At 63.0% G+C, this 57,671-nt stretch carries 48 protein-coding genes (2 of these 48 only partly in view); 20 read left to right on the top strand and 28 right to left on the bottom strand.

Annotated elements, in window-relative coordinates; translation table 11 throughout:
* On the top strand, positions 1-408 hold the 3' portion of the coding sequence (locus FX134_RS13435) for a LuxR C-terminal-related transcriptional regulator (RefSeq protein WP_172623494.1). Its footprint begins 1,029 nt before the window's first position; 408 of the gene's 1,437 nt are visible here — the last part of the coding sequence; its start codon lies beyond the left edge, outside the window; it ends in the stop codon at positions 406-408.
* Between the two features lie 252 nt (positions 409-660).
* Positions 661-1,725 carry an Abi family protein gene (locus tag FX134_RS13430; RefSeq protein ID WP_080802995.1) on the top strand — a complete coding sequence of 355 codons (1,065 nt, stop codon included), beginning with the start codon at positions 661-663 and terminating at the stop codon, positions 1,723-1,725.
* Positions 1,726-2,139: 414 nt separating this feature from the next.
* On the opposite strand, the gene rplW is transcribed toward FX134_RS13430, so the two are convergent.
* From rplW to FX134_RS13385, 8 genes are all read right to left on the bottom strand, one after another.
* Positions 2,140-2,424 carry a 50S ribosomal protein L23 gene (gene rplW / locus FX134_RS13425; protein ID WP_080802992.1) on the bottom strand — a complete coding sequence of 95 codons (285 nt, stop codon included), beginning with the start codon at positions 2,422-2,424 and terminating at the stop codon, positions 2,140-2,142.
* Positions 2,424-3,047 (bottom strand): 50S ribosomal protein L4, encoded by a 624-nt coding sequence (rplD, locus tag FX134_RS13420; RefSeq protein WP_080802990.1) that lies wholly within the window; start codon positions 3,045-3,047, stop codon positions 2,424-2,426. The genes rplW and rplD overlap by 1 nt, the downstream gene beginning before the upstream one ends.
* 30 nt (positions 3,048-3,077) lie before the next feature.
* On the bottom strand, positions 3,078-3,698 hold the full coding sequence (gene rplC / locus FX134_RS13415) for a 50S ribosomal protein L3 (RefSeq protein ID WP_080802988.1): 621 nt from the start codon (positions 3,696-3,698) through the stop codon (positions 3,078-3,080).
* 13 nt (positions 3,699-3,711) lie between these two features.
* Positions 3,712-4,020 carry a 30S ribosomal protein S10 gene (gene rpsJ / locus FX134_RS13410; protein WP_009304899.1) on the bottom strand — a complete coding sequence of 103 codons (309 nt, stop codon included), beginning with the start codon at positions 4,018-4,020 and terminating at the stop codon, positions 3,712-3,714.
* Between the two features lie 33 nt (positions 4,021-4,053).
* Entirely contained in the window at positions 4,054-6,171 is a 2,118-nt protein-coding gene (gene fusA / locus FX134_RS13405; RefSeq protein WP_080802985.1) for an elongation factor G, read from the bottom strand.
* Positions 6,172-6,186: 15 nt separating this feature from the next.
* Positions 6,187-6,657 (bottom strand): 30S ribosomal protein S7, encoded by a 471-nt coding sequence (rpsG, locus tag FX134_RS13400; protein ID WP_080802982.1) that lies wholly within the window; start codon positions 6,655-6,657, stop codon positions 6,187-6,189.
* A 117-nt stretch (positions 6,658-6,774) separates the two neighbouring features.
* Positions 6,775-7,146, bottom strand: coding sequence for a 30S ribosomal protein S12 (rpsL, locus tag FX134_RS13395; protein ID WP_080802979.1), 372 nt, complete (start codon positions 7,144-7,146; stop codon positions 6,775-6,777).
* A 466-nt stretch (positions 7,147-7,612) separates the two neighbouring features.
* Positions 7,613-8,728, bottom strand: a complete 1,116-nt coding sequence (locus tag FX134_RS13385) for a M20/M25/M40 family metallo-hydrolase (RefSeq protein ID WP_080802976.1) — start codon at positions 8,726-8,728, stop codon at positions 7,613-7,615.
* 175 nt (positions 8,729-8,903) lie between these two features.
* On the opposite strand from FX134_RS13385, the gene FX134_RS13380 reads away from it, so the two are divergent.
* Positions 8,904-9,482 carry a nitroreductase family protein gene (locus tag FX134_RS13380; RefSeq protein WP_172623493.1) on the top strand — a complete coding sequence of 193 codons (579 nt, stop codon included), beginning with the start codon at positions 8,904-8,906 and terminating at the stop codon, positions 9,480-9,482.
* Positions 9,483-9,609: 127 nt separating this feature from the next.
* On the opposite strand, the gene FX134_RS13375 is transcribed toward FX134_RS13380, so the two are convergent.
* Positions 9,610-10,977, bottom strand: coding sequence for a putative manganese-dependent inorganic diphosphatase (locus FX134_RS13375; protein ID WP_080802973.1), 1,368 nt, complete (start codon positions 10,975-10,977; stop codon positions 9,610-9,612).
* 243 nt (positions 10,978-11,220) lie between these two features.
* Here FX134_RS13375 and sdaAA point away from each other — a divergent pair, with 243 nt between their 5' ends.
* Positions 11,221-12,855, top strand: a complete 1,635-nt coding sequence (gene sdaAA, locus FX134_RS13370; RefSeq protein ID WP_080802970.1) for an L-serine ammonia-lyase, iron-sulfur-dependent, subunit alpha — start codon at positions 11,221-11,223, stop codon at positions 12,853-12,855.
* Here sdaAA and FX134_RS13365 read toward each other — a convergent pair.
* On the bottom strand, positions 12,824-14,278 hold the full coding sequence (locus FX134_RS13365; RefSeq protein ID WP_080802966.1) for a helix-turn-helix transcriptional regulator: 1,455 nt from the start codon (positions 14,276-14,278) through the stop codon (positions 12,824-12,826). The two genes, sdaAA and FX134_RS13365, sit on opposite strands and share 32 nt — an antisense overlap.
* A gap of 264 nt (positions 14,279-14,542) precedes the next feature.
* On the opposite strand from FX134_RS13365, the gene FX134_RS13360 reads away from it, so the two are divergent.
* The gene (locus tag FX134_RS13360) at positions 14,543-16,327 is read left to right on the top strand and encodes an FAD-dependent oxidoreductase (RefSeq protein ID WP_080802963.1); all 1,785 of its coding nucleotides are present in this window, start codon (positions 14,543-14,545) and stop codon (positions 16,325-16,327) included.
* A gap of 103 nt (positions 16,328-16,430) precedes the next feature.
* Here FX134_RS13360 and FX134_RS13355 read toward each other — a convergent pair whose 3' ends face one another.
* The 5 genes from FX134_RS13355 to FX134_RS13335 all read right to left on the bottom strand — a co-directional run bounded on the left by FX134_RS13355 (position 16,431) and on the right by FX134_RS13335 (position 23,346).
* A complete protein-coding gene (locus FX134_RS13355) occupies positions 16,431-17,351 on the bottom strand; it encodes a DegV family protein (protein WP_232050963.1) in 921 nt (306 codons plus the stop codon).
* Positions 17,352-17,568: 217 nt separating this feature from the next.
* Positions 17,569-19,923 (bottom strand): ATP-dependent helicase, encoded by a 2,355-nt coding sequence (locus FX134_RS13350; protein WP_080802960.1) that lies wholly within the window; start codon positions 19,921-19,923, stop codon positions 17,569-17,571.
* A gap of 337 nt (positions 19,924-20,260) precedes the next feature.
* Complete coding sequence (locus FX134_RS13345; RefSeq protein ID WP_080802957.1) at positions 20,261-21,997, bottom strand: Na/Pi cotransporter family protein; 1,737 nt, start codon at positions 21,995-21,997, stop codon at positions 20,261-20,263.
* A 270-nt stretch (positions 21,998-22,267) separates the two neighbouring features.
* Complete coding sequence (aroF, locus tag FX134_RS13340; RefSeq protein ID WP_080802954.1) at positions 22,268-23,068, bottom strand: 3-deoxy-7-phosphoheptulonate synthase; 801 nt, start codon at positions 23,066-23,068, stop codon at positions 22,268-22,270.
* A complete protein-coding gene (locus tag FX134_RS13335; RefSeq protein WP_080802951.1) occupies positions 23,065-23,346 on the bottom strand; it encodes a chorismate mutase in 282 nt (93 codons plus the stop codon). Before FX134_RS13335 ends, aroF begins: the two co-directional genes overlap by 4 nt.
* Positions 23,347-23,579: 233 nt before the next feature.
* Here FX134_RS13335 and FX134_RS13330 point away from each other — a divergent pair, with 233 nt between their 5' ends.
* Positions 23,580-24,515 carry an AEC family transporter gene (locus FX134_RS13330; protein WP_080802949.1) on the top strand — a complete coding sequence of 312 codons (936 nt, stop codon included), beginning with the start codon at positions 23,580-23,582 and terminating at the stop codon, positions 24,513-24,515.
* An 81-nt stretch (positions 24,516-24,596) separates the two neighbouring features.
* Here the strand turns inward: FX134_RS13330 and FX134_RS13325 are convergent, their stop codons facing one another.
* A complete protein-coding gene (locus FX134_RS13325) occupies positions 24,597-25,532 on the bottom strand; it encodes an undecaprenyl-diphosphate phosphatase (protein ID WP_080802946.1) in 936 nt (311 codons plus the stop codon).
* A gap of 30 nt (positions 25,533-25,562) precedes the next feature.
* A complete protein-coding gene (locus FX134_RS13320) occupies positions 25,563-25,859 on the bottom strand; it encodes a propionyl-CoA carboxylase subunit beta (RefSeq protein ID WP_080802944.1) in 297 nt (98 codons plus the stop codon).
* Between the two features lie 132 nt (positions 25,860-25,991).
* On the opposite strand from FX134_RS13320, the gene FX134_RS13315 reads away from it, so the two are divergent.
* Entirely contained in the window at positions 25,992-26,516 is a 525-nt protein-coding gene (locus FX134_RS13315; protein WP_080802941.1) for a very short patch repair endonuclease, read from the top strand.
* A gap of 261 nt (positions 26,517-26,777) precedes the next feature.
* On the top strand, positions 26,778-28,619 hold the full coding sequence (locus FX134_RS13310) for an FAD-binding protein (protein ID WP_080802937.1): 1,842 nt from the start codon (positions 26,778-26,780) through the stop codon (positions 28,617-28,619).
* 50 nt (positions 28,620-28,669) lie between these two features.
* Here FX134_RS13310 and FX134_RS13305 read toward each other — a convergent pair whose 3' ends face one another.
* Both FX134_RS13305 and FX134_RS13300 read right to left on the bottom strand, forming a co-directional pair.
* Positions 28,670-29,578, bottom strand: a complete 909-nt coding sequence (locus tag FX134_RS13305) for a LysR family transcriptional regulator (RefSeq protein WP_080802934.1) — start codon at positions 29,576-29,578, stop codon at positions 28,670-28,672.
* Between the two features lies 1 nt (position 29,579).
* On the bottom strand, positions 29,580-30,494 hold the full coding sequence (locus FX134_RS13300; RefSeq protein WP_080802932.1) for a DUF5655 domain-containing protein: 915 nt from the start codon (positions 30,492-30,494) through the stop codon (positions 29,580-29,582).
* A gap of 180 nt (positions 30,495-30,674) precedes the next feature.
* On the opposite strand from FX134_RS13300, the gene guaA reads away from it, so the two are divergent.
* Genes guaA through FX134_RS13285 form a run of 3 tightly spaced genes read left to right on the top strand, consistent with a single transcriptional unit; the run spans position 30,675 to position 35,045 of the window.
* Entirely contained in the window at positions 30,675-32,252 is a 1,578-nt protein-coding gene (guaA, locus tag FX134_RS13295; RefSeq protein ID WP_232050961.1) for a glutamine-hydrolyzing GMP synthase, read from the top strand.
* A 24-nt stretch (positions 32,253-32,276) separates the two neighbouring features.
* Complete coding sequence (locus FX134_RS13290) at positions 32,277-34,742, top strand: AAA family ATPase (RefSeq protein WP_172623492.1); 2,466 nt, start codon at positions 32,277-32,279, stop codon at positions 34,740-34,742.
* Positions 34,743-35,045: a hypothetical protein gene (locus FX134_RS13285; protein WP_143412207.1), complete on the top strand. Its 303-nt coding sequence runs from the start codon at positions 34,743-34,745 to the stop codon at positions 35,043-35,045.
* Between the two features lie 507 nt (positions 35,046-35,552).
* Here FX134_RS13285 and FX134_RS13280 read toward each other — a convergent pair.
* The 4 genes from FX134_RS13280 to FX134_RS13265 all read right to left on the bottom strand — a co-directional run bounded on the left by FX134_RS13280 (position 35,553) and on the right by FX134_RS13265 (position 42,314).
* On the bottom strand, positions 35,553-38,891 hold the full coding sequence (locus tag FX134_RS13280; RefSeq protein WP_080802925.1) for a DEAD/DEAH box helicase: 3,339 nt from the start codon (positions 38,889-38,891) through the stop codon (positions 35,553-35,555).
* Positions 38,892-38,893: 2 nt separating this feature from the next.
* Positions 38,894-39,259 (bottom strand): hypothetical protein, encoded by a 366-nt coding sequence (locus FX134_RS13275; protein WP_143412206.1) that lies wholly within the window; start codon positions 39,257-39,259, stop codon positions 38,894-38,896.
* A gap of 293 nt (positions 39,260-39,552) precedes the next feature.
* Positions 39,553-40,809, bottom strand: coding sequence for an Eco57I restriction-modification methylase domain-containing protein (locus FX134_RS13270; protein ID WP_172623491.1), 1,257 nt, complete (start codon positions 40,807-40,809; stop codon positions 39,553-39,555).
* 740 nt (positions 40,810-41,549) lie between these two features.
* Positions 41,550-42,314, bottom strand: a complete 765-nt coding sequence (locus tag FX134_RS13265; RefSeq protein WP_080802912.1) for an NERD domain-containing protein — start codon at positions 42,312-42,314, stop codon at positions 41,550-41,552.
* Positions 42,315-42,518: 204 nt separating this feature from the next.
* On the opposite strand from FX134_RS13265, the gene FX134_RS13260 reads away from it, so the two are divergent.
* Entirely contained in the window at positions 42,519-43,628 is a 1,110-nt protein-coding gene (locus tag FX134_RS13260; protein WP_080802909.1) for an RQC-minor-1 family DNA-binding protein, read from the top strand.
* A 125-nt stretch (positions 43,629-43,753) separates the two neighbouring features.
* Positions 43,754-44,233, top strand: coding sequence for a helix-turn-helix domain-containing protein (locus tag FX134_RS13255; RefSeq protein ID WP_080802907.1), 480 nt, complete (start codon positions 43,754-43,756; stop codon positions 44,231-44,233).
* A 96-nt stretch (positions 44,234-44,329) separates the two neighbouring features.
* On the opposite strand, the gene FX134_RS13250 is transcribed toward FX134_RS13255, so the two are convergent.
* Entirely contained in the window at positions 44,330-44,746 is a 417-nt protein-coding gene (locus tag FX134_RS13250) for a hypothetical protein (protein ID WP_080802904.1), read from the bottom strand.
* 101 nt (positions 44,747-44,847) lie between these two features.
* On the bottom strand, positions 44,848-45,222 hold the full coding sequence (locus tag FX134_RS13245) for a hypothetical protein (protein WP_080802900.1): 375 nt from the start codon (positions 45,220-45,222) through the stop codon (positions 44,848-44,850).
* Positions 45,223-45,370: 148 nt separating this feature from the next.
* On the opposite strand from FX134_RS13245, the gene FX134_RS13240 reads away from it, so the two are divergent.
* Positions 45,371-47,080, top strand: a complete 1,710-nt coding sequence (locus tag FX134_RS13240; RefSeq protein ID WP_080802897.1) for an SWIM zinc finger family protein — start codon at positions 45,371-45,373, stop codon at positions 47,078-47,080.
* A 76-nt stretch (positions 47,081-47,156) separates the two neighbouring features.
* Positions 47,157-47,711: a hypothetical protein gene (locus tag FX134_RS13235; protein WP_197735984.1), complete on the top strand. Its 555-nt coding sequence runs from the start codon at positions 47,157-47,159 to the stop codon at positions 47,709-47,711.
* 64 nt (positions 47,712-47,775) lie between these two features.
* Here FX134_RS13235 and FX134_RS13230 read toward each other — a convergent pair whose 3' ends face one another.
* Positions 47,776-48,564, bottom strand: a complete 789-nt coding sequence (locus tag FX134_RS13230) for an SDR family NAD(P)-dependent oxidoreductase (protein WP_080802894.1) — start codon at positions 48,562-48,564, stop codon at positions 47,776-47,778.
* A 233-nt stretch (positions 48,565-48,797) separates the two neighbouring features.
* Between FX134_RS13230 and FX134_RS13225 the strand changes: the two genes are divergently transcribed.
* The 4 genes from FX134_RS13225 to FX134_RS13210 all read left to right on the top strand — a co-directional run bounded on the left by FX134_RS13225 (position 48,798) and on the right by FX134_RS13210 (position 53,136).
* On the top strand, positions 48,798-49,217 hold the full coding sequence (locus FX134_RS13225; RefSeq protein WP_080802890.1) for a peptide deformylase: 420 nt from the start codon (positions 48,798-48,800) through the stop codon (positions 49,215-49,217).
* A gap of 175 nt (positions 49,218-49,392) precedes the next feature.
* The gene (locus FX134_RS13220; protein ID WP_143412205.1) at positions 49,393-50,010 is read left to right on the top strand and encodes an HNH endonuclease; all 618 of its coding nucleotides are present in this window, start codon (positions 49,393-49,395) and stop codon (positions 50,008-50,010) included.
* An 88-nt stretch (positions 50,011-50,098) separates the two neighbouring features.
* Positions 50,099-50,818 carry a hypothetical protein gene (locus FX134_RS13215; protein WP_143412204.1) on the top strand — a complete coding sequence of 240 codons (720 nt, stop codon included), beginning with the start codon at positions 50,099-50,101 and terminating at the stop codon, positions 50,816-50,818.
* 134 nt (positions 50,819-50,952) lie between these two features.
* Positions 50,953-53,136 carry a HelD family protein gene (locus FX134_RS13210; protein ID WP_232050960.1) on the top strand — a complete coding sequence of 728 codons (2,184 nt, stop codon included), beginning with the start codon at positions 50,953-50,955 and terminating at the stop codon, positions 53,134-53,136.
* 144 nt (positions 53,137-53,280) lie between these two features.
* Here the strand turns inward: FX134_RS13210 and FX134_RS13205 are convergent, their stop codons facing one another.
* Entirely contained in the window at positions 53,281-56,268 is a 2,988-nt protein-coding gene (locus FX134_RS13205; RefSeq protein WP_080802887.1) for an AAA domain-containing protein, read from the bottom strand.
* 174 nt (positions 56,269-56,442) lie between these two features.
* On the opposite strand from FX134_RS13205, the gene thpR reads away from it, so the two are divergent.
* On the top strand, positions 56,443-56,973 hold the full coding sequence (gene thpR, locus FX134_RS13200) for an RNA 2',3'-cyclic phosphodiesterase (RefSeq protein WP_080802884.1): 531 nt from the start codon (positions 56,443-56,445) through the stop codon (positions 56,971-56,973).
* Positions 56,974-56,980: 7 nt separating this feature from the next.
* On the opposite strand, the gene FX134_RS13195 is transcribed toward thpR, so the two are convergent.
* Positions 56,981-57,671, bottom strand: the 3' portion of a protein-coding gene (locus tag FX134_RS13195) for an asparaginase (protein ID WP_080802881.1). 314 nt of this gene lie beyond the right edge of the window; only the last 691 of its 1,005 coding nucleotides appear in the window; its start codon lies beyond the right edge, outside the window; its stop codon occupies positions 56,981-56,983.

The raw sequence follows: 57,671 nt of genomic DNA, 5'->3' as shown, positions 1-57,671 counted from the left end.
TATGGGAGCGCGCAGCTCACGGGCGCCAGCGACGCGGCGCTGGCGCCCGTGAGCTTCGTCGTGGCCATGGCGTTCGCCGCGTACTGCTTCGTCGCGCTCAAACGGTTCAGCTTCGAGGGCGTCGTGAACGGCATCCGCACCGCCGTAACGCCCGAGCCGCCCGCCGCGCCGGCGAGCACGGTGCATGAGAGGTGCGAGCGTGTGGCGCGGGAGAGGGGCCTCACGCCGCGCGAGACGGAGGTGCTGGAGCTTTTGGCGAGCGGCCGCACCGTCGGCGTCATTCGCGAGAAGCTGACGATCTCGCTCAACACCGCTCGCTTCCACACGAAGAACGTCTACGCCAAACTGGGCGTCCATTCCCAGCAAGAGCTCATCGACCTGGTGGACGAGGCAGGGCGGGAGAAATGAAGCATGCTCATCGAAACTCGGTGGAGCCAATTCTTTTCGTTGAATCAGCCTTTATCGCCGGGGTATTATTCCCACAAGAAGAAAGAACGTCTCGGCTCGTTCCTATAGCTTAACGCCTGAAAGAGCCTTGCTGACGCGAAACGACTCAGGGCATCACAAACGCCGAACGGCTAGCAAGACTATCAAGGGGATACAAAACGGCAAAAGAGGGTTTTCTGAATAGGGGTTGGAAAATTGAGCGGAAATGATAATATGAATTGCAACAGAGCCGGAGGTAGCTGCAGAAATGCCAGCGTAAAGCCTTCGGCCGTTGCTTTTTCTGAGCCCTTCGTCCCTCAAGCCGATCCGGGCAAACCGATGAGCCTGGAGGACATGAAACTCCGTGCAAAGGATTCCGGATTCTCCGACGGCGATTCCGGGGCTGCTGAGTTCATCTTGCGCAGGGTGAGCTACCAACATTTAAGCGAGTACTTCCCCTTGTTCGAGAGCGAAGAATGCAGTTGCTCGAAAAGCTTTAAAAATCTCAATCGCATAATGGTGCTCGATCGCAAATTCCAGTCGATACTTATGGAATACATAGGGTTGTTTGAAATGCAGATGAGATCACGCTACTCCAACGAGATGTCGCTGAGATATGGGGCTTTCGCGCATCGAAATAGAAAACTGTTCAAAAACGGGGACTACTTCAACTCCTTCATTCGAGAATATTCGAAGCTTGTCAGCAGGTGCAATCAGAGAAACGGATCCCGCCAGAAAAGAGACATCGAACGATATGGAGACATGCCGATCTGGGAAGCCGTCGAGGAAATGCCCATAGGGATGGTTTCCCGATTGTTCAGCAACACAAAAAGCCCCAAAGTGAAAGACGCTGTAGCGGAATCGTTTGGAGAAGATCGCGAGCATCTGGAAAGCTGGCTCGGCACACTCACGTTCTCTCGAAACAGGTGCGCGCATTTCGGTCAGTTTCTAGGAACTCGCTTACCCGTAATGCCAAAGAAGATGTCCTTTGTTGACGCAGACAATTCGCAGCCCTTTTACGTGGCTCTTTTGATCATGCGCCTTATGAGAACCAATTGGCACTACGGAGACTTGAGTCTGCTCCCATCCGTGACGATGGCTATGGAAATCAACCACCTGTTCAACTCGTTTAAAACACTGCTTCCATGCGCCGGAGTGCCTGCAGAATGGAGCGAGCTGATAGCAAATCCCGATGTTTCGGGCATTGGCATATCCATCAACTACGGCCCTCCCCAATCGGAGGAAGACAGCATTCCATACGATGCGAGGACTACAAAGCTCAAGCTCAAAAGAACCTGATTATTCTTGCCGCCGGAGCGCGCATAGATGTCAAGGCGACTTAGCATGAGGAAAGACCGCTTCATGGCAGGGGTCGCGTTTTCTCGCGCACTCGCCCAAACGCCGCCGGCCCCTCCCCTCCCGGCGAGAGAAGCCGCACCATCGAACACCCCGCCCCAAACCCTCCTCGAACCAGGGACGGAGAGGCGCAATGCGAAGCGAGCGCCCCCTCGCAGCGGAGTCAACCTCAGGGCGGGGTCGGAAAGGGGCCTGAGGCGAGTTCCGCACGAGCCGAAACGTCCAGTGGACGTTTCGTGCGAGCCAGGACTGCCGAGCCGCAGGCCTCTTTCCGACCCCGCCCTGAGGTTGAATCAACAAGAAAGGGCCCTCGCATCGGCGAGGGCCCCAAATCAGTGCAGGTTGTTCAACCGGCGTTTAGGAAGCGAACAGCTCGATGGAGTCGCCTTCCTTGAGCGTCACCATGGCCTTCTTCCAGGTGCGGGTCTTGCCCAGCTGGTAGCGCACGCGCTTCGGCTTCGGCTTCACGGTGAGCGTGTTCACCTTGACCACCGTCACGTCGAAGATGGCCTCAATGGCCTGGCGGATCTCGATCTTGTTGGCATCCTTCGCCACCTCGAACGTGTAGGTGTTCTTCTCCATCTGGTCGTAGCTGTGCTCCGTGATGACGGGGCGGATGATGACCTCGCGGGGATCCTTCATTATGCAAGCACCTCCTCGATGCGCTTCAGGGCGTCGGCCGTGAACACGAGCGCTTTGTTGTCGATGAGCTCGTAGGTGTTCGCCGCCGCGACGGGCAGGATGTTCACCGTCGGGATGTTGCGGAACGACAGGTACGCGTTCACGTCGTCGTCGTTCACCACGATGGTCGTGCGGCCCTCGAGGCCCATGGCCTTCAGGAACGCCACGGCGTCCTTCGTGCGGGGCTTCTCGAAGTTGAAGCCGTCGACCACGAACAGCTGCTCATCGGCCAGCTTGGCGGACAGCGCCGAGCGCATCGCCAGCTTGACCTCCTTGTTGTTCACGCGGAAGGCGTAGGAACGCGGATGCGGGCCGAACACGGTGCCGCCGCCGGCCCACTGAGGGGCGCGGATGGTGCCCTGACGGGCGCGGCCGGTGCCCTTCTGGCGCCACGGCTTCTTGCCGCCGCCGCGCACTTCGCCGCGGGTCAACGTGCTGTGCGTGCCCTGGCGCCAGGACGCGCGCTGGGCGCGCACCACCTGGTGCATGACGGGCACGTTCGGCTCGATGCCGAACACGGAGGGCGCGAGCTCGGCGGTGCCGGCCTGCTTCCCGCTCATGTCTTTGATATCGATAGTCGTCATGATATGCAAGCTCCTTTTGGATTCACTCAATTACGCCATGCGGACGCGGACGATGGCGTTCTTGCCGCCGGGGATGGCGCCCTTGACGAGGATGAGGTTCTGCTCCTCGTCGATGCGGACGACCTCGAGGTTCTTCACGGTCACCGTGTCGACGCCCATGTGGCCGGGGAGCTTGAGCCCCTTGAACACGCGGGACGGCGTGGCGCACTGGCCCACCGAGCCGGGAGCGCGGTGGAAGTGCGCGCCGTGGCCGCCCGGGCCGCCGCGGAAGCCGTAGCGCTTCATGACGCCCGCGAAGCCCTTGCCCTTCGACGTGCCGGTGACGTCGACCTTCTTCGTCTCGGCGAACGCGGCCACCGTCTGCTCGTCGCCCACGTTGTACTCGCCGGCGCTCTCCACGCGCACCTCGCGCAGGTAGCGCACGGGAGCCACGCCCTGCTTGGCGAAGTGACCCGCCATGGGCTTGTTGACCTTCTTCTCCTTGATGGCGCCGAAGCCCAGCTGCACGGCCTCGTAGCCGTCGCTCGCCTTCGTCTTCACCTGGCAGACCTTGTTGGGCTCAGCCTGGATGACCGTCACCGGGATGACGCGGTCGTCCTCGCTGAAGATCTGGGTCATGCCGATCTTCTTGCCGTAGATTGCGTTAATCATCGTCTGACCCCCTTTACAGCTTGATTTCGATGTCGACGCCGGCGGGGAGGTCGAGACGCATCAGGGAGTCGACCGTGTTGGGGGTCGGCTCGAGGATGTCGATCAGGCGCTTGTGCGTGCGCATCTCGAACTGCTCGCGGGAGTCCTTGTCCACGTGCGGGCCCTTGACGACGCAGTACAGGTTGCGCTCCGTCGGCAGCGGGATCGGACCGGACACTTTGGCACCCGTCTTCTGGGCGGTGTCGACGATGAGCTTGGTGGACTGGTCCACGATCTCATGATCGTACCCCTTGAGACGGATGCGAATCTTCTGATTAGCCACTTACTTTACCTCCGAATATCTCGCGCGCACGCCTTAGGCGTTGCCGCCGGCCTTGCTGATAATTTCCTCCGCCACGTTCTTCGGCACAGCCTCGTACGAGTCGAACTGCATCGTGTACGAAGCGCGGCCCTGCGTCGTGGAACGCAGGTCGGTGGCGTAGCCGAACATCTCGGACAGCGGAACCTTCGCCTTGATGGTCTTCGCGTTGCCGCGATCGCCCATGCCCTGGATCTGGCCACGACGGCTGGAGAGGTTCCCCATGACGTCGCCCATGTACTCCTCGGGCGTCTCCACCTCGACGGCCATCATCGGCTCGAGGATGACGGAGTTGCCCTTCTTGAGCGCCGCCTTGATGGCCATGGAGCCGGCCACCTTGAACGCCGCCTCCGAGGAGTCGACCTCGTGGTAGGAGCCGTCCACCAGCTCGACGCGCACGTCCACCACCGGGTAGCCGGCCAGCACGCCGGAGTTCAGCGCCTCCTGGATGCCGCGGTCGATGGGAGTGATGTACTCCTTCGGCACGACGCCGCCCACGATCTTGTTCTCGAACAGGTAGCCGTCGCCGGGCTTCTGCGGGAACATGTTGATGACCGCATGGCCGTACTGGCCGCGGCCGCCGGACTGGCGTACGAACTTGCCCTCGACGTTCAGGGCCTCCTTCGTGGCCGTCTCGCGGTAAGCGACCTGCGGCTTGCCGACGTTGGCCTCCACCTTGAACTCGCGCAGCAGACGGTCGACGATGATCTCGAGGTGCAGCTCGCCCATGCCGGCGATGATGGTCTGGCCCGTCTCCTGGTTGGTGGACACGCGGAAGGTCGGGTCTTCCTCGGCCAGCTTCTGCAGGGCGATGCCCATCTTGTCCTGCTCGGCCTTGGTCTTGGGCTCCACCGCGATGTCGATGACGGGCTCGGCGAACTCCATGGACTCGAGGATGATCGGCTTGTCCGCGTCGCACAGCGTGTCGCCGGTGGACGTGTCCTTCAGGCCCACGACCGCCACGATGTCGCCCGCGGCGCAGCCGTCGATGTCGACGCGCTGGTTGGAGTGCATCTGCAGAAGACGGCCGATGCGCTCCTTCTTGTCCTTGGAGGCGTTGGTCACGTAGCTGCCGGAATCGAGCTTGCCCGAGTACACGCGCAGGTAGGTGAGCTTGCCCACGAACGGGTCGGTCATGATCTTGAAGGCCAGGGCGCTGAACGGCTCCTTGAAGTCGGCGCTGCGCTCGTCCTCCTCGCCCGTGTCGGGGTTGGTGCCCTTGATGGCGGGGATGTCGATGGGAGAGGGCATATAGTCGACCACGCCGTCGAGCAGCTCCTGCACGCCCTTGTTCTTGTAGGACGAGCCCACGAACACGGGATGGATCTCGCAGGCGATGGTGCCCTTGCGCAGGGCGGCCTTCAGCTCGTCGACCGTGACCTCCTCCTCCATGAGCACCTTCTCCATGAGGTCGTCGTCGCAGTCGGCAGCGGCCTCCAGAAGCTCCTGGTGGCGCAGCTCGGCCTCCTCGGCGAACTCGGCGGGGATGGCATCCATGGGCTCGGGGTAGGTCATGCCCTTGTCATCGGCCTTGAAGTCCCAGGCGGTCATCGTCACGAGGTCGATGACGCCCCAGAAGTTGTCCTCGGCGCCCATGGGCATCTGCACGGCGATGGCCGGCGCGCCCAGGCGGTCCTTCATGGTGTCGATGGCGTGGAAGAAGTCCGCGCCCACGCGGTCGTACTTATTGATGTAGGCGATGCGGGGCACGCCGTACTTGCTGGCCTGACGCCACACCGTCTCGGACTGCGGCTGCACGCCGGCAACGGCGTCGAACACCGCGACCGCGCCGTCGAGCACGCGAAGCGAGCGCTCCACCTCGGCCGTGAAGTCCACGTGGCCGGGCGTGTCGATGATCTGGAAGCGGTACTCCTTGCCGTCGTCGGCACCGCCGGGGTACTTCCAGAAGCACGTGGTGGCGGCGGCCGTGATGGTCACGCCGCGCTCCTGCTCCTGCACCATCCAGTCCATCGTCGCGGCGCCGTCGTGCACCTCGCCGATCTTGTGGGTCTTGCCCGTGTAGTAGAGGATGCGCTCGGTCGTCGTCGTCTTGCCCGCGTCGATGTGGGCCATGATGCCGATGTTGCGCGTATCCTTCAGTTCCAGTTTAGCCATATGGTCGAATCCCCCTTAGAAGCGGTAGTGCGAGAACGCACGGTTCGACTCGGCCATCTTGTACAGGTCCTCGCGCTTCTTCACCGACGCGCCGGTGTTCTCGGAGGCGTCCATGATCTCGGCGGCCAGGCGCTCCTTCATCGTGTGCTCCTTGCGCTTGCGCGAGAAGTCCACGATCCAGCGGATCGCGAGCGTGGTGGCGCGGCGGGAGTTGACCTCCATCGGCACCTGGTAGGTGGCGCCGCCGACGCGCTTGGGCTTGACCTCGAGCGTGGGGCGGACGTTGTCCATGGCCTTCTTGAAGACGGCCAGCGGGTCGCCCTCGGTCTTCTTCTCGATGATGGCGAAGGCGCCGTAGACGATGTTCTCGGCCGTGGCCTTCTTGCCGTCAAGCAGGATCTTATTGATCAGCTGCGTGACGAGGCGGTTATTGTACTGGGCGTCCGGCTGGACCTCTCGACGGACTGCTGCTGCACGACGCGGCATGTGTTCTCCTTCTGATTCCTGCGCGCTTCGGGACGGCTTTCTTCCCGTCCATTAGGCCCCCGTCGCCTCCCCCTTTGGAAAGCGTCGGCCTCGCGGCCCGCGCGGCTTAACGGTTGCTTACTTGGGGCGCTTGGCTCCGTAACGGCTGCGGGCCTGACGGCGCTTCTCCACCGACGAGCAGTCGAGCGCGGCGCGGATGACCTTGTAGCGCACGCCGGGCAGGTCCTTGACGCGGCCGCCGCGCAGCAGCACCATGGAGTGCTCCTGGAGGTTGTGGCCCTCGCCGGGGATGTAGGCGGTCACTTCCATGCCGTTGACCAGGCGCACGCGGCAGACCTTGCGAAGGGCCGAGTTCGGCTTCTTCGGCGTGGTCGTGAACACGCGGGTGCACACGCCGCGCTTCTGCGGGTTGCCCTTGAGCGCCGGCGTCTTGCTCTTGTCGACCGACTTCTTGCGGCCCTTGCGGACCAACTGGTTGATAGTAGGCAAAGCTTCTCTCCTTTTACCTCTTGCTTGTTCCGATTCTCCTGTGCGTTCAGCTGATCCACACAGGAAAACATACGCCCCGCACGGGACGCGAACGAGCACTCTACCATCCGCCATCTGGGTTGTCAAACGCCACGCACCCGGGAGTATCTATAGGTAGTGGTGCACGTTTGCGCAGGTGGACGAGCGATTGGCAGCCGAACGCACAGGTTTTCTCCACGCAATCGAGAAATAATTTCGCCGCCGAGCGAACGCCGTCCCTGTCATCCTGAGCGGAGCGGAAGAGCCCCCTCTTGTCATCCTGAGCGAGCGAAGCGAGTCGAAGGATCCCCTGCGGCGTCAGCCGGAAGGCTTTGCGGCCTGACGGCCCGCGCGGGATCCTTCGACTCCGCGCTGCGCGCTCCGCTCAGGATGACAGGAAATCCCCTTGAGAATGCATCGAGTGACGGTCATTCGATGCGTCGGCCGTCTAGCCCTCGGCTTCCTCCAGGATGAGGGCCTCGGCGAGGCGGGCGGCGCCTTCGAGGTCGGCCACTTTGATGTGCTCGTCGGGCGAATGGAAGGCGGCCATGCCGATGCCGAGCGTGACGGCGCGCACGCCGCGGGACGCGAGCACGTTGGCGTCGGCCCCGCCGCCTGAGCGATGCAGCCTGGGCTCGAGGCCGGCCGCCCGCGCGGCGCGGGAGATGGCCTGCACCAGCTCGTCGTCCTCGTCGTAGAGCACGGCGCCGTAGCTCTTCGTCCACGCTACCTCCACGGAGCCGCCGAAGCGCGCGGCGGCGTCCTCGAGCGCGGCGGTCATGGCGGCCTTCTGCGCCTCGGCGCGCTCGTCGTAGAGCGAGCGGCACTCCCCCGCCAGCTCGCACGACTCGGGCACGACGTTCGTCTCGCGGCCGCCCTGGATCATGCCGATGTTGGCCGTGGTGGCCTCGTCGATGCGCCCGAGCGGCATGGCGGCAACGGCGGCGGCCGCCATCGCGATGGCCGACACGCCCGTCTCCGGCGCCACGCCCGCGTGCGCCGCCTTCCCCGCGAAGCGCGCCTCGAGGTTCCAATGGCACGGCGCGCCCACGATCACGGTGCCAGGCGCGCCGTCGGCGTCGAACACGTAGCAGGGCGCGCCTTGCGGAAGCTCGCCCGCCGCGAGCGCCCCCGAGCCCAGCAAATGCAGCTCCTCGCAGGTGGTGAGGAGCACGACGATCTCAGGCCTGGGCGTGCCCGACTCCACGACCGCGCGCACGCCCTCCAGGATGGCCGCGACGCCCGCCTTGTCGTCGGCCGAGAGGATGGTGTCGCCGGCCGAGCGCACGACGCCGTCCTCTACGACGGGCTCAATGCCCGCGCACGGGCGCACGGTGTCCAGATGCGCCGACAGCACGACGCTGCCTGCGGCGGTGCCGGGCAGGCGCGCGATGAGGTTGCCCGTGTCCGAGCCCGTCTGCGCGGCAGATTCGTCGAAGCGCACCTCGAAGCCCAGATCGCGCAGCTCGTCTGCGCAGCGGGCGGCCATCGCGGCCTCGTGGCGCGAGGGGCTCTCGATGCGGACGAGTTCGAAGAAGAGGTCGAACAGGCGCTGCGGGTTCATGGCGGATCCTTCCGGTGCGGTATCGATGGGGCGTTTCGCCCGCCTGCGCGCGACGCTCGGGGCGTGCCCGGTGGCGCGCGGACGGCGCGGCCCATTATAATGCTGGGAACAGGGCAGCGCGCGACGATCTCGGAAACGGGGCGGACGGAGCGCGCACGACACGCGAGGAGGACCTATGCTGCACGACACCATCAAGGCCTGCCGAAGCTATCGGCGTTTCGACGAATCCGAGCCGCTCAGCCGCAAGCAGCTCGTATCCTGGGTGGACGCCGCCCGGCTCACGGCCTCGAGCGGCAACGCGCAGCCCCTGCGCTTCGCGGTCGTCCACGACGAGGAGGACCGCGCCCGCGTGTTCGCCTGCTGCGCCTGGGCCAAGGCCCTGCCCGACTGGGACGGCCCCGCGCCCGGCGAGCGCCCGGGCGGCTACATCGTCGTCTGCCGGGACGTCGAGCGCACGCTCGCCGACACGTTCACCGCCTGGGACGAGGGCATCGTCGCGCAGACCATCATGCTGCAGGCGGTCGAGGCGGGCTACGGCGGCTGCATCGTGGGGTCGTTCAAGAAGCGGAGCCTCGCCGAAGTCCTCGGCATCGACGCGGAGCGCTTCCAACCCGACCTGGTGCTCGCGCTCGGCAAGCCCGTGGAGGACGTGCGCATCGTGGACATGCCCGCCGACGGCGAGACGGCGTACTGGCGCGACGACGCGGGCGTCCACTACGTGCCGAAGCGCGCGCTTGCCGACGTGCTGCTGTAAGCTTATGTCATCCTGAGCGGAGCGCGCCAGCGCGGAGTCGAAGGATCCCGTGAGGCGATAGCGGGGAGCGCCACGGCTGGCGCCGCGCGGGATCCTTCGACTCGCTACGCTCGCTCAGGATGACAAGTTACGAGCCCAGGATGCGGGCGGCCACTTGCTTCTTGCGGGAGAGCACGCCGGGCATCCAGGTGCCGCCCACGCCCGTGCATTCGATGCCGAACACGCGGTTCACGATGCGGCGGTTGCCCTCGCAGAGGAACTGGCTGCCCTCGGCCATGATGTCGGTGACCATGAGCAGCACGAACTCGTAGCCGTGGTCGTCGCGCAGCTGCCGCATGTGCTCGCGGATCTCCTGCTCGCGCTCCATCACGGAGGGCAGGTCCACCGTCTCGTGCTGGGCGATGAGCACGACGGCGTCGCCGATGAGGAACTCCTTCGCGTCGGCGCCCACCAGCTTCTCCACCTTCATGTCGCCCTCGCCGCCGCGGCACTTGAACACGGCCAGGCCGAACTCCACGGGGTCGACGCCCGCGATGGCGGCCAGGTGGTCCACCTGCTCGCGATCGACGTAGGTGGCCGTGGGCGACTTGAGGATGACCGTGTCGGTCATGATGGCGGACAGGAGCACGCGCGCGATCTCCGGCGGGATCTCCACGCCGTGGCGGCGGAACTCCATGGTCACGATGGTGGCCGTGGATCCCACGGGCAGGTTCAGGAACTTGATGGGGTTGGCGGTCATGACGTCGGCGATGCGGTGGTGGTCGACGATCTCCACGACGTCGGCCTCCTCGATGCCGTTGGCGGCCTGGCGCGTCTCGTTGTGGTCGACGAGCACCACCTTGCGCTTCGGGCGCACGGCCACGTCCGAGCGCGTGACGATACCGATGGCGAACCCGTCGTCGTCGAGCACCACGGCTTCGCGCAAGGCGCTTGCCATGAGGTCCTCGATAGCCTCCTTGAGCAGGCCGTCCTTGTCGAGCACGAGCACGTCGGTCTCGGTGATGTCGTCCACCTTCTGCCCGAGCGAGGCGATGAGGTCGCCCGCGACGGCCATCTCGTTGGCACCGCCCTCCTCGAGCGCGTCGGTGGCGGCGATGTAGCGCTCGGCGATCATGCGGGTGGTGATGAGGCCGCGGTAGGTGCCGTCGTCGTTGGTGACGACGAGCGCGCGCACGTTGTGCTGCCGCAGCAGCCGCCCGGCCTCGAGCAGCGTGGCGTCGTGGCCGATGGAGATGGGATCCGGCGTCATCACGTCCATGACGCGCGCGTGCACGTGCGCGATCACCTCCGGCGCGGGGATGCCGCTTTCCCCGAGGACCCATGCGCTCTCCGGCGGCAGCGGGCCCAGGCGCGCGGGCACGTAGACGCACGAGGGCTTCCCGTCCTCGGCCTCGCGCTCGGCCAGGCGGTTCTTGAGGTAGGCGTAGCCCACCGCCGCGCTGATGGAGTCGTTGTCGGGATTCTTATGGCCCACGACGATGATGGGTGACGGCATATGCTCGCTCCTTTGCCATGAGGCCCTCGTGCGCCCGGAGGGCCCGTCTTCGCGTTGCTGGGGGATCCGGTCGGACGCGCGCCCGAGCCGGCGACCTCCAGTATACCGCCCGTTCGCAGCGGGCAAGGCCCCGTTCGGGTTTCGTCGCCAAATCTCACGAAAGTGCGGGCGAAAGGGCGCGGGTTGCGCTACCATGGCGGCGGCGCGCGCAGAGGGCGCGTCCGCGAGACGAGGAGGGGGCGCATGGAGACGCTCGGATTGACCGATATCATCGGGCCCGTCATGGTGGGCCCGTCGAGCTCGCACACGGCGGGCGCGCTGCGCATCGCCTCCATGGCGCGCGGCCTGTGCTTGGCCGAGCCGCGAACGGCAGAGTTCCGGCTGTTCGGATCGTTCGCGCACACGCTCACGGGGCACGGCACCGACAAGGCGCTCGTGGCGGGCATGCTGGGGCTTTCGGCCGACGATCTGCGCATCCGCGACTCGTTCGCGCTGGCCGAGGAGGCGGGGCTCGCCTTCTCGTTCGAGCCGGCGCCGGACGCGGACGATTACGACCACCCCAACACCATCGACATCCGCGTGACCGACGCCGCCGGCAACGTCATGGACGTGCGCGGCGAGAGCGTGGGCGGCGGGGCGGCCGTCATCCGCCGCATCGATGACATAGACGTGCGCATCACCGGCGAGAACACGAGCCTCGTCGTGTGCCAGCGCGACGAGGCGGGCGTGCTCGCGCACATCGCCACCTGCATCAGCGAGCACGGGGTGAACATCGCCACCACGCGGGTGTTCCGCAGGCGCAAAGGCGACGTGGCCTACACCGTGCTCGAGACGGACCAGGCGGTGGGCGACGCGGCGAAGGCGGCCATCGAGAAGCACCCGGCCATCCTCGACGTGCGCATCATCCCCGGCGAGGCGCGGGCAGGCCTCGGGCGCTGCGGGGCGGGCGATGAGGCCGACGCGCTCGAGCGGCTTGCGGCGCTCGACTTCGCGAGCGGATCGGCGCTGCTCAGCCTGTGCGAGGGGCGGGACGAGACGATCTCCGAGGCCTTCCTCGCGCGCGAGGCGGCGCTGGCGGCGAGCCTGGGATGCGCGGACGGCTCGGCCGAGTACCTGGGCCGCGCGCTCGCCGTAATGCGGGAGGCCGCCGAGGGGCCCTTGCGCGAGGCGCAGCCCTCCATGGGCGGGCTCATCGGGGGCGAGGCGCAGGCGATGGAGGCGCTGAGGGCGCGCGGAGACGGCGTATGCGACGAGCAGCTCGCGCTGGCGAGCGCGCTGGCGATGGCGGTGCTCGAGACGAACGCGTCGATGGGCCGCATCGTGGCCGCCCCCACGGCGGGATCGGCCGGCGTCATCCCCGGCGTGCTGCTTTCGCTGCAGCGCACGCGGGGCCTCTCGGACGACGATCTTGCGCGCGGCCTGGCCTGCGCGGCGGCCGTCGGCTACCTGATTACGCGCAACGCCACGGTGTCGGGCGCGGAGGGCGGATGCCAGGCCGAGATCGGCTCGGCGGCGGCCATGGCGGCGGCCGCAGCCGTGGAGCTTGCCGGCGGCTCGCCCGCGCAGTGCCTCGATGCGGCGGGCAACGCGCTCACGAACATGATGGGGCTCGTGTGCGACCCCGTGGCGGGCCTCGTGGAGGTGCCGTGCCAGAAGCGCAACGCCGCCGGCGCGGCCATCGCCCTCGTGAGCGCGCAGATAGCGCTCGCGCACATCGGCAGCCTCGTCGACTTCGACCAGACCGTGGAGGCGATGTTCAAGGTGGGCCGGTCGCTGCCCTTCGAGCTGCGCGAAAGCGCCCTCGGCGGCATCGCCGCCACGCCGTCCGCCTGCGCCTGGTGCCCCGTCACGCCTCCCCTTCGTTCACCAGTTCGATGAGCTCGGCGCGCACGTGGATGCCGAGCTTCTGGTAGATGCTCTTGATATGGGACTTCACCGTGTTCTCTGACACGAACAGCTTCTCCGAGATGCCGTGCACCGTGCGCCCCTGCGCCAAGAGCGCGAAGATCTCCGCTTCGCGCGCCGTGAGCTGGTGCTCGCGGGCCAGAAACGCGCAGCGCTCGGCGAACCACTGCTCCTCGCGCACCACCACCTGCGGGGCGGGCGCGGCCGCCTCGTCGGCACCGGGGTCCTTGTCCCTGAACAGGACGAGCGAGAGCATGGACAGCAGGTAGAGCGACACGAGGGCCACCACGGTGAGCGTGAGGCTTCCCGCCGTGAAGCGCGACGCGTTGAAGAACCCCACGAGGATGCCCGCGAGCTGCGCGCCGTTCGTACAGGCGAGCGCCGTCGAGAAAACGAGCGCCGAGGGCAGTCGCGTGTCGCGCGCCATGTCGGCCAGCATGCACCACAGGATGATGCTCGCCACCATGGAGCCGAGCTGGGCGAACGCGTTCACGATGCCGCCGGCCGCGTTCCACAGAAGCGGCAGCAGCAAAAACCCGGCGGCCGAAAGCGGCAGCGCCATCTTGTACAGGCGCCCGATGTTGAACGGCTTCTTCATGAACAGGGCCGGAAGCAGCAGCAGCGCCACCACCACCGCCGACGTGACGATGGACGTCTGCTGCACGGTGGACAGCGGCAGCTGCTGCTGTCCCGATATCTGCATCATCAGCCCGCTCATGAAGCAGAACACCGCCGTGCCGAACACGGGCCGCCACAGGCGCGTCGCGGCGCTTCTCATCACGGGGCGCGAATACTCGCTGTCGATGCGCGCCCGGATGTCGAGCGAGCGCTTCACGAACACCGACGAGGCCACGAACACCACCGCGGTGGCCGGGACGATGACCTCCGGCGGCAGAAACGTCATGCCGAAGTACACGACCAGGCTGAGCACGTTGCACACGAGCACGTACAGGTACACCGCGCGCAGCGTGAGCGTCTTGCAGAAGCGCGCCCACAGAAGCACCATCACCGCGTCGCCCGCGCCCAGGCACACGCCGCCGAACAGAAGCCACGGCAGGATGCGCGAGAAGTCCACGTCGTGGGCGAACTGCAGCGCCATGCCGCACACGAGAAAGCCGAACAGCGCGATGCCGCACGCGGCGAGCACCGAGACCACCGTCTGCGGACCCGACGATTTCAGCGAGCAGAACGCGATGGCCGCGAACACGGCGATGCGCGCCACGAGCACCGTGGCCAAGAACAGCGTCTGCGAGGCGGGATCGAGCGCGTCGGCCGGCGCGAAGATGGTGAACGAGTGGAAGGCGATGTAGGAGAACACGAGGTACAGCGCGTACCCGCCGAAGAACACCGCATCGCGCGTCCTCTCCATGCCGAGCGCCTCCCGCAGCTGTCCCATGCACCCCTCCCCTTCCAGGGCGGCCCCTCCCCGGCGCCGCTTCTTTTTCTCAGTATACCCTAACCGCGCCGCCGCACGCGGCCCCCGATGCGCCGCTTCAACGCATATCACCCGTTTCAGGTGGTGCAGACCTGCGGTTTTGCGAAAATCACCCGCTTGCGGAGGAAGCGCGAGCGGTGCCTTGGGGGCTAGAGTTCGGGGTGGCGGAGCTTGGATCCAAGCATCCGCCGGGAGCAAGCTGAACCAACAGGAGGGAGCATCATCATGAAGGCAAACACCACCGGTATGTCGCGTCGCGCGTTCCTCGGGCTGGGGGCCACCGCCGCCGTCGCGGCGGGAGCGGGACTCGCGGGCTGCGCGCCCCAGAGCAAGGATGCCGCCGCAGCGGCCGACGCGGGCGCCCAGGGCGCCGAGGGCGGCGCGGCCGCCAGCATGCCCGACCCCACCGCGTACACGCCGTCGTTCCTCGCCAAGCCCGAGGCGCCGGCCGAGGTGGCCGAGGAGAAGGACTGCGACGTGCTCGTCATCGGCCTGGGCCTCGCGGGCGTGGCCGCCGCGCGCTCGGCGGCCGAGGCGGGCGCGAAGGTGATCGGCATCGAGAAGCAGCCCGACATCGGCGTGGTCACCATGGCCGGCGCGTTCGGCGTGGTGAACTCGAAGATCCAGCAGGACGCCGGCATCACGTGGGCGCCGAAGGGCGACATCGTGAACCAGCTGATGAAGGACATGTGCTACCGTCCAAACCCCGATTTCCTCAACTACTGGTACGACCACTCCGGCGAGGCGTTCGACTGGTTCGTGGAGGGCGCCGACTACGAGCTCATCCCCAAGACTGCCGACAACAAGCAGACCGACAAGCCCAACTTCCTGCGCCCCATCTTCTGGCCGCCGCTGGAGGGCTACGACTACAAGACCGAGTACTACCCGTTCTTCCACGGCACCATCAACCTCAACCCCAACATGCAGTGGGGCTGCGAGAACTGCCGCGACAAGGCCAAGGCCGCCGGCGCCGAGCTCATCTTCGAGACGTTCGCCGACCAGCTGATCGTGGGCGATGACGGCGCGGTGGCCGGCGCGTACGTGCGCGACAAGGACGGCAAGAAGTTCACCAAGATCAACGCGAAGGCCGTGTGCCTGTGCACGGGCGACATCGGCGGCAACCCCGAGATGCGCCACTACTACGCCCCGCAGGCCGACGAGTTCGCCAGCTTCTACGGCTCGCTCGACGCCAACGGCGAGGTGGCCAACACCGGCGACGGCCACCGCATGGCCATCTGGGCCGGCGCCCACATGGAGCTCGGGCCCTACGCGCCGATGACGCACCACATGGGCGGAGCGCTTGGCGTGGACGCGTTCCTCCAGCTCAACATGGAGGGCAACCGCTTCATGAACGAGGACATCCCCGGCCAGAACATCGCCGACCAGCTGTCGCGCCAGCCCGCCTCGAAGGACCCGGAGATGGCCAAGCTGGGCACGAAGTCGTGGCAGATCTTCGACGCCAACTGGAAAAACGAGCTCCTGGCCCAGGGCACGGGCCACGGCTTCGTGAACTACTACATCCCCGAGGAGGAGAAGGACCAGTACGAGACGGTGCTTTCGGGCTTCGCGCTGGGCTACACCACCGACGAGATGGTGGAGGGGGCCGTCACGCTCAAGGCAGACACCATCGAGGAGCTGGCCGAAGGCATGGGCCTTCCCGTGGAGAACGTGAAGAAGTCCATCGCGCGCTACAACGAGCTGGCCGCCAAGGGCGTGGACGAGGACTACGGCAAGCTGGGCACGCGCATGTTCCCCGTGGACACGCCGCCGTTCTACGCCTGCCGCTTCGACAACGCCGGCATGCTCGTGCTCATGGGCGGGCTCGAGTGCGACACCGACCTGCATCCCCTGAACGACGAGGGCGAGCCCATCAAGGGCCTCTACGTGGCCGGCAACACCCAGGGCGGGCGCTACCTGGTGGAGTACCCCGTGACCGTGGGCGGCCACAGCCTGGCCTGCGCGCTCACGTTCGGCAAGCTCTGCGGCGAGAACGCGGCCGCGGGCGTGTAGGAGATCCTTCGCTCCTCGGCGCCGCGCATCCCTCCCCGCGCGGCGCCGCATGGCTAGGAAGCGGCCGCGTCCCCCTGTGGGCGCGGCCGCTTCCTTTTCGCCGTCAGCCGAGGACGAGGTCGGGGAATGCGCCCAGGTCGATCGATTGGACGGCGATGCACGAGGGGCCGCCCTGTGTGATGAACGCCGGGCCCAGCTCGTAAAGGCCGAAGCGGCACTGCGGGAAGGCGGTCTGCAGGCGGTCGAGCGCCCAGCCGGCATCGGCGGGGTTGTCCGCATGGCTCACGCCGATGAAGTGCCCCGCGCCCACGTCGCGTCGCGCCAGCTCGGCGGCTGCGGCCTCGATGCCCTTCTTGAAGCTGCGCGCCACGGCGAGCCGCTCGAGGCGGGTGCCGTCGTCGGTCTGGCGCATGACGGGCGCCGCCTTCAGCAGGTGCGCGAACGTGGCCGCGAGCGGGGTGAGCCGGCCGCCGCGGCGCAGGTACTCGAAATCCTCGGGGAGCAGAAACGAATGCGCGCTCGCGATCAGGGGGCGCAGGCGCTCGATCACGTCGCCGGCGCTTTTGAAGCGCTTCGCCAGCTCGACGGCGGCCAGGGCGAGCGCGCGGTGCGGCGCGCACAGGGTGGCGGAGTTCACCACGTGGACGCGCTCGGGATGGCGCGCCTGCTCGCGCAAGCCGCAGGCCACCTCGTAGGCGCCGGACAGGCCGTCGGCCATGGCGAGGTGCACCACCTCCTCGTCGGTGTCGTACGCCTCGAGCGTGAGGTGCGGCGGCGGGCACGAGCTTTGCGGCATCGCGCCGGCGCGCACGCGCGCGAGGAAGTCGTCGGTCGCGATCTCCTCGTACTCGAGCCAGGTCTCGCCGTCGATGCCCACGGCGAGCGGCAGGATCCCGATGCCGCGGGCCGCTCCCTCCTCGACGGAGAACATGGTGGAAGAGTCGGCAACGATCTTCATGAGGAACCTCTTTCCCTCGTCGGCGGGGACGAAGAGCGCGGGGTTGTGGATCGATTGCGACCGCACGTCGTCGATAGCTCCATCATGGGGCATAGCGGCCCGAGTTGCAAGGGCTCCCGCGAAAGTGGAGGGGCGAGGCCGTGACGAAAGCCCGCCTCATCGCCTCGCCCAGGTTGACCGTAGGGCAAGGGCTCTGCCCTTGCCGTCGACCGGGCCCTTCCCGCAGGTGGCGGCAAGGGCAGAGCCCTTGCCCTACGGGGCATCCCTGATACAGTTCCCGCCGCTAGCCGATCTTCACGATGGGGGCGTAGTCCTTCAGCAGCTTCTTGGTCTGGCCGGTCTTGGAGAACTTCACGAACAGCGTGTCGCCGTCCACCTTCGTCACCTTGCCGCGGCCGAAGGTCTTGTGGTCCACGGTGTCTCCGGCGGAGAACGCCATCTTGGCGGCCGCCTTCTTCTCCGCGCCGGGGCGCACGTAGGAGCCGGCCACGCGGCTCGCCCGTTCGTCAGAGCGGCCCGCAGAGCCCGACGCGCTCGAGCGGCCGAACACGCGGCCGCCGCCCGCCTCGGTGCCGCTGCCCGCGATGCCCTTGCGGCTGCCGCGCTTCTCCCAGCCCGTGCCGCTGAAGCCGGCCGACCCCAAACCCGTGGTCTGGCGCAGCTCGGAGGGGATCTCCTGGATGAAGCGCGACACGGGGTTCGACGAGGTCTGGCCGAAGATCTGACGCGCGTAGGCGCAGGTGAGGTAGAGGCGCTTGCGGGCGCGCGTGATGGCCACGTAGGCCAGGCGGCGCTCCTCCTCGATGCCGGCCGCGTCGTCCTTGCTGTTCATGTGGGGGAATAGCGACTCCTCCATGCCGGCCACGAACACGCAGTCGAACTCGAGGCCCTTCGAGGAGTGCACGGTCATCATGGTGACGAACCGGCCGTCGTCGCTCACCGTATCGAGGTCGGTGCGCAGGCGCACCCACTCGATGAAGTCCGCGAGCGAGTCGCCGCGCAGCACGCGCACGGGAGCCTCCCCCGCCGCCGTGCCCTCGCCGGCCGTCGGGGCCGCGTAGTCGGCGTCGTCCTCGTCGTGGGTATCCACGAACTCGTCGACCACGCCCAAAAATTCCTGGATGTTCTCGATGCGGCCGCGCGCCTCGTCGGTGCCCTCGGCCTGGAGCGCCCCGATGAGGCCGCTCTTGTCGATGACGGCCTCGATCACCTTACGCAGATCGCCCCCGTAGGAGCGCGCCTCCTTGATGAGGCCCACGAACTCGGCGATGGACTGGCGCGTGGAGGCGCGCAGGTCCTCGTCGGCGATGGCCAGCTCGGCGGCCTCCATGAACGGCATGTCCATCTCGCGGCCGAACTGCTCGATGCGCTCGATGGTGGTCTTGCCGATGCCGCGGCGCGGCACGTTGATCACGCGCTTGGCGGCGATGTCGTCGGCCGGGTTCACGATGAGCGTGAGGTAGGCCATGACGTCGCGGATCTCGGCACGGTCGAAGAAGCGCGTGCCGCCCACGATGCGGTAGGGCACGCCCGCGCGCAAAAGCATGTCCTCCAGCATGCGGGACTGGGCGTTGGTGCGGTAGAACACGGCCATCTGGTTGTACGTGAGGCCCGCCGCGCGCTGCTTCTCGATCTCGCCGGCGATCCAGCGGCCCTCGTCGCGCTCGTCGGAGGCCATGTACACCTGGATCTTCTCGCCGTCCTCGGCGGCCGTGAACAGCTTTTTCGCCTTGCGGTGCTGGTTGTTGGCGATGACCGCGTTCGCCGCGGCCAGCACGTTGCCCACGCTGCGGTAGTTCTGCTCGAGCTTCACCGTGTGTGCGCGCGGATAGTCCTGCTCGAACTCGAGGATGTTGCGGATGTCGGCGCCGCGCCAGCTGTAGATGGACTGGTCGTCGTCGCCCACCACCATGATGTTCTGGTGCTTCGCGGCCAGAAGCTGTGTGATGGCGTACTGGGCGTGGTTCGTGTCCTGGTACTCGTCCACCATGATGTAGCGGAAGCGGCCCTGGTAGGCGTCCAGCACGTCGGCGTGGTTCTTGAGCAGCAGGTAGGCGTAGAGCAGCAGGTCATCGAAGTCGAAGGCGTTCGCGGCCTTGAGGCGCTCCTGCAGACGCGTGTAGACGCGCGCGGCCACCTTCCCCACCGGGTCGGTCGCCTCCTTCTCGAAGTTGCCGGGCGCGATGAGCTCGTTTTTGGCCGTGGAGATGCGGTTCATGAGGGCGTTCACCGGGAAGCGCTTCGGGTCGATGTCCAGCTCGGCCATGATCTCCTTGTACAGGCGCTTCTGGTCGTCCGTGTCGTAGATGGTAAAGCTTTTCGTGAAGCCGAGGCGCTCGGCGTCGGCGCGCAGGATGCGCACGCACATGCTGTGGAACGTGGACACCCACATGCCGCGGCAGCGCGGGCCCACCAGCGCGTTCAGGCGCTCGCGCATCTCGGCCGCCGCCTTGTTCGTGAACGTGATGGCGAGGATCTCCCAGGGGGCCACGCCATGGTTCTCGATGAGGTTGGCGATGCGGTACGTGAGCACGCGCGTCTTGCCCGAGCCCGCGCCGGCCAGCACCAGCAGCGGCCCGTCGATGGTGACGACCGCCTCGCGCTGCGGCCCGTTCAGAGTGTCGATGTCGATTGGCATGTGAGCAGTCTCCTACGGATGTGGAACCAAGCTTCCGTATTCTACCGCTTTTCGTCCGGCGCGCCGCCAAACGCGCGCAATCTGCGCAAGGGAGGGCGAGGACGCGGGTAGAGGCGGGGGCGACGACACAAAAACCGGTCGGTTTGGCACTGATTGCTCCGTCTTCCGTCAGGCCCTCCATGCGCGAGCTGGGGAAACGCAGCGGGAGCCGCTGCTTTCTCGAAAGAATCCGCTTCGATCGGCCTCGATCAGTGCCAAACCAACCGGTTTTTGTGTCGTCCACCCCGGTTTCAGAGCACGGGTAGGCGAAATGAGACGATTACCCCGTCCCTTTGTCTCACGCATACGCTTCGACCGGGTCGTCGAACGCGACCGTGGGCTCGTCGTCGCCGGGGCGGTTGGTGCCGAGGGAGTCGCGCCACATGGAGAGCTCGGCGCCGTGCTCCACGAGGTTCGAGCACTCGTTGCCGGCGCGCTCGAGGGAAAGCAGCAGCTGGTTGTACACGGCCTTGTTCTCGGGCGCGCACTGGCGGCTGCTCACGCGGCGGAAGTGCGCCTTGCGGGCCTTGCTCTGGCGCTTGATGATGGCGCGGCGGCGCTCGTCGAGCACCTGCTCGGACGCCGCGTCCTGGTCGCTCAGGAAGCGCAGCACCGCGTCGTACATCTCCGACACCATGGCGGCGCTCTCGGCCAGCTCCTCTCGCGCCTCGTCGGAGAACCGCCTCTTGGACGCGAGGTTCTCGCCGTAGAGCGAGGCCACCTCGCCGCAGCGCGAGCCGATGCGGCCCACGGCGTCCACGATGGACATGAGGTCGGTGATCTCGGCGGCCTGCCGCTCGGACGTGGCGCCCGAGGACAGCAGCTCCACCGCGTAGTTCGCCAGCTCGCCGTCGGCGGCCTCCACCTGCGTGCAGTCAGCCTGCAGCGCCTTGAGCGTGGCGGCATCTCTGCTCGCGATAGCCTCGGGCAGCGCCTCCAACATGGCGCGCACCGCTCCGCAGAACTTCTGCAGCTCCTCGCCGAACATGCGGATGGCGAACACCGGCTGGCCGAGGATGTTCTCGTCGAGCGTGACGAGCGCGCCCGGCTCCCGCTCGCCCACCTTGCCCGGCACGAGGAACGTGACGATTTTCACCATCACGCCCAGAAGCGGCAGCCACAGAAGCGTGCACACGATGTTGAACGTGGTGTGCGCGTTCGCGATCTGGCGCGCGATGACGTCGAGTTCGGGGCCCGGCGTGAGAAGCTGCACGAACGAGGCGAGCACCGGCACGAACCAGATGAACAGGAACGCGCCCGAGATGTTGAACACGCTGTGTGCCACGGCCGTGCGTTTCGCGTCGCGCGACTGGCCGATGCAGGCGAGGAGCGCCGTGATGGTGGTGCCGATGTTGTCGCCGAGCAGGATGGGGATGGAGCCTTGGAGGCCCAGCACGCTGGTCACGCCGTCGGGCCCGGGCTGCGAGGCGAAGCTCTGCAGCACGGCGATGGTGGCGCTCGAGCTCTGCACGACGAGCGTCATCACGGTGCCCACCACCACGCCGAGCGCGGGGATGCCCTTCACCTGCTCGATCATCGCCAGGAACACGTCGCTTTGCGCGAGCGGCTTCATGACCGCGCCCATCGTGTCGATGCCCACGAACAAGAGGCCGAACGCGAACACGGTCTGGCCGATGTTCTTGACGCGCTCGTCCTTCGCGAGGAACCACACGATGAAGCCCAGAAACACGATGAGCCAGATGTAGTCGCTGATCTTGAACGCCATGAGCTGGGCCGTCATGGTGGTGCCGATGTTCGCGCCGAAGATGACGGCGATGGCCTGGCGCATGGTCATGAGGCGCGCGCTCACGAAGCCGATGGCCATGACCGTGGTGGCGCTCGAGCTTTGCAGCACGGCGGTGGCCACGGCTCCCGCCAGCACGCCGAGCACGGGGTTGGAGGTGAGCATCGACAGGATCGACTTCATCTTGGCGCCGGCGGCCTTCTGCAGGCCCTCGGACATCATGTTCATGCCGAACAGGAATACGGCCAAACCGCCCAAGAGGCCGAACACGGTTTCCATCGGAGCGTTCACGCGGGACTCCCCTTCGCATCATCGGTTGCAGCGACAGTGCACGTGAGTCGAAAGGATACTGGGTGGACGGTAAGACCCCCGTCAAGGGAGCGTAAAGCTCAGGTAAAGTTTTTACACGGGGCGGCCAAAGGCTGAGGCTTCGCTCTAACGTGCTAAAGTGGTTAAAATTTCAAGCCACTTTATTGAAAAGTGGCTCCGAATCGGAGCCACTTTGTCTTTCAGCGGTTAGGCTTAGCGCGGCGTCGGCTCGTCCGGCGGTCGGCCGGAGCCCTAGACGATCTTCTTGCCGAACACGGCCGCGATCTCGCGGAGCTTGGCGACGAGCGCCTCGAACTGGGCGGGCGTCAGCTGCTGCGGGCCGTCGGAGAGGGCCGCGGGCGGATTGGGATGCACCTCGATCATGAGCGAGTCGGCCCCGGCCGCCACGGCGGCAAAGGCGAGCGACGGCACGAGGTCGCGCTGGCCAGCGGGGTGCGACACGTCGATGCACACGGGGCACAGCGACTGCTTGTGGATGACCGGGATGGCCGCGATGTCGAGCGTGAAGCGCGTGGCCGTCTCGAACGTGCGGATGCCGCGCTCGCACAGCACCACGTTGTCGTTGCCCTCGGCGGTGAGGTAGTCGGTGGCGGCCAGCCACTCGGCGATGGTGCCCGCGAAGCCGCGCTTGTACAGCACCATCTTATGCGACTCGGCGGTCACCTGGCCGATCTTCTTCAACAGGCTGAAGTTCTGGAAGTTGCGCGCGCCCACCTGCAGGCCGTCCACGTAGGAGTGCACGAGCTCGCAGTGCGCGGAGTCCATGACCTCGGTGAGCGTCTTCAGGCCGTGCTTCTCGCCTGAGTCGCGCATGATCTTGAGGGCTTCCTCGCCCAGGCCCTGGAACGAGTGCGGGTTCGTGCGCGGCTTGAACGCGCCGCCACGGATCCACGTGAGGCCGAGGCCCGCGACGCATTCGGCCACTTCGTCGAACTGCTCGACCGACTCCACGGAGCACGGGCCGGCGAAGATGGTGATCTCGTCGGTGCGGGTGCCGAGGTCGGGGATGGGGGCTATCTTCGCTTCGCTCATACCGACGGGGTCTCCTTCATGATCTTGAGAATGGTGGCGTAGATCTCGCGCAGGTTCTCGTTGTACAGGGGACCCTCGTTGTAGCTGCCCACCTTGGCGAAGATCTCCTCTTCGCGCTTGGCGTCGTACAGGCCCAGATGGGCACCGGGCTTGAGACCGCGGATGACCAGCGAATGGCCGGCGCGCTTGTTGAGCAGCGCGACGATCTGGCGGTCGATCTCGTCGATCTTGGCACGATGTTCTTGGATCTCCGCGAGGGAGGTGTCTCTCTCAGACATCGGCTTTTCCTTCCATGGATCTTCATGCTTTAACGAGCCTGGCCGCGCTCGCCGGCGGCGGGCGGCCCTCGTGTGCGCACCATGATAGCAAAAGACGCGCGCCCGGTAAGCGCGCCGCTCGGATTTCACGAGGAAGCCCACTGGCCGACCTGCGACGCGGGGCGCTTGACCGCCGGTGTACACTGGGAAAGCGTTTTTCCGACAACCTGAATCGACCCCGAAGGAACCCTCCCGTGCTCGCCCAGTTCGCCGACATATTCGTGCAGATGGTGGTCCTGTTCGCCGTGGGCGCGACGGGCTACGTCGCCAAGCGGGCGCACCTCATGGACGAGGACTTCGACAAGAAGTTCTCGAAGCTCATGCTGAGCACGGCGTTGCCGGCGCTCATGCTGGCCTCGGTGCTCGACGCGGACACGCTGCCCACGGCCGCGCAGCTCGGGTGGACCATCGTCGTCTCGTGCGCGAGCTACGTCGTGTTGGTGGTCGGCGGGTTCGCCCTCACGGCGGCGCTGCGCGTGCCCGACGGGCGCAAGGGCGTGTTCCGGTTCATGATGATGTTCGGCAACACCGGCTTCATCGGGTTCCCGGTGACGGAGGCCGTGTTCGGCACGGAGGCGCTCATCTACGCGACCGTGTTCAACCTCGTGTTCAACGTGCTCGTGTTCTCGCTCGGCGTGTGGCTTTTGGCCACCGACAACAAGTACGGCGTGAAGGTGAGGATGGGCCCGAAGTCGCTCCTCTCCCCCTGCATCGTGGCCAGCATGGCGGCCATCGTGCTCGCGTTCCTCGGGCTGCACAGCGTGCCCGTCGTGGGCGAGGCGCTCGGCACGCTCGGGTCGCTCACCACGCCGGCGGCCATGCTGATCATCGGGTCGTCGCTGGCCAATGTGCCGGTGCGCCAGCTCGTGGGCGGCCCGCGCCTCGTGGCGGCGTCGCTCGTGCGACTGCTCGTCGCGCCCGCGCTCGTGTGGGCGGCGCTGCACCTCGTCGTGTCCGACCATATGCTGCTCGGCGTGGTCGTGGTGCTCTCCGCCATGCCGGTGGCCGCGAACGGCACGATGATCTGCCACCAGTACGGCGGCGACGCCAAGACCATGGCGCAGGGCACGTTCGTCACCACCCTGGGAGCGCTGGTGACCATCCCCCTGATGGCCGCGCTGTTCGCGTGAGGCCTCGTCATCCTGAGCGAGCGCAGCGTGTTCGTTGGATCCCACGCTTCGCGCTCCGCTCAGGACGACAAGCTGGACGCCTTACGGCAGCATGCCCATAGTCTCGAAGGCGAAGTAGCCAAGCACGAGCACGCCCACGACGATGCGGTACCAGCCGAACGCCGTGAAGTCGTTCTTCTTGATGTAGCCCATGAGGAACTTGATGGCCACCACCGACATGACGAAGGCGGTCACGATGCCCACGACGAGCACCACGATCTCGGTCATGCTCATGGCCAGGCCCGCGACGAAGAACTTGAGCGCCTTCACCAGGCCCCAGCCGAACATGATGGGGATGGCCAGGAAGAACGTGAACTCGGCCGCCGCGGTGCGCGAGCAGCCCGACAGCATGCCGCCGATGATGGTGGCGCCCGAACGGCTCGTGCCGGGGATGATGGCGAGCACCTGGAAGCAGCCGATCTTGAGGGAGGTCTTCCAGTCGATCTCGTCCACGTCGGTGATCTTGAACAGCTGCGCCTCGGCCTCGTCGGCAGCGTCGCCGTACGATGCGCGCGCATGGCGTCCGCGCGGAGCGGCAAGGGCCGCCTCGGCCTCGCGCAGGCGGCGACGGTTGCGGCGCTCGAGCACGATGAACGCCACGCCGTACACGATAAGCATAGCCGCCACGGTCACCTTGTTGTAGAAGTGCTCGTTCACCCAGTCGTCGAACAGCAGGCCGATGACGGCGGCGGGAATGCAGCCGATGGCCACCATGCCCCAAAGCCGCCACGTGGACTTCTTCTCCATCGAGGTCTTGCGCGGCGAGAAGGGGTTGAGCTTGTGGAAGTACAGGATGAGCACGGCCATGATGGCGCCGAGCTGGATGACCACGAGGAACAGGGCCAGGAACTCGTCGGACACCTGGAGCTTCACGAACTCGTCCACGAGGATCATGTGGCCGGTGGACGAGATGGGCAGCCATTCGGTGATGCCCTCCACAATGCCGATGAGCAGGGCTTTCAATGCTTCGAAGATCATGCGGTGGTTTCCTTGGTTGAATCGATGCGGCTACTGCTTGCGCTGGTGATGGTCCTGCAGCATGGCGATGGCCAGAAGCGCCACCGACAGGCACAGCCCCATGAGCACGAACCGGGGCAGCTCCTGGCCGAGCGCGATGGTGGCGAAGGACACGAGCGCGATGACGAGCGCGACGAGCTTGCACAGATACGAGATGCGGTCGTTGAACGAGGCGTGCATCTCGCGGCGGCGCTCCTCCGAGGGCGCCTCGCGACGCGGGCGTTTTGCCGCGGGCGCGTCCGGCTCCAGGTCGTCAAGCGCCTCTATGTCGTCACGAGCGTTCTCCATGCCGGGCATTGTACACGACGGGGGCTGCGAAAGGCCAAGAAAACATAGGGCGAACATTGCAGGCCAAGGGGCGGGTTGGGGCCGATTGCGCTACCATGGGAAGATCGAAAACGAAAGCGGAGCGAGATCGGCATGGATGAAGCAAGTGGAAAGACCAGCGCGGCTGGCGAGCGTCCGGAGGCCCCGGCACCTGAGCCTACCGCGCATCAGCAGGCCGTGCGCAAGTCGATGCAGGGCAACAAACGCTGCGACACGAAGCCCGAGCTGCTCGTCCGGCGAATACTGCGCTGGGCGGGCCTTTCCGGCTACCGCCTGCAATGGAAGGTGCCGGGTCGGCCCGACATCGCGTGGCCCGGCAAGAAGGTGGCCCTGTTCGTGAACGGGTGCTTCTGGCATCGATGCCCGTATTGCAAGCCGACGATGCCCAAAAGCCACGTGGAATACTGGACGGTGAAGTTCGGCCGGAACGTCGCGCGCGACGAGCGCAACCAGACGGCGCTCGTGGATGACGGATGGCGCGTGCACGTCATCTGGGAATGTCGGCTCAAAAAGAAGAACATCGCCGCAACCTGCGAAGAGCTTCTCCCCCGACTGGCCGCCGAGCTCGGCAAGGAGCTGAAGGTGGAGCCGAACGACGCGCCGCCCTGGCATCTGTGAGCGGCTGACAACAGTCGCACATCGACCACGAACCGTACTGGGAGAAATTGGAGCGCCTGAACCTTTCCGCCCCTCTCCGTTTACCGGCAACGATGAGTTGCCGCTGCGTCAATCCTTGCATGACGAGGCCCGCCTCTGCCGCGTGGTACGCTCGAAGAGCCCCGGAGGCGACGGACTGCAACACGGCACCTCCGGGACGCGCACACGCGGCGGAAGCGCCTTGGGGCCTTCCGCTGACATTCGCAGACAAGGAGGGATCGTATGTTGCCATCGCAGAAATCCCCAGCGGAAGCTCCTCTCGCCGGGCTCTCCCGCAGGTCGTTCGTGAAGGGAGGCTTCGCGGCAGGTGCCGCCGCGCTCGGCGGCCTCGCGCTCGGCGGCTGCGCGCCGCAGAGCGCCTCGGGGGCAGCAGGGTCGAAGGAGGCACCTCGCCAAACCGACGAGATCACCGCACGGCTCGCCGAACGCGTGCAGGGAGCCGACCTTCCCGACGCCGCGCCCATCCTGCCGGTCGAACCGCCGGCAACCTGGGACGACGAGGCCGACGTAGTCATCGTCGGCGTGGGCGGCGGCGGTATCGTGGCCACGGCGTTCCTCGCGCAGCAGGGCTTGAAGGTTATCGGCATCGAGAAAGAGGGCATGGTCGGAGGGGCAAGCCGCCACGCCTGCACGTTCGCGAACGTGTTCGGGGGCTCGAAAGACCAGAACGAGCTGGGCTTCGCCGTGCCCACGTTCCCGCCTGACGCGAAGGCCTTCATCCGCATGTACGAAGAGCAGAACGCGTATTCCATCGACGAGAAGTTCCTCGAAAACCAGCTTCTCATGTCGGGCCCGGCATGCGACTGGATCATGGAGCAAGACGGCATGAACATGGAGTGCATGGGGCCCATCTGGCACGATGCGGACGTCCACAGCGGCAAGCAGAGCGTAGTTCTCGGCATGGACAACCCCACGAACGCCATGGAGGCCGTAGCCCTGGCGGCGGGTGCCGACATCCGCCTGTCCACGAAGTGCGAGAGGCTCGTCGCCGACGGAGGCCGCGTGGCGGGCGTCGTCGCGAAGGGACCCGACGGCTCTGAGCGGTTCGTCAAGGCGTCGAAAGGCGTCATCCTGTGCGCGGGCGGCTTCGGAATGAATCGCGACCTCATCCGCGCCTACCTGCCGAGCGCCTACGAGGGCACGGTACAGGGCGGCCCCATGCCGTCCCACACGGGCGAGGCGTTCCGCATGGGCCTCGGCATGGGCGCCGACTTCTCCGGCTTCGACTCGTGGAGCTGTTGGGAAGGCGCCATCGACGAGGAGACGGCGGGCGGCGACGGCCAGTTCTGGCACTACTTCTGGCACGGCGAGCGGCAGCTGTTCCACAACCCGTGGCTCCTCATCGACAAGCGCGGCAACCGCCAGCCGTACTTCGCGGCCACGCAGGAGCTGTTCGCCAACCCGGGCGGGCAGATGGGAGACCTCAGCAACTGCGCGGCGTGGATGTCTGCCGTGGGGCACCACGTGTATTCCATCTGCGACTCGAATTTCCCGACTACCGTGTTCGAGAAGGACGTGCTGACCGACGAGGGAACCGACCGCAACCGTATCCCTATCACCGACCCCTCCACGCTCATCGACACGAAGGGCCTCGTGACGGCCGACTGGCTCGCCGAGGTTGACGAGGCGGTGGCGCGCGGCGCTGTGAAGAAGGCCGACACCCTCGAGGAGCTGGCCGATATGCTGCTGCTCGACCGCGACGTGCTGACGCGCGCGGTGAAGGAGTACAACGAGCTGTGCGCCAAGGGCGTCGACGAGGAGATGTCCACGCCGTACGACCCCACGTGGCTGCACCCCGTGCAGGATCCGCCGTTCTACGGAGCCATCGTGGGCAGCCAGATGGCGAAGACCATGTGCGGCTTGCGCACCGACGAGCATCTGCAGGTCATGCGCGAGGACGGCTCGCTCATCCCTGGCCTGTACGCCAACGCGACCACGGCCGGCGGGCTGTCGGGCGAGGGCAACTACGGCTGCTTCTGGAACTCGACGGTGTTCGGCGGCGTGGGCACGAGCTGGATCACCGGGTGGATCGCGGCGAAGTCGCTCTTGGACAACGAGGGGTAGCGCGCAACCTCGCATCGCAAGCGGCCGTCGCTCGCCGGCGGCCGCTTGCCTCACCGCACGCGCACGTTGCCTCGGACGAAGTTGACCAGCTTGAGGGCGAGCGGGCCGATGGAGCGCTCGTCGTAGACCATGCACAGGGGGAGGTCGTCGCGATCCTGCGGCCGAAACGGCATGAAAACGCATTGGGGGAACTTCGCCTTCATGGCGGGTGCGTAGGGCTGGAGGTGCACGCCGCCGGCGCGGCAGAATGCGTCGATGGACTCGTCGTCAAGCGGCACCTCGTGGAACCTCGGCTCGAAGCCGCTGCTTTGACAGCGGGCGATGAACCGGTTCGTGAACAGGTCGAAGTCGAAGGGGCTGCGAACAGGGACGCCTTTGAGATCCCCGACAGCGAGAGGCGCCTTCTCGCACAGGGGGTTGCCCTCGAGCGTGATGGCGCGCGTCTCCATCATAGAGACGGGGACGGACTTGATCCCTTCGCGCTTGTACTCGCCCTGCACGAAGCCGACGTCCACCAAGCCTTCCTGCACGGCCTTGAGCGTGGCCGCATCGGAAAGCTTGAAAGTGGCCAGCTCGCAGCCCGGTGTGCGCGCGACGAACTCGCTCACGAGGGCGAACGTTTCGTTCTCCCCGTTGAAGAACAGGTAGTCGAGCGGGAACGACTTGAAGGCTACGCGCAGCGCCTCGCGCGAGGAGGAGGCGCTCGTGCGCGCGCTGGCGAGCAGGTCGATCTCGCCGAGCTCGCGCAGCACCGCGTCCGCGTGGAGAATAAGCTTGCGGCCCTCGTCGGTAAGGCGCATGCCCTCCTCGCGGTCGAAGATGACGAAGCCCAGCTCGCCCTCGAGCGAGCGGATGGCCTTGGAGATGGCCTGCTTGGAGATGTAGAGCTCCTCGGCCGCCTTCCCCACGCTCCCCAAACGAGCCACGCACGACGCGTACCTCAGCTGATGCAGCTCCATTTCAGTTCTCCAGGTAAGCCCGCTCGAGCAGCGGTTTGACTTCCTCGAGATCCGCCAAGGACGTAAGGCTCGCTTCGACATCCCCCGTCCCCCAATGGCCCTTGTTCGAGCAATCCTTGACGAGGCTCGTCTCCTCGATCGTCGAGGGGTCGAGCGCCAGATGCAGGATGACGCGCTTCTGGTTCACCTCGACGCATACGATGTTGCGCACCTTCTTGATAGCGAGGTAGAATTTCAACTCGTTTTCGGACACGTCGTCGCCGAGCGAAGCCATGAAGTGCCGAACCTCGTCCACCACTTCGCGAAGCTTCTCGGGCGCTCCCGCCAGCTGCTCGGCGTACGTTCTGTCCACGTATTTTTTGCCGGACGTCCCTTCCTCCAGCATCGCGACAGACGTGGCGGTCGACGGCGCGTTGAGGAATTCGAACAGGATGATCTCGTCGTTTTTCGCATAGCGGACGAGCCTGATGTTGCGATTCATCTGCTTGATCGCATGGAGGTCGTATTTCCCGAACGAACCCGCTATGCAGTACACCGCAGGCGAGCTCCAATCAATCGAGTCAGCCACCTTCTTGCCCAGCTTGTCGAACACCAGCCGCCAAAAATCTGCACGATGGTCCATCAGCCAATCCAGATAGAAGAGGCCTTGGTTGATGACGTTCTCATTCGAATCGCGCTTGTACTCGAACACGATCGGGCAGTTGTTCTCGTCTATGCCGAGGCTGTCGATTCGGCCGCCTTGGCTTTCGTACTCGCCCGCGTGGTTGATGACGTACTCGCTTTGGAGGAATCTGACCCCGAAGAAAGCTTCCATGTTCTTCTCTATGAGCTGCTGGATGCCCTTCTCGAGCTTCGCGGCCTTCAGCTCGACGGGTCGCACGGTCGGATTGATCGAGAACAGCTTGATATCTCCCATGAATGGCCCCTCGCATGTCGGTTTCAGCCTTGCTTGATTATATACGCATGCGACGCGCGACGCGTCGCCGTTTTCTGTGCTGTGCGCGCATATGGGGTCGCGACCTGCATCAGCGGCGGCGATTCGTGTAAGATGAACGCCGAGAAGAGAGTGGAACCCATGCACGCAAAGGAGCCTCCCGTGTCCATCAACCCATCCGACCAGCTGGTTATCGTCGTCGACTTCGGAGCGCAGTACGGGCAGCTCATCGCCCGCCGCGTGCGCGATCTGCACGTGTACTCGGAGATCGTGCCGTGTGACGTGAGTGCGACCGAGGTGCGTGCGATGGCGCCGGCGGCCATCATCCTGTCGGGCGGGCCCGCGAGCGTGTACGCCGAGGACGCGCCGTCCATCGATGCGGGCATCTTCGAGCTGGGCATTCCGGTGCTGGGCTTCTGCTACGGACAGCAGATCATGGCCGTGACGCTAGGTGGCACCGTGGGCCACACCGATGCCGGGGAGTACGGCGCCGCGCAGCTTACACGCTGCGACGAGGGCGCGTCGGCGCTGTACGGCGAGACTCCTGCCGAGCAGACCGTGTGGATGAGCCACCGCGACGCCGTATCGCGAGTGCCGGAGGGGTTCGTCGTGACGGCTTCGACCGGCACGTGCCCCGTGGCCTCGATGGAGTGCGCTGAGCGGCAGCTGTTTGCGACGCAGTTCCACCCCGAGGTGCGCCACACGCCCCACGGCGACGAGTTGCTGGCGAACTTCCTGTTCGGCATCTGCGGGCTTGAGGCGAACTGGACGATGGAGGGCATCATCGACGACGCGGTGGAGGCCATCCGCGAGCAGGTGGGCGGCGACCGAGTGATTTTGGGCTTGTCGGGTGGCGTTGATTCGTCGGTGGTGGCTGCGCTGTGCGCGAAGGCTATCGGACGGCAGCTGACCTGTGTGTTTGTGAACCACGGGCTGCTACGCAAGAACGAGCCCGAGGAAGTGGAGGCCGTGTTCACGAAGCAGTTCGACGTGGACTTCGTGCACGTGCACGCCGAGGATCGCTACGCGGCGCTCTTGGCCGACGTCGTTGAGCCCGAGGAGAAGCGGCGCATCATCGGCTCGCAGTTCTGGGAGGAGTTCTTCGCGGTGGCGCAGGACCTGGCTGAAGGCGGCCGACCGGTGAAGTTTCTGGCACAGGGCACCATCTACCCCGACATCATCGAGAGCGGCGCGCGCAAGACCGGCGGCAAGGCGAGCACCATCAAGAGCCACCACAATTTGATACCGTTCCCCGAGGGCGTGCACTTCGACCTAATCGAGCCGTTGGACCACTTCTTCAAGGACGAGGTGCGCGCGCTGGGGCGGGCTCTCGGGCTGCCCGACCACATCGTCGACCGCCAGCCCTTCCCGGGCCCCGGCCTGGCCATCCGCATCATCGGCACCGTGACGCGCGACAAGCTGGCCGTGCTGAAGGAGGCCGACGCCATCGTCCGCGAGGAGCTGGACGCGTACAACGCCGACGGCGGCAACGTGTGGCAGTATTTCGCCGTGCTGCCCGATATCAAGAGCGTAGGCGTCATGGGCGACGAGCGCACCTACGGCTACCCCATCATCCTGCGCGCCGTAGAGAGTTCGGACGCCATGACCGCCGACTGGGCAAAACTCCCCTACGACCTGCTAGCAAGAGTGAGCAGCCGCATAGTAGCCGAAGTCCCCGGAGTAAACCGAGTAGCTTACGACATCACGAGTAAACCCCCCGCGACGATCGAGTGGGAGTAAACCATGCGCATAAGAAAGGGCAGGATGGCTTCTGCGAATCGCGAATACACAAAGATGTCCATCCACTGCCATCTCGGCGGTCTAGATGCCGATTGCAAAATAGACACACCGATTTGCCATGAACCTCGGTTCGAATTAACTACTGCATATGAGGAAATAAACGAAGCACATCAAGAGGGATACACTCTCCTTGCCCAAACGAATTCAAATTGCGTCGATGCGGCCTCTTGGTTGCTTGCAAGGAAATATGCACAATCGCAAGGAATTGAGCTCTTGCCTGGCACCGAGATCAATTTGAAGAATTGGGAAGACGAGGGCATCCTCCATGTTGTAGTGGTGTTTCCGCCAACAGCAAACGTACTGCAGCTTCAAATGAAAATGAGAGACATATGTATCGCCAATGGAGAGAATTGCTTCGAGATAAACCAACTTTGCGACCTTCTGTGCGAGAGCAGAGCCGTCATCTGCATTCACGGAATAAAGCAGGATAACAGATCAATTCGCGGTAACCCCCAAATGGCAAAAGAGCTGGTAGGGCTGAATCATTACTTTCCGGTAGCGTTTGAAGACAATAAAAGCTTTCACAAGGATGTGCTTGTCGAAAGCATTAAAGAGTTTTTAGCCGAACGACAGGTCGATTGGCTAAAGAAGGCTGCAGACGTTTCAGCAGTAGATAGAAAACGATTCTCCGATATACAGTCTCCGACTTACATTTGGGCCGGGAACACTTTTGAAGATCTCTATTACTGCGTTTTGACGGGCGCTTCAAGAATCGTACGAGAAGAGGACATTGTCACAAGGCCCTCATTCATAGCTCGAATTAAAATTGACGGCAGTGAGCAAATGACCCAGTCAGATATCTCTTGCTCTCAGGGTCTAAATTGCATCATTGGACCATCAGGAAGCGGCAAAACTCTCCTACTGGATATCCTGAAGTACAAAATGAAATCGGAACACCTTACCGAGACCACCTCAAGCAAGCCCAACTATTCTTCCATCTACAAATCCGAGCACATTCATTTATTTGGACCAGACGGCAACGAGCTCGACCCCACCTTTGGATTTGAAGTAATCGAAGGCGAGAATCTATACCAAAAAGTATTGAGGGCGTATCAAGGCAACCGTGCAGAGCTGATGCGAGAATTGGGTCTCGAAGTTGACACGAGTCAGTATAGTGAAATGATTCAGGAGTTTGAAACCAAAGCGAATCATTATTTGCGCAAACTCCAAGAGATACAGCATTCACAATTGCGCGCAGCGACAGCTCTCGCACAAGTCAAAAGTGCGCACTTGTTTGTCTGCGCAAACGACACTAAACACGTGGACGTTATTGCATACAACCAGGATTCCTCCATCAAGACCAAAGTTGAAATCCTTGGCGCAGACAAGAAAACATGCGAGACTGACTTGTTAAGTGCCACGAAAGCGTTCAAAGAATTAAAAGAAATCGCCGAGAGGCAGGGATTTTCTTCAGGGTTGATTAACCAGCTCGATTCTCTTGCAAATGCCTACCTAACGCAGTTAATGTCGAAAATCACTTGCATCAAGCAGTGCATTGACAGTCTGATCTTTAAGCAAAAGCGCCAATCACTCCTTTTTTCTGCCTGTCAGGTATACAATGGACAAGTTAGCAAGCAGTTTGAGCAAGTAACCGAAAAGAAACAATTAATTGGCGACAAATTGGAAGAGCTAGCCCAGTCGCTTCTCTCATCAAAAGCCGGTACCTACAAATTGTCTGCTCCGTCGCTTAACCCAAAGAAGCTTGCCGATTCTCTCGCTCTCAAAAGCACCAACGATGCAGCAAAACTCGAAATCCATATCATTCCTTTAATTGTTTTCCGCGAAGATCTGAAAAACATCTTTCCGAGCAATATTGCAACAAGAGCAGCTGGCAAAGCAAGAATTTCAGCTTTCGAAGGCCCTTACGATCTTTCCAAAGAAGAGAGCGTCACCAATCTGCTGGACATTTTCTTTAGCGAAGGAGTGCTAGATGGTCTTTCAATATCATTGCCGGTCGAAGAAGCAATTTCTTATAGCATTAAGCTAGAGGATGAAGAAGGGATCTTTAGGCCCATTGACGAATTCTCGGCAGGAATGCTCAGCAAGGTATACGTATCCTATTTCCTCGATTCTGCGATTTCCAACGCCGGAAGCAACACAATCATCCTTTACGATCAGCCAGAATCGAACATGGAGAAAGCTTTCCTGATAGACACGTTGGCCGACAAGTTCTCAAAGCTTCGAAGGACGCATCAGATTTTTGTGGCAACCCATGAACCCCTCCTTGTCGTCAACGCTGACGCAAATGAGATCATCCTTGCCACGAATGAAAAGAAAGTCAATCAGCCTAATCAGATTTTTTACGAAAACCGCTCATTCGTTGGAATCAATGGACGCTCCTCTCTGATTGAAGACGTGGCGGGATTAATTGACGGAGGAACCGGTGCCGTAAGGCATCGCAGCGAAGTTTATGAAGGGATGAAGAAGTAAATGGCAATAAAAGTGACCGTCGAAGCGAATGGAGAATTATACATCAATGCAGAGAAAAGGGGGGTGGCCGACTTGACCCAAGATCTTCTTGAAAAAATTCTTGATGATTCTTTGTCGGATGAAGTCGAATTTTGCATTGAGGGAGACACACCACTCGCAAAATTTTTTAACACCATCCAATCGGAAACTAAAGAGGGATCGGAGTTAAGAAATCTCAAGAAGAGAAACGACGAAGCGTTACAAGCAAAAACCGGCATAGAAGAAGAGCTCCCTGAGCTGATCGCACCAGAAGGCAATTTATGACGTCGGTCTGAACTGAACTAGCTTCTATGCGTTTGAGCGTCCGCGCGAAAGATAGCGTCGTCGAATGACGCCGAAAGCACATCCTCGATGCTCTAAAGTACGGCGATGCGTTCTTTCTTCGGATAACCGCGAAGAGCCGACCTCCCATAGGGGGCCGGCTTCTTGTGCGCCGAAAGGCATAGGCATTCTGGTGATGGGCCTGAGAAGCTCATGCCGATTTCAAATTCCAAGAAGACTGACGGCGTTCACCATCGCTTCTAACCTCAATTCATAGCGAAAGTCCTTGCGAACCGAATGAACGCACTATCGCATCCGGCAGACTTCGTTACCTTCTTCAACACGGATTTTACTCATCCAAGTCGAAGGCGTTATCCTAAAACCAACCCAATCCGAAGTCGCGTGAGCCGTCCGGCTAAATGAAAGCCGGCAGGCTCGCCTTTGCTGAGCAGGTAGCGAAACTGCCGACGCAACCGCCAATACCGACAACGCCCTCAAGCATGTAGGAATTCAATTGAGCCAATGTTTCAGCTTCTCGCCAAAAGTTTGTTCCACGAACTCGGCGAGCTCGCCCTTTTTGGCAAGCTCTGCGGCATCCGCTTTGACGAAATTCGTTTTGCAGCTTCCACCCACTTCACCTTTGTATCCCAGGATGTAGTGCGTCGCGATCTGGTAAATGATCTCAGTCGGAGCAATGCCGAAAACCTGGTTCTCGAGGATATGATCAAGACGCACGCGATCATCCGGAAACAATCTCTTCATCGGCTCGCTGCTATACAGGCGCTTTATGATCTCAGTGATATAAAGGCCCGATTTCATGTACATATCCGCAAAGGTATGCTCCGGGTCATCGAAGCATCCGGGGTTCTCCCTCTCGAACAAGTCGACCATCTGCACAACAACATTGCGTGGGGTGAAGATCTGATTAGTCTTCTGCGGGGGAACGTAGTCGAAGATATCCTCATCGAGCGACCCATCAAAATAGTTTGCAAGCCGAGTACGCAGGTTGACAAATTCTTTAACCGAGTCATTGAACACCACCGGATCAAACAGCTGTCCGGCGAAGTGAACAAGTTCTCCTGTTTCAGGGTTGGCCAAGTCCCCTCCGTCGCGCAATAAGCGGAACTGATCAACAGTCACACTTGTCACCTCTTGAAAAACGTCGGCAGGAATGATCCTGTCGAAGGTTTCAAGCGTTGTGCCCTCATCGCCATACGCCATGAGAAACGACGGTATCGTCCGCGAAAACCCTCGCAGGTGATCGCGGATACCGCCCTCAATAGTCTGTTTTTTAGCCTCTTTCTTAGCGGTTTCTACCTCACGAACCACCACCTCGCCAGCACTCTTCACCAGCTCGTCACGGGAGTCCTTCAAATTGCTTACAAGCTTCTGGCGTGCATTTTCAAGTCTCTCATCATGCTTTCGGTTGATGTCGTAGGCTTCGCTCTGTGTTTGAGCCAAATCAAGCTCTGCTTTGCGATCCTTCTCGATACGGTTTTTCTCAATGGCGAAGCTGCCAACCTCGCGGTTGAGCTTGATGTCAACATCGGCCCTGATGCGTCGCTCCACCTTCCTCTGTTGCAGTGCCTTCATGTCGCTGCCATAATTTTGCTTGGCAGCTTCCATGAGCGGCGCGGCTAAGCTGCTCCCAAACGTCTCTTGAAGCTGGGCGAGAAAAGCATCATCAGGATCGTCCGATTCTTCGATGACGATGGAATCTATGACGCCATCAAGATCGTTGGCGATGTCGCCGTAAACCTTATCACCAAACAACCCTTCCGCTAGACCGACAACCTGCTCTTGTGGGATCTCGATTTCGCAGTCATCGTTGAGATCAAGTTCATCGATAATGTCACGCGTCACGCCGAGATCCTCATTGGGAGCTTTGAAGGGCTCGAATTTTTGCAAAACCTCAAGCACCTCCGCAGGCGCATGAAATACATTACTGATATTCTGGAAAAGGAAATCGCTCATGAAGCCGCGACGAACAACTTCGCGTGAACGAATTTTGCGCGGGATTGAAAGAACGCGCTCGGCATCAAGCTCGACCATCTCACCGTTCTCGTCTTCGCCAATGACCGGGAAAAAGTTCAACAGTGTTCGGATGCGCCGCTTACGGTCATCGAGTGTTCCACCACCCGAAGCCGTGTCGGTGTAGAGATCGTTGGCGAACTCCTCGAAAATCGTGAGCGTACGGGCAGGATCGAAGTCGAAAACGTAAGCATTCTCTTTACGAAGGAAGCCGTCATCATTGCTGAACAAGCAAGGGTTTTGAGCGCGGAAAGCCGCTTGCATGTAGAGCGAGGGACTTTTCATGTTCGAGAGCATAAGAACAGCCGTCCACTCGGGGACAGTGACACCGGTAGTCAGCTGTCCAACAGAGAGGGTGGCGGTTCTATCAAAAGTGGCAATCGCCCCGCGTACCTTGTCGAACGCCTTGACGAACTCGTCTTCGTCCTCGAGTTTGCCGTCTCCAGCAGCGAGCACAATCTCGTAATCCCTAAACACTTCATGCTGGTGCAACTTTTTCGCGAGTGCCTTGGCGGAGTCCACGCGATTGAGCATCCAGAATGTATGCCTCAACTCCTTGCGAAGTTCGGGCGTCGAGAACGGAAACTTTTTCTGCGTAGTAAGCGCATCAAGAAAGCGGTCAACGTCTTCGTTATGAACGAAGTAACCGTTGGCGTTGGTTGCAAAGAATTCGTTCAGGTCAAAGGCGTACTCCACCGTGTCGCCGTCGATGTCCACACCGCGTTGCACTTCGTCCATAACTATGTCGGACATCTGGTAGGTAAACATGTTGAGCTTGGGCAGATCAGAGTAGGGGTTTGGCAGCTCGGGATCTTCCCAATCACGCTTCGCTTGCTGCTCATCCGCATAGGTCCAGTTGAATATGGCATCGTCGGGAAACTTCTCGTTCGCAATTGCCTTGAAAGGCGTGCCGGATAGGTGCAGAGTGAACTTTCGCTCGATATGGTCGAACGCAACATCGGTCTTGAACGTGTCCACACCTTCGTGCGCCTCGTCGATGATGAGCACATCCCACTCAAGCTGTGCAACATGGTCAAGCTTGTCGAACTTGCCGCCGAACTCAATGGCACCCTTTAGGTCTTGCAAACTCACAAATTCGATGAAGCCTTTTGGACCACCGTTACGCAGATTGATGAGGTACTCATCACGCGAAAGGCAATAGGGTTTACCTTGTAAAGCATCCGCAGAGCTGATAAAAACGAGTCCCGACTCGGTGCCTATGAACTTCACGTAGTCGTCGTACCAAGAATTAGCTATCGCAGGGCGGTTCGTTACAATGAGAATTTTTTGTGCGCTGAGCTTGCAGCACAGATCGTAACTTGTGAGCGTCTTACCAAAGCGCGGCTTCGCGTTCCACAGATACTCGCCGCATTCGTGATGACGTGCATAATCAGCAGTTTGTCTCACCGCCTTCTCCTGCTCGCCACGAAGTTGATAGGCGATAGTAGACGGCGCGTCCAAGATGCCGTGGTTTTCCCGGAACTCGTAGAAACGTATTTTCGCAGGATGGGGATCGATCTCGAACCATTCAGTACCAGGCTCATTAACGATGTCGAGTTTTTTCAGATACCCGTGAAAATCGGTGTCACGAAATGTGCCCGAACCGTCTTCGTAGGTTGCGTTGCCGTGCCATTCGATAACGGCGTTAACATTGGCAGTGTGAGTCTGCTGCCTTACCCGAGCCCGAACGTCCTGCTCGGTATATCCTATCTTCGTCCAACCATCGTGACGAGCTATCTCGGGAGTTGTATAGGCATAGATCTGCGGCACAACGGGACGCGAAGTCTTTACTTTGCCCGTGATGTCAGTGAAGGCCATGACTACTCCATCTCTTTCACATGCGTTTCGATAAAAGCAATCTCATCATCGTCGAGCCAATATTTAGCGTAAAGCTGTCGGTCGATGTCCGAAATGGGTTTCGACCAGTCGATATCAGAAGAGGCAGTAAAGTCCTGGAGCGGAATTAGCCTCCATGTAATGGGCGGATTGTGCTGTGTGTTTTTCAGAACGCCAAGCAGTGCACGACAGAGTTTCGTCTTGATATATTTAAGTGCAGCCCTCGCCTCATCCTCAGTCTTAAAGCGGCCAATGCACATAAATGTTTGAGTGAAACCTGTTCCGGGTTCGCCAACAACTGGAGTAGACAAAGCTTCGCCAAACGCTCCAGAACCATTTGATGCCGCCACGATTACCTTATAGCAGCTCAAACATTCATTAGCTAGGTCAATGCAACGAGACGGACAATATCGATAGGCACGCTCCCTTGCGACAAGCCCAAAGATACGAGTATCGTCATCGGATTTTCTCCTTTCAGAAAATATTGGCACTTTTTCGAGTGAATTCGATTTCAACTGACTATGTTTGCCATCACCCGATATAAATTGACGGTAATCGGGATAGTCTTTGTAAAGGCATTTAAGGTTGTAATTACATTGAGTGCCTGTAATCGAGTACAAACTGGATTTGTTCGACTTTGCACCTACCTTGGCAACAACAGATCGCAACACCGGAGTGGGGATAAAAGGCCAATGGGATCATACTCGGCATTAGAATCACGGTAGGTAACGGCTACGCCGCCCTTAATGTCAACGCCTGAAAACACCTTCGACGAATCAGGCTCATACATGACAACTTTCAAGTGGGGATCATTGAGCATTTTTTCGTTCCATATAGCGCTAGTTTGTCCCGAGTTGAACAGGAAGCGCGCCGGCGTAATTAGCTCAACGCGTTCCGAAACTTTGAAAGCCTCATCCATGAACTTGTCGTAGATGGGCAGAGAGCGCGTGCTGCCCATCTCGGGCACTGCCTGGTATGGCGGATTGCCGATCACCGCATAAAACTTCTTCCTCATAGGACATGCACTGCCTTTCAGTTTCGCAAATTCAAGAGGCTTGCTCTCTTGCCAATCGTACATGATGCAAAGAGGCACCGTTCCTTGCGGCTCCTTTGCTTCTAATTCAGATGTAGACTCATTCAGAAAAACGTCGTCCAACAGGTCGAACAACGATTGCTGCATCGTTTCGAATTTTGATCCTTCATGATCAAATAGATCCGATTGAGCAAAAGCGGCTATTTTGTTAGTGGGGGCAGCGCACGTAAGCCCATCCATTTGCCAGAAATTCCACGAAACGATCCACGCGGCCTGCTCAAGCTCGTCGCTGGTCGGCATTGCGCCCCAGCGGTAGCAATAATGCTCGCAGAATGTCTCGAAAACGTTGATGCGCGCAATGAGCAGATTATCGCCCTGATATTCATAGCCATAAGTCGCCTTCAGAGCCGCAAGGGACCACTTAGCCCATTGCTTGCGCGTCGTCGTCTTTTCCGTCACAACCCGCATCTTGCGGTCAAGAAACCCAATACGCATGTTTATAGGCAAAACGTTGCCCGAAACAGTGTCGTAACGCGAGCAAACAAAGGGTGCCTCTCCGCAAGTTATTTCCAAACGAGGACTCTCCACATAAGCATGCCATCCGTGGCCCTTGGTTTTGGGAAAGCGAACCTGGCTTTGGACTGCTGTCCATGATTGAAATTCCTCGACGTTAAATACATCGCGACGCCCAAACCATTCCTCATCGAAGAAATTGTTCATCTGATTACAGAGCCACGAAGGTGTGAACACCTCGGCCCGACTCTTGGTTCTTTGCGACTGGCATTCCCGCTCCTTAGCAATGCGGGGTTTTACAACTCCTGAATTTGAACCTGTGATTTTGGCGATCGTGATTTCATCGTCGCCCATGTATCCGTCCCCAAGCACCTCATATTCGTTATCAGCCCATATAATATTGCGACCAGTGGTTCGATCGCATAGGAGCATCTCAAAAATATGCGTTGGGTATCGGCATTCAAAGTCCCTTATGAAGCCATCGCCCAGCATATATTGATCATTCCGAATCACTTATCAGGTGCCTTCCCTTACGAGCTTCTTGATCATAAGCGTACACGAATGTACCAGCGCAACACTTTGTGGTACTGATTCAGCTTGGGCAACGTCGCGCGGTGCGCTCGACATACAGCGCCACGAACGCCCCGCCCATCATCCTAAAGACAACCATCGGCCTCCGTCTCGCCCGAACCAGCCTTCAGCTAGCCTTTTGAGCGTTTGCATCCAGGCTCCTATTGTCCTAAACGCGAAAATGTATTTTAAGTAATTGTACTTCATATTCACGCTTTATCGAAGAGCCGCCATGAGCGGTTGCGATTACTCTAATCCGCGACCTATTCCAAGCCAAGGATTTCAAACGTCCTATTCAGTGACGATCCTTTCGTCCGAGCACCACATTCGCCCTGTGAGAGCCATGCCAATGTTACGTAGTCGTGCGAACCGAATACCCAAAGATAAGAAGGCTTGGGACACCACGACAAAAGCCTCGATCTAGAGTATACACGGCTCTATACTGAGGCATACGACAAAACCGACGAACCAGCGTTCGCTCTTCCTCCTCGCTCGTGAGCATCTGAAGGCCGGCGTAGCACCCTTTACGCCTCCCTCGTGTAGCGGCATTTTGGGTAGTTGCTGCAACCATAGAATTGGTTGCCGGCATTGGGGCCTTTCTTCGCCGTGCGCAGAACGAGATCGGCACCGCATCGCGGGCAAGCAGAAGCCGACGAGACAGGCTTCTTGGCGACATAGCGTTCCTGGATGTTAGCAACGTGAGCCGCCTTCGCCGCCTCTCCGACGTCGGTCAAAGCCCGCAGGCGTTCGTACAGGGAATCCACCCCTTCGGCGTCGAGGACATCCTCTGCGCCTTCCCAGATCCGGCGCACCGTGGCATAAAGGCGATCCCGCTTGACAACGCTCACGTCGCTGCTTTCAACCGTCACCTTCTTCAACTCGCACCGCTCCGAGAAGACGATGATCGAGAACAGCGGGGTGTCGTCCGCGAGGTACTTCGCCAACCACTTGAGGTGGCTGCGATTCTGTTTGATGGGGTTGTAGAAGCGGTTCTTTTGGCCGTTCGGCAGGCTGACCGTCCAGCTTCGATCGGCCTCGTTGCCGAACACCCAACCCGAGAAGTTCTTGCTCTCGATGACGAAGACGCCCTTCTGGGTGATGAACAGCACGTCGATCTCGGACGTCTCGCCGTTGTCCTTGGGCACGTAGACGTTGCGCAGCACCTTGCCGTCGCGGCCGAACAGCTTGACCAGCTTGAGCTCGCGCTCGGTCAGCTTCTCGCCACGGCGGCCGATCCATTCGGCGTCGAAGATCTGATCGAGCAGAAGATCGATGAGGCCTTTTGCCATGCCGCACCGCCTTTCGAATTAAACGCTCCAACATCATGTTTCATCTTGCCTCGCAGTTTAGCACTCTTCGGATTCCGCCTTCGCATACCGCTTCTCCAGCTCCGATGTATTCAAGTTTTGCCGCAATGGTAGAATGGCCGCAGGCAGAACAAGGGCTCCGCGCTCCATTGCGGAACCCCTCGAGTCGGAATCGGGTGATGTGGCATGGCGAGGAGAATAGTCGAGCGCGGCTTTCAGCTGGATTGCGGCGACGTCGAAGCGCTGAGCGATGACGAAATCGCTGCGATACTGCGGGCCGCGGATCCGATCATCGCGACCGGCGGGCGAACCCTCTTGTCGAAGATCCTCAAAGGGTCGCACGACCAGAAGGTGCTCGCCCACGACCTGGACGGAAACCCGTGCTACGGCGCGTTCTCCGACAAGACGCTGGCGCTGATCACGAACATGATCGACCGCTGCATCCTGGACGGCTACCTCACCATCCGGTACGAAGGGAGGCTGCCCGTCCTCGTCTACACCGACAAAGGGTGGGACATCGAGAAACACATCTATGCCGACGAGCTCCTGTCCGCCTTCCAGAGCGACGCCTCGCAGGGAAAGGACGATTTCATCAAGCGGATGCAGAGCGTCAATCCGGAATGCGTGCGCATCGCGCTCGGCAAGCTCGACGGCGCCGGCGGCCCCGGCGTCCGGCAAGCGCTCGAAGCGTGGCTCCCCCACACGAACGGCAAGGTGAAGAAAAGGATCAACGCCCTCCTCAGCGGTGCCGGAAGGCATGAGGTCCAAGAGAAGAAACGCAAAAGCGGGCGCGACGCCGTGCCCCCCGCCGTTTACGAGATGATCGAGGCGGCCGAAGAACCTGCAAGCGACGACAAACCCCGTCGCAAGGTATCGCTGCGACTGGCAGACGTGATCGACGCCATGGAGATGGTCAGCGACGACAACCAAACCTACTACAACACCTTCACCGGCGAGCTGCACACCTCCTTCGACCGGTTCACTTACGGAGACATCGACCAGCCCGAGCCCGATCTGGAAGCCGACGGCTGGATCTCGCTGCCCGACTCCTACGAAATCGAGGACCTCCGCTGGATGCGCGATTTCGCCCGCGAGCAGCCCGAGCCGATGGGCACCCTCCTCCTCGACGCGGCCTACGAGCGCCACCCCTATCGCCGGTTCAAAGACCGCGCCGCCAACCTGGGCTTTCTGAACGACTGGTTCGCCTACCGCGAAGAGCGCATGCGCGAGGTCGCCCTTGACTGGTTCGAGGACAACGGCTTGATCCCAGCGGAGGGCGAAGACGAGACGAAATAGCGCCTGCGGCAGCGAATCCGCCCGTTCTGCCCCCATTTTCGCCCTCCGGGCGGTGGACTCGCCCCATCCCACACGCCACAATGGCCCCATCAGCCAACCAACACCGCCGCCCGAGGAGGCCCACCGTGAACCAAATACCAACCGGCATGTTCATCGCCCGCAAACGCAAAGAGCTGAACCTCACGCAAGCGCAGCTGGCAGAACGCCTCGGCATCTCGAGCAAGTCCGTCTCGAAGTGGGAGCGCGGCAAGTGCATGCCCGACTACGCCGTGGTGAACGAGCTGTGCGACGCCCTCGGCATCACCGTGAGCGAGCTGCTCGACGGCGAGGAGAACGAGCGCGAGAACCTGCGCATGTACGACAACGACCAGATGATCGAGATGCTCGCGCGCATCCAGCGGCTCGAGAGCCAGCGCGTCACCATCATCGCCATCGCGCTCATCGTGATGGGCATCGGCCTGCTCGCCCTCTCGCCCCTGTTCGGCGGCTCGGACCTGACCGACTTCTTCCGCGGCATGCTGTTCGGCATCGGCGTCGGCGTCATCGTCATCGGCGTCTTTTTGGCTACGCGCAGCGTCTTCGCCTACCTGACGCACGCGGATTAGAGGCTTATGCAGTTCGTACGCTAGATACGCATGCACCGCATGCAACGGCAGGGCCCACCCACATCCCCACCGACAGAAGACGTTCAGGATGAATCATCAATCGCGGGCGTCAAATTCCTCGATGAAGCACTCTAACGCCCGCACGAAACCCTGCTCTGGCGAGATCCCCTCCAAATAGCATATCTGGGCGAATCGCACCCACAGCTCGTTTTCTATTTCGAAAGTCATTTCGACAAGATCGGCGTCACCGTCGCGCGACTGCTCAGCCTCCTCAAGAATCAGCGGCATGTTCTTCTGCAGTAACCGTTGCAGTTCGCCCAGCTCGTCCTCACCGAAGCCTTCCACATCCCAAGACGAGCACGCCGGCACGACGGTTTCTGCGTAGTCCGTCGCCAAACCACGAAAGCGCGTGAACCGAACCCGCAGCTCGTCCTCGCCTTCCACTGTATGAAGGAAATCGTAGTCGAGAAACACGTTGCGTCGTGCTCCGTAGAAATGCCCTAGCAGTTTCATAGTCGGCCTCCTTCTTTGTCGGATCGTCTCTGAAGATACCTTGGGAATACAGACCCGACAACAGTCGCATTAGTCCGATTTTTTCAGACTGCGGGAAAGCGTTAGGCGGCCTCCCCGAAAGACACCACCCAGTAGGATGCCCGCGGCTGGACCCGCCTGAGCTCGTCGCGCTCGCGGCGCATCTGGCGCAGCTCATCGCGCAGAAGCGCGTTCTCCCGCTCCAGCTCCTCGATCCGCCCCGTAGCCGACGGCGGCTCTACGAAGGACTTCCGAGCCTGATCAACCAGCTCTTTCAGCTCGCTTTTGCGGTAGAGCGTGCTCCTTGCCACATGCGCCGCGTTCGCAACGGCGTAAAACGACGGCATCCTCCCTTGCGCGACGAGCCCCTCGATAGCCGTGCGCACGCGACGCTCCATCTCCCTGCCGTACGCCTCCCGCGCGTCCGCGATCGGCGCAGTTCGCCCGTTCTCATCCACAGGAGCCTCCTCTCGCATCCCGTCGACCCGATGGGGCGGATTATACGCTCGAATATTTTTTCGCCTGTCCCGAAAGCACACCTTGCGGCAAAAATCTTTGTGGGATACTGGCGGCGATGCAAGGAAAAACGTTCGACGGGAGGCCGTCATGCAGCTCGACCCCGATTGGAAAAGCCTGTTCTCTTCGCCAAGCCTGATCAAGGGGTATGCCTACCATCTTGACGGATGCGTGCGTGCGCTGACAGCCGACGGCAAAGGCTGGACAGCCGTTGTCGAAGGGTCGTACGACTACCGCGTCTTCGTTCCCAGCGCACCCGGCGATCTGCGCAAGGCGCGCTGCGACTGCCCGCACTTCGCGGGCGGCAACTTCTGCAAGCACCTGGCCGCAACCTGCTTCGAGATCGAGGCCCTGCGCGAGGCGGGTGAGGAAGCCCCAGCCGCCTCCCCCGCCGTCGACGAGCTCGAGCAGCTCATGGACAAGACGGCAGAAGACGATGTCCGCGCCTTCCTCCTCGAAGCACTGCGCGCCGATGATAGCCTGCGACAGCGCTTCGTCGGCGCCTTTGCGGAACCGGATGCCAAGCGCTCGCGCCGCGACCTCGAACGCGCCATCAACCAGGCCATCCGTCTCCACGCGCGGCGCCGCTTCATCGACTACCGCGATGCGTTCCCCTTCCAGCTCGACTTCTCCGAAGCGGTGGAAGCCGCGATCGGCCCCCTGCTCGACCACAACGCGCCGGTCGACGCCTTCGACCTGGTCGAGTTCGTGCTGCTGCGGCTGCAAACCATCGCCATCGACGACTCCGACGGCTTCTTCACCGACGCGCTCGAAACCTGCAAAGGGTACTGGGAGCGCATCTTCAGCGCGGCCGGCCCCGCCCTCCGACGGCAGCTGTTCGAGCGGTTGCTCGCATTCGCTCGGCAAAACCCCTGCGACAATGACGAAGCCGACATCTACTGGTACGAGCGCGAGCACATCGAGAGCTTCCTCGTGGACGCCTTCGTCGCCGATCCGGCATTCGCGCCCGATATCCAGGCCCTGGCCGACGAGCGCATCCAGGAGGCCCGCGCGCGCATCGCCGCCGATCGCTATCCAGGAGGTTACCGCTACGAACTGGGCACTTGGACGCTTGTCAGGCTCCGCGCCATGGAAGCCCTCGCCCGGCCGCTCGAAGAGCTCGAAGCGTTCGCCGAGCCTCTGCTGAACGAGCGCGACGTGCGCCAGTTCTTCGTCGATCGCGCGATCACGCACGGCGACACAGAGCGGGCTATCGCACTCCTTGAGGAAGCCGCGGCCGCTGCGGAAGATCGCTACCCGACCAAGGCGGCCGTTCAGCTGCTCGCGCTCTACGAGCAAACGGGGCGCGTTGACGAGGCGACGGGCATGCTCTTCGAGCTGGCCACTCGCAACGCGTCGCTCGAAAGCGAGCACGGCCTCGCCTGGTTCCGCCAGCTGAAAGCGCGAACCGACGCCGACGAGTGGCCCTGCATGCGCGACCGCGTGCTGGCCGCCACGCGAAGCGAGTCCACCCGCCGCAGGTACCTGGCGCAGGAGGGCCTTTCCGACCTCCTCAAGCAGTCGATAGAGGAAAGCGGGGGGCTCGCGGACGTGCTCCGCTACGAGGATGCACTGAAGGAGCGCCATGCCGATTGGATCCTCGGGCAGTACCGCGCCTCCGCCGAGCGCGATCTGCGACCCTCCGGCAGCCGTGCCGTCTACCGAAGCGTCGTGGAACTCATGGAGCGCATGCAGCGGCTGCCGGGCGGGAGGCCTGTCGTTAAGGAGATGGCAGAGGACTTCAAGCAGCGCTACCCGCGGCGCCGGGTGCTCATGGAGGAACTTGCAAAGCTTGGTTGAGGCCGCGCGCTGCAAGAAGGACTGTGGCACAATGGTCGCGAACCGATTCCGCCTCGCCGCGTGAAAGGATGGCACCATGGACGAGAACGCGCCCGACGCAGCGGAGGCCCGCCCCCATGACGACGCGGGCGATCCGCGCGAGGCGACCAAGCCGGCCAAAACCGCAGCTGAATACGCCGAGGCTTTCGAGAAGGCCGTCGACATCGCCGAGAAGGCCCTGCGCGTCGCCCCCTTCCCGCCGGCCGTGAAGCGCGTGGCCACTCGCGCCATGCCTACGGTGAAGAAGGTGGCGAAGGTTGCGCCGAAGGTGGCGCCGGTTGCCGAGCCCTACGTGCGCAAGGCCGCCGCGAAGGCCAAGGAGGTGGCACCCGACGTCGCCCGCGCGGCGAAGGCCGGGGCGAGGACTGCCGCCGCAGGGGCCCAGGCCGGCGCGAAGGCCGCGGCCACAGGCGCGAAGACGGTAGCCGGCCACGTGCGCGAGACGGCCCCTAAAGTTGGCCACGCGGTAGCCGGCGGCGCGAAGGCCGCGGCCGCCCGCGTGCACGACGACGCCCCCAAGCTCGGCCGAGCCGCCGCCGACAAGGCTTCGCGCATCGCCGACAAGCTCAAGCGCAAAGAGAGCGACCGCTAAGGCCGAGACGCCGCGGGACGGCCGCATCGACCGCCCCGCGCCAATCACCCCGGAAATTCCGGCCCTATCGCTGCCGATCCTCTTTCCACTGCGGCTGATGGCAGGTGAGTCCGCCGTCCAGCGTGAGCACCTGGCCGGTGATGTACTCCGACTCGTCGCTGGCGAAGAACAGTGCCAGCGGGGCCGCGTCCGCGCCGTAGCCGATGCGCGTGCCAGGCAGGTGCGTGAGAACGAAATCGCCAAACTCCTTCACGCCCGGATGCGCCAACGTTGTGTCGTTCAGCATGATGCCGGGGCGGATGCAGTTCGCGCGCACGCCCTGCTTGCCGTACTGAGCTGCGATGTTGCGCGTCATCGTCTCCACGCCGGCCTTCGCCGCGCCGTAGAACGTATGGCCCAGATCGCCCGTCGAGGCGGCGATGGAGCTGAAGTTCACCACGGCGCCCTTGCCGTTCTTCACCATCTCGGGCACGGCGTGTTTCACGAAGAAGAACGCGCCCTTCAGGTTGAAGGCGATCTCCTTGTCGAACATCTCCTCGGTCACCTCGTGGATGGGACCGTTGTCGATGGTCATGATGCAGGCGATGTTGATGAGGTAATCGATTTTCCCGAAGGCCTCAACACACTGATCCACGCAGGCCGCCACCGCGTCCTCGCTGGTCACATCCGTGCGGACGAACAGCGCCTTGCCGCCGGCCGCGCAGATCTCGTCCTGAAGGCTCCGGCCCACCTCCTCGTTGATGTCGGCGATGACTACCGACGCGCCCTCTTTGGCGAACAGCCTGCACGTCTCAAGCCCCGCGCCGCCGCATCCTCCGGTGATGATCCCGGCCCTGCCGTCCATCCTGCCCATGCTCGACCTCCCTCTGCTCGCGCAATCCGAGGAATTTCGGATTCCTTTCCGCTCACGATACCGCGTTTCCCCGCGCACCACAAGAACCGGGCCGGCAGTCGGCCCGCTCCGAGTCCGTCAACGCCGCCGAGCGCCCCGCATCACGCCGGCTTTCCCGTGGTAGAATTCGTTCGGAAACCACGCCGCCGCAGAAGCGGCCGGAGACGAGACGACGCACCCGAAGGAGCGCAAGCATGATCAAAGAACTGGTGACAGACGAGGCCTTCCTCTCGCAGCCGTGCGAGCCCGCCACCGCCGAGGATGCCCAGGTGGCGCAGGATCTGCTGGACACGCTGGCATCGCTCGACGAGGCGGCGTGCCTGGCCGCCAACCAGATAGGCGTTGCGAAGGCCGTCGTCGTCTACCACGACGAGGACGACCAGCCCCACATCATGTACAACCCGGTGATGAAGCAGGCGCTCGGCGCGTACAAGACCGTCGAGGGCTGCCTCACCCTGGAAGCCGAGTCCAAGGTGACCCGCTTCGAGCGCATCAAGGTGGTCTACGACGAGCTGGCGGACGGCGCCTTGGTCAGCCGCAAGCGCGACTTCACCGGCTGGACCGCCGAGCTCATCCAGCACATGATCGACCACTGCAAGGGCAAGCTGGTCTAGCGGTAGAAGCTCAGTATGCGGCGCAATCGGCTCCTTGGCTCACAGGCAAAAGGGACATGCACGCCGCAGCAAACCCACCGGAGAAAGCGAGTTGGTAGCTGGACCCGCTTCCGGACGAACACGTAGCCGCATCCCTCTAAAGGCATAAGCGGTTCGGAAGGCGGGCGTACTCATTATGAACAAAAGGCAGCCTATAAAAACAACGATCCAAGAGTCGATTGACTATTGGTCCAACCATATGAACGAGTCCGGATTGAGTGTTGATTGGAGCGAAGCCCAAAATCATTGCTGGAGATGCGGCTGCAAGAAGAACTTGGAGCGATGTCATGTCGTGCCCCACGCCTTGGGTGGAAAAGACGAGCCGTCGAATATTGTCCTCCTTTGCCACCGATGCCATGCGGAGGGGCCGAACGTTAATGACCCTGAAATCATGTGGGACTGGATTAAGGCTTACGGAGTACCGTATTACGACACTTTCTGGAAGATCATGGGAATGAAGGAGTATCGATTCATATACAAACGCAGCGTCTTGAGCGAGGCAGAAGCACTGCTAAAAGCAGCAGAAGTAACCATTGACTCTCCGTTGGCGCAGAAGCTTCTCAACGACCATCTTAATATGGCAAACCAAGAGGCAAGCATTCATTTCGGGCAGCCACATTTCAACGCAGCCACCATGGCGGGTATATTTCGTATGGCCCTGAAGAATATGGCGCAGACCCTTGGCGTTGACTTCCCGTCGTTGCCAGAAGCCAGAAACATTGCGCACGAACCGTGGTGGAGCGAGCTGACGTAGCTCGAGCTTCGTCGTGTGCCCAAAACACAACAGAAGGCTTTTCAATATAGGACCCACACGCCCAACCAAATGCGAAAAGGAGAACCACATGTGGAATAAACTCGCTAATATCCGGAACATTTTCACCCCTAGAAATATCGTAAAATGCATTCCAGCTCTTTTGTCCATTGCCTCAATTATTGTTTGTATACATGTGGGCACGCAAAGCGACGCGATCGCAAAGGAACAAAACGCGCTTTATCAAAAATACGAAAGACTTAACAGCTACACTAGTCCACTAAGTTATCAGGTAGACTTATCAGGTGAAGGACAGATCATTGCTACTCCTCAGAATGAATCTGAGCCTTATACAATCAACGGTAATTCCATTCGTATCACCTCGCTTTCTGGAAGCGTGGCAAAAGCTTATGCCGTGGTATATCAAAAAGGCGTCTTTGGCGCCATCATGCCACTTGAACTGGAAACCAGCGAATCTATTGCCACCCATGATCCTCAAGACGCTATTTGGGTTTTTAATAAATTTAGTGTACCGATAATCGGACATAGCGAAGACTTTGCCTATGGGACACTTTTCCTAATCATCCTAGATTATCAAGGCAATTACACGACAAACATGATCACGTTTACTTTTTCAGAAACGGAGCTTGTAGCAAATCATATTTATTGGCCTATTGATGTTTTATACACAGCCAATGACGAGGGTTTTAACGAGCAAAATCTGGGGAGTTTCGAAAGCAGCCAGCTAAAACAGTACGGCGATCTTCTGCGCTCGCTATCCCAAGTGTTAGGAAATAGCACAGAACGGTGACATGGCAAGCGATGCCAAACGACGCTAAACGGCTGAACGCCAAAGAACCGTTAGCATCGCACGAGTAGATTTTAATCGGGTAGAATGTTGCGGCGAACTTTTCGTCCCGCCCGCTGCATGCGCTAGGAGAACACGTGCTGAACGACCCTGCCTTCACGCCCGAAACGCCCGCCGACGACACAGCCGCGCTCGACCCCGTGTTCCAGCAGGAGCAGGGCCACCTCGCGCGCACCTACGCGAAGCTCCAGCAGATCGGGCGCGGGCTCGTGCGCAAGATGGAGCGCGCGCAGCGCGAGGCGGCGGCCGACAAGAAGGCCATGGCCGAGGAGCTCGCGCCCAACTTCGCCACCTACGCCGACGCGATGGAGACCTACGCCGACTTCGCGGCCATGAACCGCGTGATCGACGGGTACAACCTGGCGCAGGACGCCGACGCCGCCGAGCTCGCCAAGGTGGAGCTCCTGCTCAAGCAGCCTTACTTCGCCAAGGTCGCCCTGCAGTTCAAGCCCGATCAGGAGCCCAAGGAGCTCTACATCGGCACGGCCGGCATCTCGGACGAGAACTACCGCCGCCTCGTGGTGGACTGGCGCTCGCCCGTGGCCGAGACCTACTACAACCAGGACAACGGCCGCACCTCGTACGTGGCCGACGGCCGCACGATCACGACCGACCTCAAGCTGCGCCGCCAGTTCGACATCGAGGAAGACCGCCTGAACGCCTACTTCGACACCACGGTCGCCATCCAGGACTCGCTTCTGCTCGCATCGCTCTCGAAGCAGCGCACCGCGCAGATGAAGGCCATCACGGCCACCATCCAGAAGGAGCAGAACACCGTCGTGCGCCACGAGGACGTGCCGGCGCTGCTCGTGAGCGGCATCGCGGGCAGCGGCAAGACGTCGGTGCTCTTGCAGCGCATCGCGTACCTCTTCTACCAGCAGCGCGGAAGCCTCGATGCGAGCGAGGTCTTCCTCGTCTCGCCGAACCCGGTGTTCAGCCACTACATCGCGAGCGTGCTCCCCGACCTGGGCGAGCGCAACCCGGAAAGCCTCACCTGGGACGAGTTCGCACGCCGTCTGCTGCCGCCCGGCCGTGGCAGCGGCGACGTCAACGTGCCCCTCGCGGCGCTGGCCCGCATCGACAAGGCCGTCGAGTCGTTCGAGTTCGACGCGAACGACTTCAAGGACGTCCGCGTGGGCGAGAAGCGCCTCATCGCCGGCGACCAGATCCGCAAGCTCGCCGACAAGCTCGGCCGCATCCCCGCCGGGCCGCACCGCATCACGCTCATGCGCGAGGAGCTGCACGCGCGCCTGGAGAGCCGGCTTGCGCAGATGCCCCGCACCGACGAGGCGCTCGACGAGCTGGAGGCCCTCGAGGCCGAAGAGCAGCTGCGCGTCTTCGGCGAGCTCATCGCGCCAACCGACGAGCAGGAGGAGCGCGCGCTCGCCCTGCGCTACCTCACCGACCGCTACGCCGACGCCTTCACCGCTGTGGAGAACGACGACTGGCTGCGCATCGACCGCATCGGCATGCGGCTCATCGGAACCGACGGCCTCGCGCCGCTCGAGTGGCTTTACCTGAAGATGGCGCTCACCGGCCTCGGCAACCCGGACGCGAAGTACGTGATGGTCGACGAGGTGCAGGACTACACCGCCGCCCAGCTGGCCGTGCTCGCGCGCTATTTCCGCCGCGCGAACTTCCTGCTTTTGGGCGACCCGAACCAGGCCATCGCACCCGACACGGCCACGTTCGACGAGGTGCGCGAGGTGTTCCGCGCCGCCCGCGGGAAGGTGGAGGAATGCCGCCTCATGACGAGCTACCGCTCGACGCCCGAGATCACCGCCCTGTTCGCGAGCCTGCTGCCGCCCGAGGAGCGCGGATCCGTCTCGTCCATCCAGCGCGCCGACGAGCCGCCAGCCGTCCGCGCCTTCGACGACGACGCCGCCTACGAGGACGCCCTGCGCGCCGCCGTCGCCGAGGCACGGGCGGGCGAGGGGCTCGCCGCCGTCATCGTGCCGTGGAAGCACGAGGGCAAGCGCCTCCAGCAGCTGCTCGGCGACGCGGCCCCCGCCCTCGTGGACGAGCACGACGAGCTGCCCGCGAGCGGCGCCGTGCTCATCACGCTCAAGCTGGCGAAGGGCCTCGAGTTCGACCACGTGGTGGTGCCGGACGCCTCGGCGCGCGTCTTCCCCGCCGACGACCTCTCGCGCCGCCGCCTCTACACCACTCTCTCACGCGCCACCCGCCGCGTCGACGTGCTCGCGAAGGGCTCGCTCACGCCACTTCTGCAGAACAGCGTATCCGAGGGAGCCGCCGATTGATGCGGAACGCTCGCATCGTTTCGTAGGGCAAGGGCTCTGCCCTTGCCGCCCAGCCTGCGACGTTTTCCCTGGCCGACGGCAGGGCAGAGCCCTTGCCCTACGAGAACCCGCACTCGCGCAGCAATCGCGCGCTGCCCGGCCTCGTCACGCCTTGAGGATGTCCCCCATGCGCTCGGCGAGGTAGTCGCGCGCGGCCTGCGAGTATTGCGGGCACGAGAAAGCCCGGCCCATCCGCTCGCCGCTGTACGTCGAGATGCCTATCTCCTCGCCGAGCGCGGTGGGCTTGCGCCGATCCCAGTCCCCGTCCTCAAGGTACTGGTAACCGGCGCGCAGGAGGCAGGCGTTCACGTCCCTCGCCTCCACGCCCTCGAGTAGCGGGGCCAGACGCGGGTCGCGCCGCCACTCCTCCAAGCAAGCCGTGATCTTCTTCGGGCACTCCTCCTGCGCGGCCGGGCAGGCGGCCAAGCGTTTCCGCGCCTTCTTCTCGGCGGCCTTCCCCATCACGAACAGGCCCTCCGCTTCGCCCGCCTCGAACGCGCGCAGCTGCGCCCGCAGGTACGCCTCGATGGTGGGCGGCGGGTAGCCGTCGATGAGCTTGTCCGCCCCGGCGCTCAGGGCGGCGGCCCGCAGCGCCTCCGTCTCCCAGAACGTGCTGCCGTCCGAGGGGATGCGCAGGAACACGAACGACGAACCGGGGCCCACCTCCTTCGGGAAGTGCGCCCAATCCTCCCAGCCCGTGCGGTACTCCGCCTCGCCCATTCGCATCTGCGCGTTGCTGCCCGGATGGAGCGACCCGTCGCGGATAAGCCCGAGCCAGGCGAGCGTCGCATGGCAGACGTCGCGCGCCACCGCGTTCTTCCGGTCGTCGGCGAGCTTGCGCGAGCAGTCGGCGGGGCCGGCCTTGCGGTCGAACCGGTGGTGGCCCCCGTCGGCCTCGATGGCCATCGCCACGCGGCCCGTCGCCGGGTCGAACACCACGAAGTCGAAATGCGCCTCGGAGGAGCTCTGGTACTCGTCCTCGCAGCGCTCGCTCAGCCGCGGCCCGTCGCCGCCCAGCCTCAGCTGGTCGAACGTCACATGCTTCGCGAAGGCAAGGCCGCTCAGGTCCATCCCCCTCAAGGCCCGCTCGACGCACTGCTCGGGAGCGTGGTCGCCGCCGCGCTTCCGCGGGTTCTGCAGGAAGGGGATGTCGTCGAAGATGGACGTGATCGCCGAGCGATGGAAACCGAACCAGGGGTTCGCCCGCTGCTGATCGGCCTCCTCGACGGAAAGCCCCTCGATCGTGCGATGCGCGTACTCCACGAGCTTGCGGACGAACATCTCCTGGTTGCCGGGGTCGTCCTCCGCCCTCGCCGGCTTCTTGACGTACGCCTGCCGTCCGGCCAGCCGCTCCTGCGCCTCGCCGTCCAGAAGCTTCGTGGACAAGATGACGCACAGCTCCTCCTTGGCGCGCGAGGCGGCCACGTTTACCAGCCGGCGACCCTGCGACCAGGGCCATTCCCAGTTGCCGTCCTCCACGGGCAGCAGGTACACCGCGTCGAACTCCTGGCCCTGCGACTTGTGGACGGTCAGCGTGTACACCTGCTCGAGGTCGCTCGTCTCGAACTCCTCGCCCTCGCCCACCTCGAGCTCCACCGCGCCTTCGGCCACGACGTCCTTCAGCAGCCGCTGCACGAGCGACTTCAGCAGGTATATCTGCCCCCTGAACGGCGAGAGGATGCAGATGGACTTCCCGCGCTCGGCCAGGCTGCGCAGATGCGCCGCCTCCTCCTCGCGCAGGATGGCCAGCTGCTTGCGGTTCACGCAGGTCGAGCGCGTCTTCTTGTTCGGCTGCTCCTCGGGCGGCGCGGACGGCGGCCACGTGCCCTCGCGGTAGTCGCCCTCGTACCAGCATATCCGGATGGGGCACGGCGCATCGCCTGGGCGCACCGGCGTCTTCACCACCAGCTGGCCCTCGTACACCGCCTCGTTGCAGAAGCCGATGATGGCCGGATGGCAGCGGTAGTGCTCGGTCAGCATCGTGCGCAGCTCGGGGTTGCGGTCGCTGAACACCTCGTAGCACGACGAGAGGAAGCTCAGCCCCTCGCGGCCGATGTCGTAGGGCGAGCGCTCGTCGCACTTGAGCCGCTTGAACAGCCCCAGCTCGTCGGAGACGCGCCGCATCTGCGCGCAGTGCTCGTCGGTGATCACCGGGGGCAGCTGCTCCTCGTCGCCCACGAGCACCATCCGCCGGGCGCAGCTCATGGCCACCACGCCCACGATGAGGTTCGTCTGCGACGCCTCGTCCATGATCAGGAGGTCGTACTTCTCAACGTCGCCGTCGGCGAAGCACTTCTTGAGCGAATGAACCGTGCTCGTCACGAACGGGAACTTGGCGGCGAACTCCCCCAGCCGCTTGTTCAGCTCCCAGCCGCCGATGCGCTCACCGTCGGGAAACTCGTGCTCGCCCGCCTCGAACGCGAGGTTCGCGCCGGTCAGCGGGTCGCACGCCCTCTGACGGAGCGCCTTACTCCCCAGGGCGGCGTGCGCGCAGGCAGCCCGGTACGCCAGGTCGCCGTCGAACAGCTCGCGGGCTTGCGCTAGCGTCTTCTCGCCGTGGAAGGCGAGCGCGGCGGCCACCTTCCGCTCGACGTTCTCGACGGCGGCCGCGTTCGTGGACACCACCGCCACCCGCTCGCCGCACGCGACGGCCAGGGCGACGATGCGCAGGATGGTCTCGGTCTTGCCTGTGCCGGGCGGGCCCTTGATGATGGACAGGGGGTAATGGAGTGCCTTGTGCACGGCGAGCCGCTGGTTCGCGTTGAGCGGATGGGGGCTCTGCGGGAACAGCTCGGCCAGCAGACGATCTTCCTCGACAACGAGCGCCGGGTCGATCGCCGGGGGATGCAGCACCTCGTCGACGTCGGTGCCGAGGTAGGCGTCCAGAAGCGGGGCGTAGCGGCGGGGGTCGGCCTTGTCGAGGTCGCCGTCGATGCAGGAGCGGTAGTACCACAGCAGCGAGTAGAACGCCTGACCGTCCTCGTAGCAGTCGCGGCCGGGGACGGAGCCCTCGCCCGCCCTGCCCGACAGCTCCGCCGCCGTGCGGAAGTACCTCAGCAGCTTCTTCCGCGACACTCCCCGCTTCTTGCCCATCGCATGCCTCCGTCCTACGCGCCGCGCCCGCTTCGGGAACTTCCGCGACGTCGAACCGATTATACCAGCGCGATCAGGCGATCTTGCCGGCGGCGCGCCCCAAGCCGTATACTGGGGGCCGACGACGCGGGGCTCCTCGGCGCGAGGGCCCCGCGATTTCGGGAAGGAGAACTCATGAGGACGTTCGTCGCGCTCGACCTGCCGCCGGACTTCGCCGACGACGTGGCGGGGCTCGCCCGCCAGCTGGGAGCCGCCGTGGAGGGCCGCTTCCTGCCGCGCTCGACCTACCACCTCACGCTCGCCTTCCTCGGCGAGGTCGACGAGGCGCAGGCTGCCCGCGCGGCCGACGCACTCGATGCCGCGTGCGCGAACACGGCCCCCGTCGTGCTGACGAGCGACGGCCTGGGCAAGTTCGGCCGCGCGAGCGACGCGACGCTCTGGCTCGGCGTCGTGCCCACCCGCGAGCTCGAGGACCTCGCCGAGCGCCTGCGCGACGAGCTGGCCTCCCGCAACGTCCCCTTCGACGCGAAGCCCTTCAAGCCCCACATCACCCTCGCCCGCCGCGCCCGCATCCCCAAGGCGAGCCTGCCCCCGCTCGCCTTCCCCCGCGACGACCGGGCCGCCGCCGTCACGCTCTACAAGAGCACCCTCGAGCGCACCGGCGCCGTCTACAAGCCCCTCCATACGGCGCGCCTCGACGGTTAGAGGGAGGCTACCCCTCGACCGTGCGGTCGTGGTTCACCACGCGGTAGAAGAGCTCGCGGATCTCGTCGGGATCGCTCGTCTGGCCGAGGGCCCACATCGTCTTCGCCACGAGCGCCTCGGTGGTCATGTCGCCGCCCTTGAGGATGCCGGGATGCCCCGCGTACGCGCGCCCCACTTCGTATACGCCCAGGTCGCAGCCCTCCTCCGGCACCTGCGTGGTCACCACCAGCGTGCGCCCGGAGTCCACCCAGTCGAAGATGGCGCGCCGGTAGTCGCCGTAGTCGGGGATGCCGCCGATGCCGAACGTCTCCAGGATGACGGCGTCGTAGTCGCGTTTGAGCAGGCCGAACACGCTCGGGTTCATGTCGGGCGTGAGCTTGAGCACGAACACGCGCTCGTTCATGCGCTCGTACACCCGCGGCGCGCCGCCCTCGCACGCGCACCGCGCCGGAGAGCCCGCCCGCACGATGCGCCCGCCGCGCACGAGCGCGATCTCGGGGAAGTTCACGCTGGAAAACGCGTTGAAGCTCATCGTGCGCTGCTTGCGCGCCCGCGTGCCCGCGATCACCGTGCCGCCGAACACCACCGACACGTCGCACGAGCGGTCGTCGGCGGCGTAGAGCAGGCTCTGGTACACGTTGAGCTTCGCATCGGTGAAGGGGCTCGCCATGGGCTGCTGCGAGCCGGTGAGCACGATA

This window comes from Arabiibacter massiliensis (assembly GCF_902386925.1).
Lineage (GTDB): Bacteria > Actinomycetota > Coriobacteriia > Coriobacteriales > Eggerthellaceae > Arabiibacter > Arabiibacter massiliensis.
The sequence above is the reverse complement of the archived record's forward strand: the minus strand, read 5'-3'. Positions and strand labels throughout refer to the sequence as shown.

What these genes read in the sequence shown, in the direction of transcription:
- FX134_RS13280 (WP_080802925.1), bottom strand. Translation starts at nt 38,891, where the DNA reads ATGGCCTTCACTGACATCACGGGCAAAGTAAAGACTTCGCGTCCCGTT.
- FX134_RS13235 (WP_197735984.1), top strand. Translation starts at nt 47,157, where the DNA reads ATGGACGAGAACGCGCCCGACGCAGCGGAGGCCCGCCCCCATGACGAC.
- FX134_RS13350 (WP_080802960.1), bottom strand. Translation starts at nt 19,923, where the DNA reads ATGCCAATCGACATCGACACTCTGAACGGGCCGCAGCGCGAGGCGGTC.
- FX134_RS13430 (WP_080802995.1), top strand. Translation starts at nt 661, where the DNA reads ATGAATTGCAACAGAGCCGGAGGTAGCTGCAGAAATGCCAGCGTAAAG.
- rpsG (WP_080802982.1), bottom strand. Translation starts at nt 6,657, where the DNA reads ATGCCGCGTCGTGCAGCAGCAGTCCGTCGAGAGGTCCAGCCGGACGCC.
- rplD (WP_080802990.1), bottom strand. Translation starts at nt 3,047, where the DNA reads ATGACGACTATCGATATCAAAGACATGAGCGGGAAGCAGGCCGGCACC.
- FX134_RS13260 (WP_080802909.1), top strand. Translation starts at nt 42,519, where the DNA reads ATGGCGAGGAGAATAGTCGAGCGCGGCTTTCAGCTGGATTGCGGCGAC.
- rplW (WP_080802992.1), bottom strand. Translation starts at nt 2,424, where the DNA reads ATGAAGGATCCCCGCGAGGTCATCATCCGCCCCGTCATCACGGAGCAC.
- FX134_RS13265 (WP_080802912.1), bottom strand. Translation starts at nt 42,314, where the DNA reads ATGGCAAAAGGCCTCATCGATCTTCTGCTCGATCAGATCTTCGACGCC.
- rplC (WP_080802988.1), bottom strand. Translation starts at nt 3,698, where the DNA reads ATGATTAACGCAATCTACGGCAAGAAGATCGGCATGACCCAGATCTTC.
- FX134_RS13220 (WP_143412205.1), top strand. Translation starts at nt 49,393, where the DNA reads ATGAACAAAAGGCAGCCTATAAAAACAACGATCCAAGAGTCGATTGAC.
- FX134_RS13300 (WP_080802932.1), bottom strand. Translation starts at nt 30,494, where the DNA reads ATGGGAGATATCAAGCTGTTCTCGATCAATCCGACCGTGCGACCCGTC.
- FX134_RS13285 (WP_143412207.1), top strand. Translation starts at nt 34,743, where the DNA reads ATGGCAATAAAAGTGACCGTCGAAGCGAATGGAGAATTATACATCAAT.
- FX134_RS13315 (WP_080802941.1), top strand. Translation starts at nt 25,992, where the DNA reads ATGGATGAAGCAAGTGGAAAGACCAGCGCGGCTGGCGAGCGTCCGGAG.
- FX134_RS13365 (WP_080802966.1), bottom strand. Translation starts at nt 14,278, where the DNA reads ATGGGACAGCTGCGGGAGGCGCTCGGCATGGAGAGGACGCGCGATGCG.
- FX134_RS13310 (WP_080802937.1), top strand. Translation starts at nt 26,778, where the DNA reads ATGTTGCCATCGCAGAAATCCCCAGCGGAAGCTCCTCTCGCCGGGCTC.
- FX134_RS13270 (WP_172623491.1), bottom strand. Translation starts at nt 40,809, where the DNA reads ATGGGCGACGATGAAATCACGATCGCCAAAATCACAGGTTCAAATTCA.
- FX134_RS13325 (WP_080802946.1), bottom strand. Translation starts at nt 25,532, where the DNA reads ATGATCTTCGAAGCATTGAAAGCCCTGCTCATCGGCATTGTGGAGGGC.
- thpR (WP_080802884.1), top strand. Translation starts at nt 56,443, where the DNA reads ATGAGGACGTTCGTCGCGCTCGACCTGCCGCCGGACTTCGCCGACGAC.
- FX134_RS13305 (WP_080802934.1), bottom strand. Translation starts at nt 29,578, where the DNA reads ATGGAGCTGCATCAGCTGAGGTACGCGTCGTGCGTGGCTCGTTTGGGG.
- FX134_RS13385 (WP_080802976.1), bottom strand. Translation starts at nt 8,728, where the DNA reads ATGAACCCGCAGCGCCTGTTCGACCTCTTCTTCGAACTCGTCCGCATC.
- FX134_RS13380 (WP_172623493.1), top strand. Translation starts at nt 8,904, where the DNA reads ATGCTGCACGACACCATCAAGGCCTGCCGAAGCTATCGGCGTTTCGAC.
- FX134_RS13205 (WP_080802887.1), bottom strand. Translation starts at nt 56,268, where the DNA reads ATGGGCAAGAAGCGGGGAGTGTCGCGGAAGAAGCTGCTGAGGTACTTC.
- FX134_RS13225 (WP_080802890.1), top strand. Translation starts at nt 48,798, where the DNA reads ATGATCAAAGAACTGGTGACAGACGAGGCCTTCCTCTCGCAGCCGTGC.
- FX134_RS13375 (WP_080802973.1), bottom strand. Translation starts at nt 10,977, where the DNA reads ATGCCGTCACCCATCATCGTCGTGGGCCATAAGAATCCCGACAACGAC.
- FX134_RS13230 (WP_080802894.1), bottom strand. Translation starts at nt 48,564, where the DNA reads ATGGGCAGGATGGACGGCAGGGCCGGGATCATCACCGGAGGATGCGGC.
- FX134_RS13240 (WP_080802897.1), top strand. Translation starts at nt 45,371, where the DNA reads ATGCAGCTCGACCCCGATTGGAAAAGCCTGTTCTCTTCGCCAAGCCTG.
- FX134_RS13250 (WP_080802904.1), bottom strand. Translation starts at nt 44,746, where the DNA reads ATGAAACTGCTAGGGCATTTCTACGGAGCACGACGCAACGTGTTTCTC.
- FX134_RS13360 (WP_080802963.1), top strand. Translation starts at nt 14,543, where the DNA reads ATGAAGGCAAACACCACCGGTATGTCGCGTCGCGCGTTCCTCGGGCTG.
- aroF (WP_080802954.1), bottom strand. Translation starts at nt 23,068, where the DNA reads ATGAGCGAAGCGAAGATAGCCCCCATCCCCGACCTCGGCACCCGCACC.
- fusA (WP_080802985.1), bottom strand. Translation starts at nt 6,171, where the DNA reads ATGGCTAAACTGGAACTGAAGGATACGCGCAACATCGGCATCATGGCC.
- FX134_RS13320 (WP_080802944.1), bottom strand. Translation starts at nt 25,859, where the DNA reads ATGGAGAACGCTCGTGACGACATAGAGGCGCTTGACGACCTGGAGCCG.
- FX134_RS13335 (WP_080802951.1), bottom strand. Translation starts at nt 23,346, where the DNA reads ATGTCTGAGAGAGACACCTCCCTCGCGGAGATCCAAGAACATCGTGCC.
- sdaAA (WP_080802970.1), top strand. Translation starts at nt 11,221, where the DNA reads ATGGAGACGCTCGGATTGACCGATATCATCGGGCCCGTCATGGTGGGC.
- FX134_RS13290 (WP_172623492.1), top strand. Translation starts at nt 32,277, where the DNA reads ATGGCTTCTGCGAATCGCGAATACACAAAGATGTCCATCCACTGCCAT.
- FX134_RS13215 (WP_143412204.1), top strand. Translation starts at nt 50,099, where the DNA reads ATGTGGAATAAACTCGCTAATATCCGGAACATTTTCACCCCTAGAAAT.